Origin of the sequence: Dyella japonica A8 (assembly GCF_000725385.1) — a bacterium.
GTDB lineage: Bacteria > Pseudomonadota > Gammaproteobacteria > Xanthomonadales > Rhodanobacteraceae > Dyella > Dyella japonica_C.
In genome coordinates this window covers 457,517-515,187 of the sequence record NZ_CP008884.1, presented here as the reverse complement: position 1 = coordinate 515,187, position 57,671 = coordinate 457,517, and the positions used below count along the sequence as shown (strand labels likewise).

The 57,671-nt window shown below is 59.5% G+C and carries 40 protein-coding genes, 1 tRNA gene and 1 pseudogene (2 of these 42 running past the window's edge); 16 read left to right on the top strand and 26 right to left on the bottom strand.

What is annotated here, in order from left to right; translation table 11 throughout:
- Nucleotides 1-553 carry the end of an efflux transporter outer membrane subunit gene (locus HY57_RS02110; protein ID WP_050997897.1) on the top strand. Its footprint begins 965 nt before the window's first position, so the window shows 553 of its 1,518 coding nt (coding positions 966-1,518); its start codon lies beyond the left edge, outside the window; it ends in the stop codon at nucleotides 551-553.
- 19 nt (nucleotides 554-572) lie between these two features.
- On the opposite strand, the gene HY57_RS02105 is transcribed toward HY57_RS02110, so the two are convergent.
- From HY57_RS02105 to HY57_RS02095, 3 genes are read right to left on the bottom strand one after another with little or no spacing between them, the layout of a single operon-like run.
- Nucleotides 573-2,015 (bottom strand): c-type cytochrome, encoded by a 1,443-nt coding sequence (locus tag HY57_RS02105; protein ID WP_019465084.1) that lies wholly within the window; start codon nucleotides 2,013-2,015, stop codon nucleotides 573-575.
- The gene (locus HY57_RS02100; RefSeq protein WP_019465083.1) at nucleotides 2,012-3,787 is read right to left on the bottom strand and encodes a GMC family oxidoreductase; all 1,776 of its coding nucleotides are present in this window, start codon (nucleotides 3,785-3,787) and stop codon (nucleotides 2,012-2,014) included. Before HY57_RS02100 ends, HY57_RS02105 begins: the two co-directional genes overlap by 4 nt.
- Complete coding sequence (locus tag HY57_RS02095; RefSeq protein ID WP_019465082.1) at nucleotides 3,784-4,509, bottom strand: gluconate 2-dehydrogenase subunit 3 family protein; 726 nt, start codon at nucleotides 4,507-4,509, stop codon at nucleotides 3,784-3,786. Before HY57_RS02095 ends, HY57_RS02100 begins: the two co-directional genes overlap by 4 nt.
- 622 nt (nucleotides 4,510-5,131) lie before the next feature.
- Between HY57_RS02095 and adiC the strand changes: the two genes are divergently transcribed.
- From adiC to HY57_RS02080, 3 genes are all read left to right on the top strand, one after another.
- Nucleotides 5,132-6,475, top strand: a complete 1,344-nt coding sequence (gene adiC, locus HY57_RS02090; RefSeq protein WP_019465081.1) for an arginine/agmatine antiporter — start codon at nucleotides 5,132-5,134, stop codon at nucleotides 6,473-6,475.
- Nucleotides 6,476-6,517: 42 nt separating this feature from the next.
- Entirely contained in the window at nucleotides 6,518-8,818 is a 2,301-nt protein-coding gene (locus HY57_RS02085) for an Orn/Lys/Arg decarboxylase N-terminal domain-containing protein (RefSeq protein WP_019465080.1), read from the top strand.
- A 185-nt stretch (nucleotides 8,819-9,003) separates the two neighbouring features.
- On the top strand, nucleotides 9,004-9,912 hold the full coding sequence (locus HY57_RS02080; RefSeq protein ID WP_019465079.1) for a cation diffusion facilitator family transporter: 909 nt from the start codon (nucleotides 9,004-9,006) through the stop codon (nucleotides 9,910-9,912).
- 240 nt (nucleotides 9,913-10,152) lie between these two features.
- On the opposite strand, the gene HY57_RS02075 is transcribed toward HY57_RS02080, so the two are convergent.
- Nucleotides 10,153-11,004 (bottom strand): alpha/beta hydrolase, encoded by an 852-nt coding sequence (locus tag HY57_RS02075; protein WP_019465078.1) that lies wholly within the window; start codon nucleotides 11,002-11,004, stop codon nucleotides 10,153-10,155.
- 177 nt (nucleotides 11,005-11,181) lie between these two features.
- Nucleotides 11,182-13,443 (bottom strand): TonB-dependent receptor, encoded by a 2,262-nt coding sequence (locus tag HY57_RS02070; protein ID WP_019465077.1) that lies wholly within the window; start codon nucleotides 13,441-13,443, stop codon nucleotides 11,182-11,184.
- A gap of 207 nt (nucleotides 13,444-13,650) precedes the next feature.
- On the opposite strand from HY57_RS02070, the gene HY57_RS02065 reads away from it, so the two are divergent.
- Nucleotides 13,651-18,150 carry a DEAD/DEAH box helicase gene (locus tag HY57_RS02065; RefSeq protein WP_019465076.1) on the top strand — a complete coding sequence of 1,500 codons (4,500 nt, stop codon included), beginning with the start codon at nucleotides 13,651-13,653 and terminating at the stop codon, nucleotides 18,148-18,150.
- Between the two features lie 115 nt (nucleotides 18,151-18,265).
- Here HY57_RS02065 and HY57_RS02060 read toward each other — a convergent pair whose 3' ends face one another.
- Nucleotides 18,266-18,637, bottom strand: a complete 372-nt coding sequence (locus HY57_RS02060; protein ID WP_019465075.1) for a nuclear transport factor 2 family protein — start codon at nucleotides 18,635-18,637, stop codon at nucleotides 18,266-18,268.
- Nucleotides 18,638-18,805: 168 nt separating this feature from the next.
- Here HY57_RS02060 and HY57_RS02055 point away from each other — a divergent pair.
- Nucleotides 18,806-18,881 (top strand) — tRNA-Ile (locus HY57_RS02055).
- 139 nt (nucleotides 18,882-19,020) lie between these two features.
- Here the strand turns inward: HY57_RS02055 and HY57_RS22270 are convergent.
- The 5 genes from HY57_RS22270 to HY57_RS02030 form a co-directional block, all read right to left on the bottom strand.
- On the bottom strand, nucleotides 19,021-20,388 hold the full coding sequence (locus tag HY57_RS22270) for a TniQ family protein (RefSeq protein WP_081500635.1): 1,368 nt from the start codon (nucleotides 20,386-20,388) through the stop codon (nucleotides 19,021-19,023).
- Nucleotides 20,375-21,361 (bottom strand): hypothetical protein, encoded by a 987-nt coding sequence (locus HY57_RS02050; protein WP_144240757.1) that lies wholly within the window; start codon nucleotides 21,359-21,361, stop codon nucleotides 20,375-20,377. Before HY57_RS02050 ends, HY57_RS22270 begins: the two co-directional genes overlap by 14 nt.
- A gap of 65 nt (nucleotides 21,362-21,426) precedes the next feature.
- Nucleotides 21,427-23,718 carry a DDE-type integrase/transposase/recombinase gene (locus HY57_RS02045; RefSeq protein WP_081500634.1) on the bottom strand — a complete coding sequence of 764 codons (2,292 nt, stop codon included), beginning with the start codon at nucleotides 23,716-23,718 and terminating at the stop codon, nucleotides 21,427-21,429.
- A 1,840-nt stretch (nucleotides 23,719-25,558) separates the two neighbouring features.
- Entirely contained in the window at nucleotides 25,559-26,713 is a 1,155-nt protein-coding gene (locus HY57_RS02035; RefSeq protein WP_039732318.1) for a hypothetical protein, read from the bottom strand.
- A gap of 86 nt (nucleotides 26,714-26,799) precedes the next feature.
- Nucleotides 26,800-27,261, bottom strand: coding sequence for a hypothetical protein (locus tag HY57_RS02030; protein WP_026033888.1), 462 nt, complete (start codon nucleotides 27,259-27,261; stop codon nucleotides 26,800-26,802).
- A gap of 456 nt (nucleotides 27,262-27,717) precedes the next feature.
- On the opposite strand from HY57_RS02030, the gene HY57_RS02025 reads away from it, so the two are divergent.
- The 7 genes from HY57_RS02025 (at nucleotide 27,718) to HY57_RS02005 (ending at nucleotide 31,749) form a co-directional block, all read left to right on the top strand.
- On the top strand, nucleotides 27,718-28,419 hold the full coding sequence (locus HY57_RS02025) for a hypothetical protein (protein WP_144240756.1): 702 nt from the start codon (nucleotides 27,718-27,720) through the stop codon (nucleotides 28,417-28,419).
- A 39-nt stretch (nucleotides 28,420-28,458) separates the two neighbouring features.
- Nucleotides 28,459-29,016 carry a hypothetical protein gene (locus HY57_RS21460; RefSeq protein ID WP_144240755.1) on the top strand — a complete coding sequence of 186 codons (558 nt, stop codon included), beginning with the start codon at nucleotides 28,459-28,461 and terminating at the stop codon, nucleotides 29,014-29,016.
- Between the two features lie 74 nt (nucleotides 29,017-29,090).
- Complete coding sequence (locus tag HY57_RS02015; protein WP_144240754.1) at nucleotides 29,091-29,753, top strand: hypothetical protein; 663 nt, start codon at nucleotides 29,091-29,093, stop codon at nucleotides 29,751-29,753.
- A 371-nt stretch (nucleotides 29,754-30,124) separates the two neighbouring features.
- On the top strand, nucleotides 30,125-30,340 hold the full coding sequence (locus tag HY57_RS21455) for a hypothetical protein (protein ID WP_144240753.1): 216 nt from the start codon (nucleotides 30,125-30,127) through the stop codon (nucleotides 30,338-30,340).
- Between the two features lie 91 nt (nucleotides 30,341-30,431).
- Complete coding sequence (locus HY57_RS02010; protein ID WP_144240752.1) at nucleotides 30,432-30,767, top strand: hypothetical protein; 336 nt, start codon at nucleotides 30,432-30,434, stop codon at nucleotides 30,765-30,767.
- A gap of 124 nt (nucleotides 30,768-30,891) precedes the next feature.
- Nucleotides 30,892-31,173: a hypothetical protein gene (locus HY57_RS21450; protein WP_050997877.1), complete on the top strand. Its 282-nt coding sequence runs from the start codon at nucleotides 30,892-30,894 to the stop codon at nucleotides 31,171-31,173.
- 72 nt (nucleotides 31,174-31,245) lie between these two features.
- The gene (locus tag HY57_RS02005) at nucleotides 31,246-31,749 is read left to right on the top strand and encodes a nuclear transport factor 2 family protein (RefSeq protein ID WP_019464421.1); all 504 of its coding nucleotides are present in this window, start codon (nucleotides 31,246-31,248) and stop codon (nucleotides 31,747-31,749) included.
- A 140-nt stretch (nucleotides 31,750-31,889) separates the two neighbouring features.
- On the opposite strand, the gene HY57_RS02000 is transcribed toward HY57_RS02005, so the two are convergent.
- The 4 genes from HY57_RS02000 to HY57_RS22025 all read right to left on the bottom strand — a co-directional run bounded on the left by HY57_RS02000 (nucleotide 31,890) and on the right by HY57_RS22025 (nucleotide 36,805).
- Nucleotides 31,890-33,932, bottom strand: a complete 2,043-nt coding sequence (locus tag HY57_RS02000) for an alpha/beta hydrolase domain-containing protein (RefSeq protein WP_019464420.1) — start codon at nucleotides 33,930-33,932, stop codon at nucleotides 31,890-31,892.
- A gap of 411 nt (nucleotides 33,933-34,343) precedes the next feature.
- Nucleotides 34,344-34,997, bottom strand: coding sequence for a hypothetical protein (locus tag HY57_RS01990; protein ID WP_144240751.1), 654 nt, complete (start codon nucleotides 34,995-34,997; stop codon nucleotides 34,344-34,346).
- A 354-nt stretch (nucleotides 34,998-35,351) separates the two neighbouring features.
- Entirely contained in the window at nucleotides 35,352-35,558 is a 207-nt protein-coding gene (locus tag HY57_RS01985; RefSeq protein WP_019464416.1) for a hypothetical protein, read from the bottom strand.
- A gap of 605 nt (nucleotides 35,559-36,163) precedes the next feature.
- Nucleotides 36,164-36,805: a peptidoglycan-binding domain-containing protein gene (locus HY57_RS22025; RefSeq protein ID WP_235186604.1), complete on the bottom strand. Its 642-nt coding sequence runs from the start codon at nucleotides 36,803-36,805 to the stop codon at nucleotides 36,164-36,166.
- 305 nt (nucleotides 36,806-37,110) lie between these two features.
- On the opposite strand from HY57_RS22025, the gene HY57_RS01980 reads away from it, so the two are divergent.
- On the top strand, nucleotides 37,111-38,049 hold the full coding sequence (locus tag HY57_RS01980; RefSeq protein WP_019464415.1) for a helix-turn-helix domain-containing protein: 939 nt from the start codon (nucleotides 37,111-37,113) through the stop codon (nucleotides 38,047-38,049).
- A gap of 778 nt (nucleotides 38,050-38,827) precedes the next feature.
- Here HY57_RS01980 and HY57_RS01975 read toward each other — a convergent pair.
- The 5 genes from HY57_RS01975 to HY57_RS20725 all read right to left on the bottom strand — a co-directional run bounded on the left by HY57_RS01975 (nucleotide 38,828) and on the right by HY57_RS20725 (nucleotide 42,830).
- Complete coding sequence (locus HY57_RS01975) at nucleotides 38,828-39,439, bottom strand: DNA-3-methyladenine glycosylase I (RefSeq protein ID WP_019464414.1); 612 nt, start codon at nucleotides 39,437-39,439, stop codon at nucleotides 38,828-38,830.
- A gap of 12 nt (nucleotides 39,440-39,451) precedes the next feature.
- A complete protein-coding gene (locus tag HY57_RS01970) occupies nucleotides 39,452-39,739 on the bottom strand; it encodes a YciI family protein (protein WP_019464413.1) in 288 nt (95 codons plus the stop codon).
- Nucleotides 39,740-39,752: 13 nt separating this feature from the next.
- Complete coding sequence (locus HY57_RS01965) at nucleotides 39,753-40,364, bottom strand: TetR/AcrR family transcriptional regulator (RefSeq protein ID WP_019464412.1); 612 nt, start codon at nucleotides 40,362-40,364, stop codon at nucleotides 39,753-39,755.
- A complete protein-coding gene (locus HY57_RS01960) occupies nucleotides 40,361-41,452 on the bottom strand; it encodes an alkene reductase (RefSeq protein ID WP_019464411.1) in 1,092 nt (363 codons plus the stop codon). Before HY57_RS01960 ends, HY57_RS01965 begins: the two co-directional genes overlap by 4 nt.
- A gap of 442 nt (nucleotides 41,453-41,894) precedes the next feature.
- Nucleotides 41,895-42,830 carry a helix-turn-helix transcriptional regulator gene (locus HY57_RS20725; RefSeq protein ID WP_019464409.1) on the bottom strand — a complete coding sequence of 312 codons (936 nt, stop codon included), beginning with the start codon at nucleotides 42,828-42,830 and terminating at the stop codon, nucleotides 41,895-41,897.
- A gap of 1,157 nt (nucleotides 42,831-43,987) precedes the next feature.
- On the opposite strand from HY57_RS20725, the gene HY57_RS21085 reads away from it, so the two are divergent.
- On the top strand, nucleotides 43,988-46,291 hold the full coding sequence (locus tag HY57_RS21085; protein ID WP_144240750.1) for a reprolysin-like metallopeptidase: 2,304 nt from the start codon (nucleotides 43,988-43,990) through the stop codon (nucleotides 46,289-46,291).
- 611 nt (nucleotides 46,292-46,902) lie between these two features.
- On the opposite strand, the gene HY57_RS01945 is transcribed toward HY57_RS21085, so the two are convergent.
- The 3 genes from HY57_RS01945 to HY57_RS01935 all read right to left on the bottom strand — a co-directional run bounded on the left by HY57_RS01945 (nucleotide 46,903) and on the right by HY57_RS01935 (nucleotide 52,810).
- Nucleotides 46,903-48,033 carry a CHASE2 domain-containing protein gene (locus tag HY57_RS01945; protein WP_019464407.1) on the bottom strand — a complete coding sequence of 377 codons (1,131 nt, stop codon included), beginning with the start codon at nucleotides 48,031-48,033 and terminating at the stop codon, nucleotides 46,903-46,905.
- Nucleotides 48,034-48,099: 66 nt separating this feature from the next.
- Complete coding sequence (locus tag HY57_RS21080) at nucleotides 48,100-49,824, bottom strand: FecR domain-containing protein (protein WP_144240749.1); 1,725 nt, start codon at nucleotides 49,822-49,824, stop codon at nucleotides 48,100-48,102.
- 112 nt (nucleotides 49,825-49,936) lie between these two features.
- Complete coding sequence (locus tag HY57_RS01935; RefSeq protein WP_019464404.1) at nucleotides 49,937-52,810, bottom strand: ATP-binding protein; 2,874 nt, start codon at nucleotides 52,808-52,810, stop codon at nucleotides 49,937-49,939.
- Between the two features lie 1,030 nt (nucleotides 52,811-53,840).
- Here HY57_RS01935 and HY57_RS22265 point away from each other — a divergent pair.
- Nucleotides 53,841-55,016, top strand: a pseudogene (locus HY57_RS22265) (ESPR-type extended signal peptide-containing protein); the annotation flags it as partial.
- Here HY57_RS22265 and HY57_RS22020 read toward each other — a convergent pair.
- The 3 genes in view from HY57_RS22020 to HY57_RS22010 are tightly spaced (at most 21 nt apart) and all read right to left on the bottom strand, a layout consistent with a single transcriptional unit that may run on beyond the window.
- Entirely contained in the window at nucleotides 55,013-56,314 is a 1,302-nt protein-coding gene (locus HY57_RS22020; RefSeq protein ID WP_019464402.1) for a hypothetical protein, read from the bottom strand. The pseudogene HY57_RS22265 and the gene HY57_RS22020 sit on opposite strands and share 4 nt — an antisense overlap.
- A gap of 21 nt (nucleotides 56,315-56,335) precedes the next feature.
- Nucleotides 56,336-57,478: a hypothetical protein gene (locus HY57_RS22015; protein WP_235186603.1), complete on the bottom strand. Its 1,143-nt coding sequence runs from the start codon at nucleotides 57,476-57,478 to the stop codon at nucleotides 56,336-56,338.
- Nucleotides 57,479-57,499: 21 nt separating this feature from the next.
- A protein-coding gene (locus tag HY57_RS22010) for a hypothetical protein (RefSeq protein WP_235186602.1) crosses the window boundary here: on the bottom strand, nucleotides 57,500-57,671 show its end. It continues 593 nt past the right edge of the window; only the last 172 of its 765 coding nucleotides appear in the window; its start codon lies off the right edge, out of view; its stop codon occupies nucleotides 57,500-57,502.

Below are 57,671 nucleotides of genomic sequence, written 5' to 3'. Positions count from 1 at the left end.
CAGGCTTGCCGCCTCGAATGCGCGCATCGGCGTCGCCGTGGCCGAGTACTACCCGAAGGTGTCCCTGGGTGGCCTGCTGGGTTTCGAAAGCCTGCAGAGCGGCTCGCTGTTTTCCTCGCAGGCCTTCCAGCCGCAGGCCGTACTGGGCCTGCACTGGCGCCTGTTCGACTTCGGGCGCGTCGATGCAGAAGTGGCCCAGGCCAAGGGCGCCAACGCCGAGGCGCTGGCGCTGTATCGCCAGTCCATGCTGCGCGCTACGGAAGACGTGGAGAATGCCATCGTCTCGCTGGCCGAACTGGAAACGCAGCACCGCGACCTGCTGCAGGAAGTGCAGGCCCACCAGACGGCGCGCGATGCCGCACAGGACGCCTACAAGGGCGGCGCGGTGAGCCTGATCGAAGTGCTTGACGAAGATCGCCAACTGCTGGCCTCGCGCGACGAGCTGGCTCGCGTGCACGCGGATGACGCGCGCGCCGCCGTGGCCACGTTCCGTGCGCTGGGTGGCGGCTGGTCGGGCAGCGGCGGGGAGACAACGTCGGTGGCGGCGCGCTGAGCGCCGCCTCGGCGGGCGGCTACTTGTTCGTCACCGGCGTGCCGGCCTGATCCTCGGCGTTCGGCCCGGGTGCATCGGAACCTTTCTGGCGCGGGTCGTAGCCCGTCATCAGCGGCTGGCCCGCCGGTGGCAGGTCGCGCAGACGCGCCACGTCCTGCGCCGTTACCGCGCCGCCGCGATTGCCCCAGCTGGAACGCACGAAGCTGAGGATCTCCGCGATCTGCTGGTTGTTCAGCCGCTCGCGGAAGGCCGGCATGCTGAATTGCGTGGGCGCGTCGCGACCGGAGGGCATGGTGCCGCCGTGCAGCACCAGCCGGATCGCTGAGCCGGCGTTATCGCCGTTGAGCACCGGGTTGCCCGCGAGCGCGGGAAATACCGCGGCATAGCCATGGCCGTCGGTGCGGTGGCAGGTGGCGCAGTTGTCCACGTAAAGCTGTGCCCCCGGCGCGCTGGCAGCGCCACTGGTCAGCGCCGCGTGCGTGGCTTCGTTGTAGCTCAGTGCCTGCTCCTGCCGGGCCGGCGGCAGCGACTTGAGGAAGTGGGCGATGGCGGCAAGATCGGGGTCGCTCATGTACTGCGTGCTATGTTCGACCACGTCGCCCATGCCGCCGAACACGGCGCTGCGATCCGAGCGCCCGCTCTTGAGCAGGGTGGCCAGTTCTTCCTCGCCGACACTGCCCAGGCCGCTGGCCAGTTCGCCGCGCAGGCTGGGAGCCACCCAGTGATCGCTCTCGCCGCCGCTCAGGTACGCCATGCCCTGGTTGGGCCCCAGCGCCTTTTCCTGCAGCGTGAACGAGCGCGGCGTGTGGCAGGCGCCGCAATGGCCCAGGCCTTCCACCAGGTACTGGCCGCGCGCGAGGGTCGCATCGCCCGTCGCCGCGCTTTCTATCGGCGTCACCGACGGCGCGAACAGCCAGCGCCAGTAGGTGAGCGGCCAACGCATGGAGAGCGGCCACGTGATGCCTTCGGCCTTGTTGTCCTGTTTCACGGGCTGCACGCCGTGCATGAAATAGGCGTAAAGCGCCTGGACGTCCTGGTCGCTGACCTTGGCATACGAGGGGTAGGGCATGGCCGGGTAGAGCGTGTGCCCCTCGGCATCGATGCCGCGACGCACGGCGCGCTCGAATTCCCCATAGCTGTACTTGCCGATGCCGCTCTCGGGATCAGGCGTGATGTTGGTGCTGTAGATGGTGCCGATGGGCGAACCGATCGCCAGGCCGCCCGCGAAGGGCTGGCCGCCCGGTGCGGTGTGGCACGCCGCGCAATCGCCGACACGTGCGAGGTATTCGCCCTGCTTGATCTGGTCGGGCGTCGATGCCGGCGCCTTGGCCGTGGGATCGCCCCCGCCGCCGGGGAACAGCATGGCCACCACCCACGCGATCACCACCAGAACGAGCAGCACGACGATGAGGCGCCCAAGGCCACCACCGTTGCGACGACGGGGCGTGTCGAAGGTGTTCATGCCTGCACCAAGGGGCCGGGTTGCTTGAGGTAGGTCTCGCGGATGGCCTTGGCGGACAGGTAAGTGAGGCCGCCGATAAGGCCGGTCGGGTTGTAGCCCAGGTTCTGCGGGAACGCCGACGCGCCGGTGACAAACACGTTGGGCACGTCCCAGCTCTGCTGGAAGCGGTTGAGCGCGCTGATGTCGGGCGACGGCCCCTGGATCACGCCGCCCGTGGTGTGCGTGGTCTGGTATTGCCGGATGTCGTAATGGTCGCCGGGCTTGCGCAGCGTCAGCGAGGTGGCCTTGGGGTTCATCTGCTTGACGATGGTCTGCGCGCGTTCGGTCACGAACTGCGACATCTTGTATTCGTTGTCGTGCCAGTCGAACGTGATGCGCAGCAGTGGCAGGCCGAAGGCATCCTTGTAGGTGGGGTCAAGGTCGAGGAAGCGGTCGCGGTACGCCATCACCGAACCATGCGTGGCCACGGTGGTGGCGTGCAGGTAGCTGTCCTTGGCCGCCTTTTTCCAGGCCGCGCCCCAAGACGGCGTACCCGGCGGAACGATCAGTTGCTGGATCGGCCGCCCACCGGTCTGTCCGCCGTAGATGTACGCGCCGCCCACGAAGCCGTGCGGGCCGTGGTCGAAGTGGTCGGAGTTGAAATCATCCACGATCTGCACGCCACCGGCGCCCGCGCCGATGAACGGGTTGATGGCCACGTCCTTGTCGAAGAACACGCCGATGCTGCTCATCATCTGGTACGCATAGTTCTTGCCGATCACGCCCTTGCCGGTGCTCGGGTCGTAGGGCGTGCCAATGCCCGACAGCAGCATCAGCCGCACGTTGTGCATCTGGAAGGCGGACACGATCACCAGTTCGGCGGGCTGCTCCACCTGCTGTCCCTGCGCATCGATATAGGTGACGCCGGTCGCCCGCTTGCCGGAGGAGTCGAGATTGATCTTCGTGACGTGGCTGTGCGTGCGCAGTTCGAAGTTCGGCTTGCGCATCAGCACGGGCAGGATGGTGGTCTGCGGTGACGCCTTGGAATACATGAAGCAGCCGAAGCGCTCGCAGTAGCCGCACAGGTTGCACGGGCCGAGCCGCACGCCGTGCGGGTTGGTGTAAGGACGCGACGCGTTGTCCGACGGTTGCGGAAACGGGTGGTATCCCACCGCGCGCGCGGCGTCCGCGAAGAGCTTCGCACCGTAGGTGTCGCCCACGGCGGGGTTCGGATAGGGCTTCCTGCGCGCACCTTCGAACGGGTTGCCGCCCGGCTTGATCTCGCCGTTGAGATTGCCCGCCGTGCCCGAGGTGCCGCACAGGTATTCGAACTTTTCCAGGAACGGTTCCAGTTCGTCGTAGCTGACCCCGTAGTCCTGGATCTGCATGTCGTCGGGCATGAACTTCGGCCCATAGCGCTGGCTGATGTGGCTGTGGAATTCCAGGTCCTCGGGCGAGGGCCGGTAGTGCTGGCCATTCCAGTGGATGCCCGCGCCGCCGACGTTGTTGCCGAACAGGAACGAGCCGTACTGGCGATACGGCACGGCGGTGTCGCTGACGCTGTGGCGCACCGTCACGGTTTCACGCGCCAGCGGCTGGAACAATTCGCCGCGGATGCCATAGGCCAGCTCATCGGCGTTGTGCGGATAGGTGAAGTCCGGCGAGGTGTCGCGATACGCGCCGCGTTCCAGCGCCAGGATCTTCAGGCCCGTGCCCGCCAGCTCGATGCCCATGATGGCGCCGGTCCAGCCGAAGCCGACGATCACCACGTCGACCGGTTTCATGCGGATCATGACTTGGCCTCTCCGATCGACACCGGCCCGAACGGATACGTCTTGCCGGGCTGCTCGATCCAGTCGGCAAAGTCGGCGCGGGCACCGGGGAAGCCGATCATCTTCCACGCGCCCATCTGTTTGTTGCCGCCGTACATCGGATCGGCGAAGTAGCCTTCCTTGGTATTGGTCAGCAGCTGTGAGAAGAACGCGGCGGTGGGAACGTCGTCGAGCTTGATCTCGCCTTTTTCCAACTGGTGCAGGATGGCATCGCGCTGATCAGGCGGCAGCGCCGCGAACTTCTTTTGGTGCTGCTTCTGGCACCAGTCGTCGATGGCGGCGATACCCTTGCGATAGAACTCGCGCGGGGTGTAGCGCAGCTGGTAGCCCAGCGTCGGCGGCGAATCGGGTACGAACGGCCCCTGCATGTACCAGAGGCCGCCATGTCCGTAGGCCGCTTCCATCTGGCGATCGAGGAATTCCGGCACGCCGGCTTCCACCGCGCCGGGGCCGTCCTCGCCGGCGGGAATCAGGCGGTCGACGGCGGCTTCGAGAAACTCCCATTCCGGTGCCGTGAAATAGCGCGGCGTGTATTTTCCCGTCGCGGCAGCGGCTGGCGCGGCGGCCGTGCCGCCCTGCGTCTGCGCGGTGGCCGATGTTCCCAACAGGCTGACCGCCGGAACCGCCACCAGCGATTGACGAAGAAAGTCGCGACGCGAAGGCGAACTGGGCTTGCTCGACATGACAACCCCCATACCGGACGCACGATACGCACTTCGAACCTGTTCGAAATCTCGCTTGAACGCCCACTTCCTTCACCGTCATTCCGCCTCCGGCCCTTGCCCCCATGTCGGGGTGCGCCGGAATGACGACCGGCAAGAAGACGGATGTTGAACAGGCCCTGCCATCCTGACGTGACAGGTGGCAGCAAAACGTGAAAGTCCGTTGACAAGCTGTTGCACCGGAGATGCACGACGATGCGACATTTTTCCCCTGGCTTGCCGATCATTCTTCACGGCATGTCGACCCTGCGCATGACGACAATCGCCACTCGGGGTGTCGCTGGACGAACGCAGAGGCCGATGGATGTCGACCGCCATGCGTTTTGATCGCAGGGGTTGGGTTTGCCACCTGCTTGCGGGCGATGCCGAGGTCGGCCTCGACATGGAGTGTGTCACCCGATGATCCCGCAGGTTCAACGCCATGTCGGCGCCGCACACGCTCCACCGCGTGCGTCCTGGCAAGCAGGCGCCGTGACGTCGCCTCCCCGCTCACTCCTGCCGTCGCTTCGCGCTTCGTGCGTGCTGACGAAGGCTTGCGTCCTTTCCTTCAGCAACTCCCCGTCTGAATCCCTGGAGCCTCGTCATGGCAGATGAAAAGCGCAAGATCGGCGTCGTCGCAGCCACCTTCCTGGTCGCCGGCAACATGATGGGCTCGGGCGTATTCCTGCTTCCGGGCAGCCTCGCCAAGATCGGCAGCGTGTCGATGTGGGGTTGGGTAGTCACCACCATCGGTTCGCTGCTGCTGGCCTTCATGTTCGCCAAGCTGGGGCGGCTCGCGCCGAAGGCGGGTGGCCCCTATGCCTATGCGCGCGACGCGTTCGGCCCGTATATGGGCTTCCAGACCAACACCATCTACTGGTTCGCCAACTGGATTGGCAACGTGGCACTGCCTGTCGCGGCAGTGGGCTACTTCAGTTACTTCATTCCCGCGCTGTCACAGCCGTTGGTGCGAACCATCGTGGTGCTGGTGCTGATCTGGCTGTTCACCTTCGCCAACATCCTTGGCGCGCAGGTGGTCACGCGCATCCAGTCGATCACGACCTCGTTTGCCCTGGTGCCGCTGTTCGGCATTGCCATCTTCGGCTGGTTCTTCTTCAAGAGCGATCTGTTCTCCGCCGCGTACAACGTGACCGGCAAGGGCGACTTCCAGGCGATCTCTGGCGCAGCTTCGCTGACCCTGTGGGCCTTCATCGGCGTGGAATCGGCGTCGGTGTCGGCCGCGGTGGTGAAGGACCCGGAGAAGAACGTCGCCATTGCCACCATCGCCGGTGTGGCGCTGGCGGCCGTGGTGTACATCTCCAGTTCTGCCGTGATCATGGGCATGATTCCCAACGACCAGCTGCAGGTGGCGGACGCACCGTTCGCGTTGGCCGCGCAGGTGGCCATCGGCAACATCGGCGGCGGCGTGGTGAGCCTGTGCGCGGCGTTGGGCGCGGGTGGCTCGCTGGGCGGCTGGATCCTGCTGACCGCGCTGAGCGCCAAGGCCGCCGGCGACGACGGCCTGTTTCCCAAGATCTTCAGCAAGGCCAACAAGGACGACACGCCAGTGCAGGGCCTGTTGATCGTGGGCGTGCTGATGTCGCTGATCGTGCTGATCACCGCAGCCTCGCCCACGGCGTCGGAGCAGTTCGAGGTGATCACGCAGGCCGCGGTGGTGCTGACCCTGCTGCCCTACATCTATTCCTGCGTGGCCTGCTACTTCGCGGTGGAGCTGAGCCACACCACGGTGCATACCGGCATCTACTGGGTGCTCACCAGCGTCACGGTGGTGTACTGCCTGTGGGCCATCTTCGGCACCAACGGCCAGATGGTGACCTACGCCTTCCTGTTCATGCTGTTCATCACCGTGTTCTACCCGTTCTTCAGCGAACAGCGCCGGCAGGACAAGGCCACCCGGGCTCCTCTTCCCGGCACGCCGCGCGCCTGATCCACGTCTTTCCCTCGCCCCCGCGATTGATGGAGCTCAACCATGTATTTCAACGCCCTCGATTACCCCGTCGTCATCATCGACGCCGACTACGACTCGCCGCGCATCAACGGCATCCTCATCCGCGCCCTGGCGGACGAGATCCGCGGCTACAGCCATCGTGTGCTGAGCGGCCTCACCATGAGCGATGCGGAGGCGGGCGCGCGCACCTATAACGCCGCGTCGGCGGTGCTGATCTCCATCGACGGCACGGAAGAGGGGCCGCATCAGTTCGACCGCCTTTACGACTTTCTCAACACCCAGCTCGCCTACCGCGAGGACCTGCCCATCTTCCTGTACGGCGAGCGCCGCACGGTGGAGCAGATTCCCACCAAGCTGCTGAGCATCACGCACGGCTTCATTTTCCTCTACGAGGACACCAAGGCCTTCATCGCCAAGCAGGTGATGCGCGCCGCCGACGAGTACATGGAAAACCTGATGCCGCCGTTCTTCAAGGCACTGGTGCATCACGCGGCGGAATCGAACTACTCTTGGCACACGCCGGGCCATGGCGGCGGCGTGGCGTTCACCAAGTCGGCGGAGGGGCGCGCGTTCCATCAGTTCTTCGGCGAGAACACGCTGCGCAGCGACCTGTCCATCTCGGTGCCCGAGCTCGGCTCGCTGCTTGACCATACCGGTCCCATCAAGGACGCGGAAACCGAAGCGGCGCGCAATTTTGGCGCGGACCACACCTTCTTCGTCACCAACGGCACCTCCACCGCCAACAAGATCGTGTGGCACGGCACGGTGGCGCGCGGCGATGTGGTGTTCGTCGACCGCAACTGCCACAAATCATTGCTGCATGCGCTGGTGATGACGGGCGCGGTGCCGGTGTACTTCACGCCCAGCCGCAACGCGCACGGCATCATCGGCCCCATCAGCCTGGACCAGTTCCAGCCCAAGGCGATGGCCAAGGCCATTGCCGAGCACCCGCTGGCCAGCAAGGCGGCCAAGGCCAAGGGCAAGGACTTCAAACCCAAGATCGCCGTGGTGACCAACTCCACCTACGACGGCCTTTGCTACAACGTGGAGAAGATCGCCAAGGACATCGGCGGTGGCGTCGATTTCCTGCATTTTGACGAAGCCTGGTACGGCTACGCCGCCTTCCACGAGATGTACGACAGCCACTACGCGATGGCCAAGGGCAAGCCGCGCGACCAGGACCCGATCATCTTCGCCACGCAGTCCACGCACAAACTGCTGGCGGCGTTCTCGCAGGCCTCGATGATCCACGCGCGCAACAGCCGCACGCGCGCGCTGGACGCGGAGCGCTTCAACGAGTCGTTCATGATGCATACGTCCACGTCGCCGCACTACGGCATCATCGCTTCGTGCGATGTGGCCTCGCGCATGATGGAGGGCCGCGCCGGCCGCAGCCTGATCGAACAGATGCACAAGGAAGCCATCGCCTTCCGCCGCGCCGTGCTGCATGTGGGCGACAGCATCAAGAAGGGCGACTGGTGGTTCAGCGTATGGCAGCCCGATGCCCTCAGGGAACGTCTCGATGAGGGCGAACGCGCCGGCCAGCCGGTCACCACCCAGCAGGCCGACTGGAAGCTCGTGCCCAAGGCGACATGGCACGGCTTTGGCGATCTGCCGCGTGACTACGTGATGATCGACCCGATCAAGGTCACGCTGGTGATGCCGGGCCTGAGCATGGACGGCAAGATGGAGAAGCAGGGCATTCCCGCCGCGGTGGTGAGCCGCTTCCTGTGGGGACGCGGCATTACGGTGGAGAAGACCAACCTGTACTCCTTCCTCATCCTGTTCTCCATGGGCGTGACCAAGGGCAAGTGGAGCACGCTCACCACGGAACTGCTGGCGTTCAAGGAGCTGTACGACGCCAATGCACCGCTGAGCAAGGCGTTGCCGTCGCTGGTCGCGGAGCACCCTGCCGCCTATGCCCGCACCGGCCTGCGCGACCTGTGCGACGCCTTGCACGCGTTCAACACCAAGAACAAGGTGGCGCAGGTGATGCGCGAGATGTACGTGGAACTGCCCCAGCCGGTGATCGCGCCGTGGGAGGCGTACGACCGTCTGGTGCGTGGCGAAGTGGAGCGCGTGGATATCGACAAGCTCGCCGGTCGCCTCGCCGCCACCATGCTGGTGCCGTACCCGCCGGGCATCCCCGTGATCATGCCGGGCGAGAAATTCGGCGCGAAGGATTCGCCGATCCTCGAAAGCCTGCGCACGGCCAAGGAACAGAACGAGCGCTTCCCGGGCTTCGAGTCGGACATCCACGGCCTGATCATCGAGCAGGACAAGGACGGGCCGCGGTATGTGGTGGAGGTGTTGAAGAAGTAAATATGGCAGGTGCGGTGCGTCTGCTTTTTTCGGCGGCGCACTGCAGGCTTGCGACGCGCAGGCGGGACGCGTTGCAAGCCGAAGCAAAGGCGCTGGATTCCGGCGAAGGCCGGAATCCAGTGACTTTGCTTCTGGCTTATTAACTCACGTATCTTCCACCCCGCCGCTCCCGCTACGTTCGCCCCATGCCCATGGACAACTCCCGCGAACAACGCCAGCTGCGCCTTTCCATCGGCATCACGCTGCTGGTCGGCGTGGCCTGCGTCACCGTAGGCTTGCTGATGCGCTCGCAAGCCATCGCCTTCGATGGCTTCTACTCCCTGGTGGACGTCGTGCTCACCGCCGGTTCGCTGGCAGTCTCGCATCTGGTCACCAGCGAAGGCAGCCGTCGCTTCCAGTTCGGGTACTGGCATCTGGAACCGCTGGTGCTGGTGTTCAACGCAGCCGTGCTTACCGTCATCTGCAGCTACGGCGGTTTTACCGCGTTGCACGGCCTGATGACGGGCGGTCACGAACTGGCCTTCGGTTTCGGTGCCGGGTGGGCCGCGGTCATGGCCGTGGCGAGCCTCGCCATGGCGCTGTACATGCGCCGCGAGTCCAGGGCACTCGGTTCCGCGCTGCTGCGACTGGACGCCAAGGGCTGGTTCATTGGCGGCGCCATCAGCCTCGCCGTGCTGGTGGGCTTCGCGCTGGCCGCGGCGATCAGAGGCGGTCCGCTGGATCCGTGGACCCGCTACATCGACTCCAGCATCCTGCTGCTGCTCACCCTGGCCTTATTGCCGCTGCCACTGGGCAGCCTGTGGCAGGCGCTGCGCGAAGTGCTGCAACTGGCACCCGATGCGTTGGATCAGCGCGTGCGCGAAGTCATGACCACGCTGGTGCAGGAGCGCGGCTATCTCAGTTACGCCAGCTATGTGGCCAAGATGGGCCGCATGCGGTTCATCGACATCCATATCCTGGTGGAGTCCACGCGCCCCCTGGGCGAGATGGGCGATGTCGACGCCGTACGCAGCGACATCGCACGTCGCATCGGCGGCGACATTCGTGCCGAGTGGCTCACCATCATGTTCACCGGCAGGCGGGAGTGGATGTGATCCCTCCCTGTGGGAGCGGACCCTGTGCGCGACAGCAGCGCCACGCCGTCACCGCTCCGTTGGTTTGCCGCCCACAAGATGGGTACCCTCAAAAGCCTGGGTAAGCTGGGCGCGCCACCCTGTAGGAGCGCACTTGTGCGCGAACGCAGCGCCCCGTTGCCACGCTCCGTTGGCTTGTCGCGCACAAGTGCGCTCCTACAAAAAGCGTAGCGGCTAAAAAGAGTGGCGGCTGGCCGCGACTCACCCCAGCTTGTGCAGCCAATCCCCTAGCTGCTTCAACACCTGGCTGCGCGCCGGCTCGGCCTCGTTGAACAGCTCGTGGTACAGCGAATCGAAATAGCGGGTGGTGAGCTTGCTGCCCGCCCAGTTGCCGGTGGAGAAATCACGGCTGCCGGACGGATTCACCAGCTTGTCCGCCCCCGCCACCAGCAGCAGCGTGGGGATGGTGAGCCGGGAGGCATCGGCTACCGAGGTATCGCCCGCGCGGAAGATGAAATCCGCCAGGCGCGGGGTGATCCAGCCATGGCGCAGGGGGTCGGCGCGGTAGGCCGGCTCCACCTTCGGATCGTGCGAGAGCTTGTCGAACGGCAACCCGTTCGGCAGTGGCAGGTTGGGTAGCGCCCTGGCCAGCGTTGCCGCCAGTTTCCGGCGCCATGACGGCTCCCAGGTGCGCAGGGCAGGAGAGGACAGCACCATGGCCGGCGGCTGTATGCGGCGGTCCAGCACGCTGCGTGCCGCGACCAGGCCGCCCAGACTGTGGCCGAGCAGCAGCGGGCGCTTGGGTAGCGACCGGGCGTAGTCGTTGTAGACCATGACCAGGTCTTCCAGCAGGTCGTCGGGATGGGTCAGCGCGCCGCGGCGGCCGGGCGTGTGCCCGTGGCCGCGCTGGTCGTAGCAGCGCACGGCGTAGCCGCGCGCATGGAACCAGGTGGCCAGCCGCTGGTAGCGGCCACTGTGCTCGCCCAGCCCATGCACGACCAGCACGGCGGCATGGGCGCGGCTGCTCGGCCAGTCGCGCACGAACACGGGCAGGCCGTCGGCCATTGCAAGGGTCTGGGTCTGTTCGCTGCCGTGGCCGTCCGGGTGGTTCACTTCGCGCTCTCGACGGGAAAGGTCCGCATTCTGCAACAAGCGGCGCGAGTTTGGTGTGGCGCCCGGTCAGGCGAAAAGAGGCGGACAAGCCACTCCTGTGGACCCCATAAAAAAGGGAGCGGCCAGGCCACTCCCTTTTGATGCACTGCACGACCGGCGTTGCCGCCGGCCGGGGTGTCAGAAGTCCGTGCGGAACTCCACGCCGATGATGCGCGGGTCGTTGACGAACGCGGTGCGGTTGTTGAAGTCGATCGCACCGGTGATGTACTGCTTGTTGGTGATGTTGCGGCCGTACAGGGCGATCTCGCGCTTGCCGAAATCCCAGTTGTAGCCCACGCGCACACCACCCTGGAGCATCGGCTTGCCGCGGAATTCCTCCGAGTCGTACAGGAAGAAGTTCACTTCGCTGCGGTAGCTCCAGTCGGTGTAGACGAAGAACTCGCCGCTCTCGCCGTACGGGATGCCGTAGCGCGCGGTGACGTTGCCGATCCACTCCGGCGCGTTCGGCAGCGAGTTGCCGTTGATCAGTACGTTGCCGTTGGCATCCAGCGGGTTGAGGATGGTGCAGCCCGCGCCGCATGGCGCCACGGCCAGGGTCGGGTCCTTCAGCTTGGTGTGGTTGTAGCTGCCGCCGCCGGTGAGCACGAAGTTCGGCGTGACGTACGCCTCCAGGTCGAACTCCGCGCCGTGGCCCTGGGTTTCCTTGGCGTTGACCAGGCGCGTGACGTTGTTGTCGCCACCCACCGCGGTGAGCTGCTGGTTGTGCATGGTGTAGTCGAAAATGTCCGCGTTGAAGCGCAGACGGTTATCCATGCCCGTGGTCTTGATGCCCAGCTCGTACGAGGTGATCGTCTCCGGCTTGGCCTGCGAGATGAAGTCCGCGAACAGCACGCGGCCCTGCACGCTCGGCGCGCGGAAGCCGTTGGCGATGCGGCCGTACACGTTGACGTTGTTGTTCACTTCCCACGTGCCCGTCAGGTCACCGCTCCAGCGCGAGTCGTGCGGGTTGGCGCTGAGCGACAGCGGGCCGCCGCCGATCGGCGACAGGATGCGGTCCACGTGGAAGTCACGCGAGTCGTGCGACCAGCGGGCGCCGGCGCGCACGTCGAAATCGTCGGTGAGGTGGTAATCGGTCGAACCGAACACGGCCCAGGCGGTGGTCTTCTGGCTCTGCTGCGCATAGCCGTCCATCACGTGGTTGTTGAGCGTGTTGTAGTCGTAATTGACGATCGCGATGTTTTCGTTGAAGTAGTACGTGCCCACCTGCCAGTTCAGGCGATCCTGCGGGTTGCTGGCCAGGCGGAATTCCTGCGTGATCTGGCGATCGTGCGGCAGCGCGTCAGCCGTTTCCGACGGGAACGGCGTGACGTACTTGTCCTGGCTCGGGTTCAACGGGATGGCGATGCCGCCGTCCACGTCGCCCAGGCTGTACGTGTCGGCCTTCTCGAAGCCCGTGATCGAGGTGAAGGTGTAGTCGCCCAGGTTCCAGGTGAGGTGGACGTTGCTGCCCCAGGTGAACAGGTGCTGGCGGTTCTTGCCGTCCTGGTACACCACGTCGCGGTTGAAGCCCGGCACGAAGCTGTCGCTGCCCAGCGGAATCGCGTTGGCGCGGTTCACCATGGCGCTGCCGTCGAGCCAGCGCGCGTGCACGTTGATCAGCGCGTTGAAATCCTGCACGTCATACATGGCCTGCAGACGCACGGCGCGGTCGTTGTAGCCGCCCAGCGCATCCTTCTTGCCGGTGTAGTCGTTGTCGATCCAGCCGTCGCGATGCTGCGCCAGTGCCGACACGCGGCCCGACCAGTTGCCGCCCAGCGAACCACCCAGCGCGGCCTCGGCGTTCGCCGTGCCCTTGGTGCCGTACGAGGCCTTGGCGTAGCCCGAGGTTTCCTGGCTCGGCTTCACCGAGTCGAACTTGATCACGCCGGCCGGCGAGTTGCGGCCGAACAGCGTGCCTTGCGGGCCGCGCAGCACTTCCACCTGCTGCAGGTCGAACAGCGGGAAGCCCTTGAGGATGGGGTTTTCCTGCACGATGTCGTCGTACACCATCGACACGGGCTGCGACGCATTCAGGTCGAAGTCGCTGTTGCCCAGACCACGGATATAGAAGCGCGGGAACTCGCGGCCGTACGAGGTTTCGGCGTACACGCTAGGCGCGCGGCCGGCCAGCTGCAGCACGGTGTCACCGGCCTGGCCGTAGTTGCTGATCTGCTCCGGCGTCACCACGGTCATGGAGACCGGCACCTTCTGCAGGTTCTCGACGCGCTTTTCAGCGGTCACGTTGACGGTTTCGAGCTGGACAGGCTTGCCGTTCTGGCCCTTCGCCGGAGCGGTGGCGGGCGGGTTCGCGTCCTGTGCGAATGCGGTGGTTCCAACAGCAAGGGCGCTGGCAATGGAAAGGGCGAGCAACGCGAAACGCGTCGGGCTGGCGGCGGTCATTGAGTTTCCCCGGAGAATGGAAGGGCGAAAAAGGATGGTGTGGAGCAAGAAAGCGCCGCAAGGAAACGTAAGTGGAAGAGCGGCTTAACGATATTGTCACGTAATTCTGTCAAGGACAGAAGCGCAATTTTCTGCGAATCGTTGCCAAAATCCCTTGACGTCCCCATGTCTCGGCTGCTGAGAGCGCGTTGCGCCACACTTAAGTCCATGCCCCTGCAAGACTTTCATCCGGCGGTCGCCGCCTGGTTCCAGGCCAGCTTTCCTGAACCAACGGCACCACAAACAGCCGCATGGCCGTCCATACGGTCAGGCCGGCACACGCTGGTCGCCGCGCCGACAGGTTCAGGCAAGACACTCACCGCCTTCCTCTCCGTCATCGACGCGCTGGTACGCGAAGGCGTGGCCCAGGACGGCGCGCTGCCCGACGCCACCACCGTGGTCTACGTCTCGCCGCTGAAGGCGCTGTCCAACGATATCCGCATCAACCTCGAGGCGCCGCTGGAAGGCATTCGCGCCGAGTTGAAGAAGATGGGCCTGCCGGACGTGGCCATCCGCACCGCCGTGCGCACGGGCGACACGCCGCAGGCCGAGCGCACCTGGATGCGCAAGCAACCGCCGCACATTCTGGTCACCACGCCGGAGTCGCTCTACATCCTGCTGGGCTCGGAGTCGGGCCGCGCCATGCTGAAGAGCACGCGCGAAGTGATCGTGGATGAAATCCACGCACTGGCCTCCAGCAAGCGCGGTGCGCATCTGGCGCTGTCGCTGGAGCGGTTGGAGTCGTTGTGCCAGCGGCGCTTGTTGCGCATCGGTTTGTCGGCGACGCAGAAGCCGATCGAGGATGTCGCGAAGTTCCTGGTTGGCGCGCATGCCCAACTTTCTGGCCCCTCATGCGCCAGCGAGAAGGGAGAGGACTGCGTCAACATCATCAACGTCGGCCACACCCGCCACCGCGACCTCGCCATCGAAGTTCCGCCGGTTCCCCTTGAAGCGGTCATGTCCAACGACTGCTGGGAACTGGTCTACAACCGCCTCGCGCAACTGGTGGAGTCGCACCGCACCACGCTGGTCTTCGTCAACACGCGCCGCATGGCCGAGCGCGTGGCGCGCCACCTGTCCGAGCGCATGGGCACGGAAGCCGTCGCCGCCCACCACGGCAGCCTGGCCAAGGAGCAGCGCCTCGACGCCGAGCAGCGCCTCAAGCGTGGCGACCTGCGCGTGCTGGTGGCCACCGCCTCGCTGGAACTGGGCATCGACATCGGCGACGTGGACCTGGTCTGCCAGCTCTCCTCGCCGCGCTCCATCGCCGCCTTCCTGCAGCGCGCCGGCCGGTCCGGCCATGCGGTGAATGGCACGCCCAAGGCGCGCCTGTTCCCCACCTCGCGCGATGACCTTGTCGAATGCGCCGCCTTGCTCGACTGCGTGCGCCGCGGCGAACTCGACACGCTGATCCAGCCCCCGCAACCGCTGGACGTGCTGGCGCAGCAGATCGTTGCCGAAGTGGCTTGCCAGGAATGGAACGAGGACGCGCTCTACGACACGCTGCGCCGCGCGTATCCCTACCGCGACCTCACGCGCGAACAGTTCGACGCCACCGTGCGCATGCTTGCCGATGGCTTCACCACCCGTAACGGCCCACGCGCCGCGTACATCCACCGCGATGCCGTGCACAAGCAGCTGCGCGCACGCCGCAACGCACGCCTCACTGCTGTCACCTCCGGCGGCGCCATCCCCGACACCGCCGATTACCTGGTGGTGCTGGAACCGCAGGCCACCATCGTCGGTTCGGTCAACGAAGACTTCGCCGTGGAAAGCCTGGCCGGCGACATCTTCCAGCTGGGCAACACCAGCTACCGCATCCTGCGCGTGGAGCGCGACCGCCTGCGCGTGGAAGACGCGCAAGGCGTGCCGCCCAATATCCCGTTCTGGCTGGGCGAGGCACCGGGCCGTACCGCCGAGCTGTCGCATGGCGTGTCGCGTTTGCGCGAGGACATCGCCGCCCAGCTCGATCAGGGTGGCTTGGCCGCCGTGATGCATGAGCTGATGCACACGCTGGGCATGAGCGAATCCGCCGCGCAGCAGCTGGCCGACTACATGGCCGCCGCCCGCGCCGCGCTTGGCGTGCTGCCCACGCAGGACACGCTGGTGTTCGAACGCTTCTTCGATGAATCCGGCGGCACCCAGCTCATCATCCACACCCCGTGGGGCAGCCGTATCAATCGTGCGTGGGGCCTGGCGCTGCGCAAGCGCTTCTGCCGGCAGTTCAACTTCGAACTACAGGCGGCCGCGACGGAAGATGCCATCGTGCTGTCGCTTTCCACCAGCCACAGCTTCCCGCTGGAGGAGGTGGCGCGCTACCTGCACTCCAGCACCGCCGAACACGTGCTGGTGCAGGCCCTGCTCGACGCGCCGCTGTTCCCGGTGCGCTGGCGCTGGAACGCCACCACCTCGCTCGCGCTGCCACGCTTCCAAGGCGGCAAGAAAGTGCCGCCGCAACTGCAGCGCATGAAGAGCGAAGACCTGCTCGCCACCGTATTCCCCGACCAGGTCGCCTGCCTGGAGAACATCGTCGGCGAGCGCGAGGTTCCCGACCATCCGCTGGTCAACCAGACCATGCACGATTGCCTGCGCGAAGCGATGGACGTCGACGGCCTGCTGCATATCCTGCGTGGGCTGGAAGAGGGCGGCATTACCGTGGTCGCACGCGACCTTGCCGCCCCCAGTCCGCTTGCCGGCGAAGTGCTCAGCGCCGCCCCCTACGCCTACCTCGACGACGCACCGCTGGAGGAGCGTCGCACCCAAGCCGTGCAATCCCGTCGCTGGAGCGACCCGGAAAGCGCCGACGACCTCGGACGCCTCGACCCGGATGCCATCGCTTCCGTGCGCGACGAAGCGTGGCCACAGGTGCGCAGTGCCGACGAGATGCACGAAGCCCTGGGCATCCTTGGTGGCATCACGCAGGCCGAAGCGGATGCGAACGAGGGTTGGAACGCGTGGCTGAACAGCCTCGCGAAAAATCACCGGGCCGCGCGCCTGTCTCCCTCTCCCCTTGTGGGGAAGGGCTGGGGAGAGGGGGCCAACCGGCCGCCGTCCAACACCGAAGCAGGCGGCATCTGGACCACCGCCGAACACCTCCCCAAGTGGCAGGCCGTTCAACCCGGCGCGGCACGCCATCCACCCATCGACGCCCCCGCCGAGTACGCCGCCCAAAGCTGGACCCGTGAAGACGCCCTGCTGGAACTCGTGCGCGGCCGCCTTACCGGCTCCGGCCCGACGACGGCTGCGCAACTCTCGACGACACTCCACGTCGAGCCCGGCGACATCGATCTGACCCTGCTGCGCCTGCAATCCGAAGGCTACGTGATGCAGGGCCACTTCACGCCCGGCACGCACGAGGTGGAGTGGTGCGAACGCCACCTGCTGGCGCGCATCCACCGCTACACCATCGGCCGCCTGCGCCGCGAAATCGAACCCGTCAGCCGCCGCGACCTGATGCGTTTCCTGTTCGACTGGCAACACGTTGCCCCCGGTGCGCGCCTCACCGGCCCCGACGCGCTGCCCGCCGTGCTGACCCAGCTCGAAGGCTTCGAGGCCGCCGCCAGTGCCTGGGAAAGCGAACTGCTGCCCGCGCGCATCGACGACTACGCCATCACCTGGCTGGACGAACAGTGCCGCGCCGGCCGCGTCAGCTGGAGCCGCCTGCGCAGCGGTTCCGGCGGTGGCGGTGGCCCCGTGCGCGCCACACCCATCGTGCTGCTGCCGCGCCGCAGCCTGGCCCTGTGGAGCTGCGCTGCCGCGGTCGACGCCAACGCGCAGGACGCCGTTGTCTCTTCGCGCGCGCAGGCCGTGCTCGACGCCCTGCGCGACCACGGCGCCCTGTTTTTCGACGAACTGATGAGCGATACCCGCCTGCTGCGCACCGAACTGGAAGACGCCCTGGGCGAACTCGTTGCCGCCGGCCGCGTCACCGCCGACAGCTTCGCCGGCCTGCGCGCACTGCTCGTTCCCGCGGCCAAACGCGACAACCATCGTCACCGCCGCCTGCGCCGCCACATGCTCACCGGCATCGAGGATGCCGGCCGCTGGTCCCTGGTGAGGTCAGACCGGGCAGTTCTTCTCCCCTCCGGAGAGAAGATGCCCGGCAGGGCAGATGAGGGGCGAGTGCTCGCCAAAACCCCAGCTACCTCAAACAAGAAGCTCGACCAGGAACAACTGGAACACATCGCCCGCAGCCTTCTCCGGCGCTACGGCGTCGTCTTCTGGAAGCTCCTCGAGCGCGAGGCCCCGTGGCTTCCCAGCTGGCGCGAACTGCTACGCGTCTACCATCGCCTGGAAGCCCGCGGCGAAATCCGCGGCGGCCGCTTCGTCGAAGGCCTGGTCGGCGAACAGTTCGCCCTGCCCGAAGCCATCGCCCGACTGCGCGCCGTGCGCCAGCAGGAGCCCCATGGCGAGCTCGTCCTCGTCAGCGGCTCCGACCCCCTCAACCTCGTCGGCACCGTGCTGGCCGGCAACAAGCTTCCCGCCGTCACCGGCACCCGCGTGCTCTACGAAGACGGCGTACCGGTTGCCGCATGGGTCGCCAACAAACCCCAGTGGCTGACCGAGTCCACCCCGGCCCAGCAACAACACTGGCGCAACGCCCTGTTGCGCCGCAGCGACGCAAGCAGCCTGAAGGCCAACGCGCGAGCGGTCGGCTTCAACGACTAGGAAATCCAGCTATCTCCTCACCGTCGTTCCTGCGAAGGCAGGAACCCAGCGCCTTTGGCGCGGTTATCGCGAGGAACTCATGCGGCTTCTGGGGCAGGTGAGGGCGAAGCGCCCCTCACTCACTGTAATCCCCGATATAAATCAGCAACCCGTCCCGCTGCCGGAACTCACTGCGCCCATTCAAGGTAATCGACTGCCCCGCCCGCACCCCGTTGGGCAGATCCACCGCAAACGTGCCTTCGAACAGAATGTGCGCCGTTGCTGTTCCATCCCGCTCTTCATAGGCAAGAATCAGCTGTCGCCGGGCCGAAAACAGAAAGCTCGAACTCTCCGCCAGGTGCTTCAGCTCATCCACGCCCAGCGTCCGCACGCTCAGCACCCCCGCGGTGTAATTCTCAAACACCACCTCGCGATGCATCGTCGCCACCATGGCACTGACGTCCATGCGGTTATAGGCAGCCAGGTAACGTTCGATCAGCTCGCGCATGGCGCATCCTTCGGAAAACAGGCGCCAAACCCGGCGCGACGGCACAAAGTCTACGTTACCCGCGCCATCCCGCCGAATTTCCGGGCAAATCCCACCCCGCCCCCGTCGACGCCCCCGCCCACCCCGGCTACCATGTCCGCCCCATGCCGGCGCAACGCCGGCACGCATGGGCCTATAGCTCAACGGTTAGAGCAGGGGACTCATAATCCCTTGGTTCCAGGTTCGAATCCTGGTGGGCCCACCATCAATTTGCGGGTTTTCTAGACTTGCTGCGCGATCCGCCAAAGTTTGGCCGTTTTGGCCAAACCTCGACGGACGTCCTTCAAGTTTGTCCAGCAGGGCGCAACATTCACGCTCTTGATAGGTGGCCAGGACCGCCAAGGCTAATCGCACGGTGGCCATTTCGCCGTGGGGTCGCGCCTTCGTCTCTTTCTGTACTTCTCGTAGCTCTTGGCACCGAATCGCTGCTTAAGAGCAGCCTTCACGGCCAGTCTGGCGGCGCGAACTCCAATCCCGGTACGTTCAACGGTCGCTTCGACCAGGCGGTCCTGGCTTGAGAACTCTGGGGAAGGGTACTCAAATACTGGACCAGCAAGGAGGAATGCGAGAGCGGAGTCTCGCGACCGCTGTATCGATCGCTTGGAATTTGTCTTCCGTAAGACGGAGTACTTCGGGATCAGGTCGGGAAAATGAAAGTTGAGAAACCCAGTAGAGACCCCTACGTCGCGGGCGATCTGGCGCAGCGAAGGAATTGCATCGATCCTTGCTTCGTCAAGCTCGCTTTCTAGACGGCGCCTTGCCAGCTCAACTAGTTCGGCCGCTCTTCGAGGTTTCGCGGTAGCCGGGAGATCCAAACGGGCGAACTCGAGAAGGCACGCAGACTTTGCGGTGCCTTCTGGATCGCTCAGGACATCTGCAGGACTTACACCAAATGCCGCGCAACGTCTCAGTAGCGTATCGAGCCTGGGCGGCCTCCCCTCTCTTGCAAGCTGTGGTCTTCGCGGTGCCTTGTAAGCGAATCTTGATATCTTCTTTCCAAGCGGCGATAGATACTCAGCGAATGTCGTGATAAAGACGCTGTAGGCGTTAGGTGCGATTCGAAGTTCTCCCGCGGAGATCTTCCCCACTAGATCGAGGCACTCTCGTTCGTAAAGTTGAGGCTCCGGTATCACCACCCAGGCTTCCGCGACGGTGCGTAGAGGACTCTTGCACTTAAAGCAGAGATCCATAGCTCCTAAATGGTGATAATGGAGCTGGGTTGCATGACATGAAGGGCACTTCGTAGACAGACTGAGCTTGTGTATGGGGCACCGGCGAATAGCTTTAGTTGCCCATGCGAGACGGTCGTAAAATTGCTCTCCACTCAGGTGTGCCTCCTCCAAGCACGCAGGACACCAAGCACGATCAGGACGTATTACGCCGTGCCCGTTAGGATCCAGCGCCCCCTTTAGGGCGAGGAACGTGGTTCTTTCGATGGCTTCGCAGCCGGTGGCCTCTTTGACAATATCCAAATAGGCGTCGATGTTGGGCCCGTAGCCGCACAGCATGGGGTTAATACCGTTCACGATATTTAGTTTTGCTCTGTCGTCACCGAGGTGGCTTCGCTTCCACCAATGGCGAAGATGCATGGCTAGCGTATAGACGGATACGCTATGTGCCTGTGCCATGCGACAAAGTACAGACCCAAACGCCTCCACTTCTATTGTTCCAAGGCCTATTGGCTGGATAGGTAGATAGTCAGTCGTCGTCATGGATTGATATTTCCATAGCCGAATTTCGATCTGGCCTCCTTTCAAAAGGTTTTAGACCTTGGCCGGCGTTCACCTTCGTGACTTCTTTGTTATCTCCAGTCTCCGCGCGTTTGGTAAGCCCCGTGGCTAACGCAATTGCCGCCTTTCCCTTTTGAATGTCCTTCGCGATAGAAGCCTGTTCGTTAGCGGGTGGCGCGCAGCTAAAGAGAATGGCCCGATCTATCGGTGAATTTTTTGAGGCGGCGGTTATTTGAGCTCGCCAAAGCATCTTGTCGAGCAGGCCAACGACCCCATTGGTCATCACCATGAGGGACTCAAACTCGTCAAAGAGAAGAGTCTCCGGCGTCAGCTTGAGATGTTGCCCGTACGTTTTGAGTATACGGACCCAGTCGCAAACATCTTCCTTACGACTGCTCTCGTAGTTGCCGAAGTCTATAGTTACAACGCGCCCACTAAAGTGCGAGGAGTCAAATAGACCTTTATAGGCGATTTCATAACCGCCGCTTGCGATCAAGGTCCGATCGATAGCGCAGGTGCATTTCACGGACTCAAGAATGGCTGCCCTGAGCTCGGGGTCCTTTGTCCTAGTGAGGAGGTGCACCTCATCAAGGCAGACTCGGCGTGTATACCTCCCATTTAGCGCAGCCTTGAGTGCTACGCGCATAGTTCCTTCATCTCTCCCCTTGGAAGGGAAGTAGTGGTCATGCTCGTCAAGGTCGCCGATATGCTCGTATATCGGGTGCCGAAGCTCTTTGAGAAGCTCGAGCCCGAGCCACTTGGGTTTGGCTCTTCCGTCACCGACGGTCTCAATCTGGAGCGCTGCAATGGGAATGGCTCCTGGACGGTTATCCAAGAATGCGGCTTTAAGGGCATGCACAACTTCATGGAAGAGGATGGATTTTCCACACTGTGTCGGACCCAGCAACAAAATCACCAGGCCGTCTCCTGCATCGAGGCTCATGGGAAGAAACATGGATCGTGCCTCCTCCAAGAGGCGATGGCGGATTACCCCGTGCGTAACGCGAGAGATCCTTTGCATTAGCCTTCCTCGTTCGCAAAGGGCTCAATGTCATCAAAGTTGAACAGCACACGTCTAGTCACGCCGTCGCTGTCCTCTGTAGAAACGCTTTCATTACTCGCTGGTTCGGGATGTGATGACCTTTGGCTTGCTATTTCCTCAAGCTTTTGATCGACAATCGCCGCAGCGTATCGTGTCATCTCGTTCTCCAATTCCCTTCGAACGGCACGAAGATCAGACCGCTCGGCTGTGGCCATTAGGAGGCTGCGCTCCGTCATAGCGAACTGAAGCTTCGCCTGCGAATTTAGGCAAACCAGCCATTTGCCATCGATGTATACGTAAATGACACTGTCGGCATATGGCTCAAGACGAACAATCAGTTGCTTCTTGAACCCTCTATAGGCTTTCAGCCTAGATGATGTGTACCACTTGTCATTGACATGTAGACCACGTCCTGGCCACAGCGTGTAATCCCTTCCGGGGGCTTCGATCGAGGTGGCGATCAAGAATTTGATGTCCCAGTCGATAGGACGGCCGCAATGGGGGTAAAGGCGCAGCGCCTTCTCCTTCATTGCGTATCTAGACGAGTTTTCACCAGGCTTTGGAGAGTGGTTGTAGCCATGGAATACGTAAGCCTCCAGCACGTTAAATCCGTCCAGAAGGGATAGCGTTGCCCTCTTTTCGGACTTGAAGGCGGCGGATACTGCACGAGACTTCTCGATGCTTATCCCGAATCCGGGAAGGCCGCGCGCGAACCGCTCTTTGAAGGCTCCAAAGAGGCGCTCGACTTCTTGCCCAAAGCGCGGGTCCTCCGGCGGCCTTTCACAGCGGACCACACCCAATGTTGCGAGCATGACTTGGAAGTGTACGCTCCGGAAATCGCTTCCCCCATCGACCACGATCATCTCTGGAAGCCTGTTGTGGCGTCGTACGCAGTCTCTGATGACCATGGTGCACGATCGTCGACTTGGGTTCGCGAAGGAGAGCCAGATGGCGAGTACCTCGCCACTGAAGGCATCGACCATAGCTGTTAACCACGGTCTAGCCACTATGACCTTTCCATTGACGATGCCGACGACTAGAAAGAAGTCGCACTTCCAATGATCAATATGAGCGACCGCAAAAGGCCGACTTACAACCAGAGATTTTGCCGTTGGTTCCAGGGACTCTGCATCAGCATTCGCGAGACGGCGGCCACCTTTGCTGCGGGAGTCGTCATCCCGGTAAGAAGTCGTGTCCCAATATTTATAGAAGGTCGACCGCGCGATTGGTCGCGTGTCGTAGAAGCCCAGGAATTCACGAGCCTCTTCGAATTCTCGCTCGTATTTCCGAAAACATTTTTCCGTGCTGGGATGGTCCGGGTCACTCTTGCCGGAGTGGATGCATTCAGAGAGATAGGTTTGATGGAGATTGCTGATGCGTAGCTCATGGTTTCCGCAGTTAGCCCATTTCGGTTGAAGTGCGATCGGGTTGCCTTGGCCCTTGGTGAAGGCGCTTCTGTGCCTCCTTATGGTTCTGTCGGACAGGGGCTTTCCGTGCTTGTTCAGCTTAGATAGCCCCTGAGCAACTAAGAGGCGCGTAGCAACCTCGAGGGAATAATGCGGATCTATGAAACCGTCTGCCTCTAGCTCAGTGCTGTTGAGGTAAAGCGAGAGATTGGCGCTGGATTCCTGCGCGATGCTTGCCAAGTTGGGGTCAACCGACACCCATACGCTAGCTGGGTCTGAAAGCGTAACGCCGTCCAGATCAGCGAAAAGGTCGCCCGAATCGATGAGTTGCAGAATGGGTGTCGTATCTGTATCGCCGACGCGTTCTAGTATGTCGGCGAGCAGCATCGTCTGCTCGTCATGAAGGAGCTGCATCAACCCGGTGCGTGCTTTCCGATATCTCCTTGTATCGGGAACCCTACGGATGGTACCGAGGAGGGTAATATTGTCTGCCCTGATTGTATTGAACGTACTGTTTGGTATGACGATATGTTCGATACCCATCGCACCGAAGCGTCGTACCGCAGGGAGATAACGATAACGGCCTTCTTCGACCTGCCAATCCTGAGGCCGTGCGCTGACCAGTTCGGAGAGTTCGTCGTCTGCTTTGAGTTCGATAGCGCAGACTTTCGACTCATAGACGACTAGGTAGTCGGCTGTGTATTGCGTTCTCGTCTGCCGACCTAAGCGATCAGTAATCTCGACTTTGATCGTTATTGGCTGATCGAATACAGCAACTACATCATTGCGACGATCCAATTCCAGGAGAAAGCAGTATTCCCCAGTCAAAGATTCCGCCTGGAGCACGGCGTGGACGCAGCGCATGGGCACTTCGAGGATCAGATTGCGACGCCTCTTTCGACCGACCTTACGGCTAGGAGGGGAGTCGCATACATCGAGAACGTATTGGACTCCTTCCTCAGGAAGGCACCGTTGTTCCAGTTGCTCTCTAGAGACTTTGTTTGGCGCCACAGCTGATTTCCTGACCCAGATCGTGAAGTTCGAGGCGAAGACAATCGCGCCCCAGTCCGCGATGGGGTGGGGCTCTGGAGCAAAGTGAGGTCTAGCCGCGGCGTAGCCGAAGCGTTCGGTGCAATTGCAGAAAACTTGCGACCGCTATTCTGCGTCGCCCAATGATATTCAGATGCAGCCGAACGCTACACCTTTAGTGTCCGTCGAGTCAAGCGTAAGTGACTGATATTGCGGGATATTCGTACTAGTAAGCGCAACGGTGGCGCTGAGTTTTTAAACGGAATTAGGCGGTTGCGAAAGACTCCGAGAAACGAAACGCGGAGCGTGGAGTTCGGACCACCGATCACCAAGCTCAAGCAGGTGACAACAGAGGATTGCGCCGCCGCGGCTCAATCTTTCGCAGATGAATTCACCTTGCAACTTACTATCGGCGTCGAATCGAGCTTGGGCTGAGCCTCAGCGTATTCCGACGCCGCCTCGCAGGCGTACACTTGTAAGCATGTGGATATGTATCCGCTGCCATACCAACTTCCCGGAGTTCACGGGAGGTGCCGAGGCGAACATCGACAGCTTCGGACTACACTTCATGTGTCCCGTTTGCGGTCGCCGAAACCGACTGCGCAGTCTTGGCGAAGACGAAGAGGGGTTCGTTCGCCTAGAGCAAATTGACGAGCCTGAGTGAACTGGGCAACCGTCCCGTCGGCTGGAATCAAATCCATGCTCCATCACCAAACGGGTTTTCGTTGCCTGCCTCATCGCCGCCATGGCCGCATCGCCGCTACTGGCCACACAGGACGACATGAAGCCAGGTGAAGGTGCCGGCCACGGCTAGGTTCCGAAGGCATTAGTCGGCGTCTGGACGCTCGTCAGCTACGGCATGCCTATCCCGATGGCCATCACACGGAACTCCACGGTCGCTACCCGGCGGGCATGTGGCTTATCGACATCCAAATCAGATGCAAATCTGCGGCTGAAGCCTGGCCGTAGACAAGGGCAAAGTCTGCTTTCATATTACTTTGGACATGCAGGTAATGATCAGTAGAAGTCCGCCATGCCTCTTCGGTAGCTTTCGTATGCCATAGCTGTCTGTTCAATGCTCGGGCCCTTATATCTGAACTCGTGGCCGCGCCGGATAAGTAGCTGCACGCGATACCACGTCTCGAAATCCTGAAATTCAATCATGTGGCCGGCGCGCGCCGCTTCGTGTTCGGGACCTAAATCTCCCTTCCTATCCCGCTCTAACATTCGAAGGTCTCGCACTAGGCGATCGGCCTTACGAGCGCGGCTGTCGGCCGTCCCGTTCGAAATTGCATAGACTGCGCCCCAAATGACACGCTCCATATCGCTCAGCTGAACCCAGAGATACGCGGGGCTGCACTTAGACCTGGTCATGGTGATCTCCTCGAAATCGGAAATCTTCTGTGGGGAGATCAATAGATCACGATGCCGTATCAGCTTTTAGGACGATGGCCATCGCGCGCCCTTCTACGGCTCCCTTCGCATAGCGGACATCGCCTTGCCGATCGACAAGTAGCGGTAAACCAACTTTCACGGATGGGAAGGCTAAATGCAGGTCACCAGCGAGGTCTTTGAGAAAGGTCTATCGGAAGGGATTGCCTGGGAGGGACCTGGCCGGCGCTGTGTTCAACCGGCACAAGCATCCGCAGCCGATCGCCCGAACGGTACGGCCGGGTCAGTCCCGGGGGTTGTACTCCGCCGATGCCCAGATCAACGTATCCAGCTCAGCCAGATTCTTGGCCGGATAAGCCGGGTTCGCCCGCAGCGCAGCGCGCAACTGCCTGGCGACATAGATGTACCAGTCGCCTTCACTGGACCCGCGGGTGGGGGTGAAGCGGTTCTTCCGCAAAAACTGGCGCACCGGTTTATTCAGCACGGGGTACTCATCAGGGAAGCGCAGGCACAACATTTCCGACAGGAATGCTTTGCGGGCCGGATTCTCGCGCGCGTCCAGACGGTCCAGTTCGGCCCGGACCACGTCATCGCGGTCGCGCTTGGGGCTTTCCACGATAGCCACGAACGACCGGGCCAGATCCTGGAAGTTGGCCTGCTTACCGAGCCGGTCCCAGCCTTTGCCCTGCATGCGGTTCCCGACCTCCTGGCTCCAATGCTCGGGTAGCTCCGTGAAAAACCGCTGGCTGGTGATCTGCTTGGCAGCCGCTCGCTGAAACAGCTGCAGGAGCGCGTGGCGGCCTTCGGCGTAGGTCTTCAGTACCGCCCGTCGCGTGCGTAAAAGCGCTGCCGCGCCCGCCGGCCGCGGCAACTTGAACGAGATGTCCGCGCCCCCGTCCTTGTTCACAGGCTTCCGCTTGGCAGAGCCGCCCTTCGGCTGCCGTGCGGCCTCCACGTATCGGTCCAACCAGCCATCTCCAACGGGAGCCGACTTCGCCTCGATCCGGTCGATCCACGTGCACGCTTCCTCGAACTGTTGCACCGACACCTCGAGCATGACGTTCGCCTCCACGTTGCCGTCGACTGCGGCCCGGCTCAGGTTGGACGAGCCGATGAGCATGAACGTCCTCCCCTTCGCGGTGCGCCAAATGACTGCTTTTGGGTGAAAGCCGGAGATCTCTTCGGCGACCAAGAAGTCCGACTGCCGGTCAGCAGGCAGCCATTGCAACACCTCGCGGCAGGTATCTTTGCGAGTGATGCCGAAATCTTTACCGATGATGAAGCGAAATCGCTTGCAGGTCGGGCTCAACGCCAGCTCCGCGTCCCACTCTGTCAAGTACGCCGACAGGACGTAAAGCTCGACCGCTTCCGCGAAAGCCGCCCGATACTGATCGCCCAGCGCGCTGCGCTCGTCCCCCGTGTGCAAAAAGATCTCCACGTACCCCCCTTTTTTTGACGCGAAACGCGACCGCGCACGCTACGGGCCGCAATATATGGCCGCTGACGTCCGCCAACGCCGGGCAATCATTGGTTATCGGCCGATTCCACCCGATCCCAAGAACGGTACAGCCAAGGCATCACCTGCTCGATCCGGGTTACGCGTGGCCGGGGCATCTCCGACAACGAAAGCGAGTCGATGAAGCCGTCGACGCGCGCCGCAAGCGCATCTGGAACAAAAACCCAAGGGCGCAGCGACCAACTCGAAGGCACACCGGAGTCCCGCTCCAGCGCGGCGCGCAATGCTGTCCACTGCGAGTCCCACCCGGTCAACCGCTTAAACAGGCTGGCCGGCGGGTTCGCGTAGGTAATCTCACACAAATACGCCGATTGGTTCTTCAAGGACACGGCGACGGCATCGCAGTACCAGTGTGGTCCGCTGACGTCTGGATTTGGGCCGGCATTGAGCTGGATGCAGAGTTGCGTATTAACGAAGAGCGACCGATCCGCGCGGAGATACTCCACGATGACGCTTTCAAAATGATCCAAGGAACCCCCTCAATGCATGGAAGACCAGCCCCCATCCTTCCGGAGAGGTGACCCAGGAGGCAAGTAGTCAGGAGCTCTTACAAGTTCGCCAAAAGGCCGACTGGATGAAAAAAGCCGCCCAACTGCGCACGGACACCAGCCCCACTGCGCAGCGCCGCCACGTGGACAGCACGGCGGCGCCAAGGTCTCTGCACCCGAGCGCCAGTATGAACAACGCCACCAGCCTGCATGCACCACGGGCCTGTCGATTTCCCTATCGTATCGCGGGGGGGCTGAGATTTGGTTTCGGAAGGCCAGTATGATCGCCCCAATGGAACAGGCGCTTAGGTCCGCTTGCGACCCAAAGCAGACATAAACCAACGGGGGATTGATGACGAAAGCAAGACCAGCGCAGTCGGAAGCTGATTGCGTATGTCGACCCACCACTCCCGCTCACAAGGCGCAGGGAGGTAGTCAATGAAGAACGCCATCGGTGTTGCAGTATTGGCCTGCGTATTGGCTTGTCCGGCTCAGGTAAGTGCCAGCGTGCCCGCGTCATCGCCTGTCTCCTATCAGGTGCCCGCTTCATGGAAGCGGATGAGCGACGATGGCTTGAACGCGAAAAAACAGAGCGTCACGTTCGAAGTCACTGACGGCGTAAGTTCGAAAGATCATCCCGTGGTCATGATTCGAACCTACAAGCAGCCCGCAGGGCTCCGAATGGACAACATTGATCTCGTCCAGGTGGCCAAGACGATCACCCTTGGCGGTGTGCCCATCAGCTGCGCAGACGACGGGTCGAGTTGGCGAACGTGCGTCTTCCTTGGCCACGCCGACGATGGCAAAGTGGTCGTGCTCTATCGCATTGGAGTGCAGGACGGCTATGTCGCGGAAGAAGCGTTCCTCTTTCCCATGGCCGCTGCCGAGTCCGATGAGTTGGCACTGCTGACCGTCTACGGACAGGAGGAGCAACAGGGACGGACAACGGGGGTGTATGCGCCGCTCCACAGCACCTACAGGACGATTTCGCTGTTCAACGAGTTCACGAAGACGTTGAGCATCAACGGGCCGGCTCCGTTCAATGCCAGGGCGATCATGGGTAGGCCGCCAGAAGGGACACATCCGACCGTTTATCGGTGGATGGGTAACCCGGCCGGTCCCAGCACTCCTGGCGGCTAACTCTTTCGAAGAAGCGGTCCCCTTCTTGGGGACTACGGCATGTCCGCTTTCGACTGCGACTTCAGCCGGTCGTTGCAACACATTGCTGGAATCGTTCGGCCAGATAAGGGGCAGAGTATTTTTCTTGTCCGGCCGGTCTTTCCAAGCTGCCGAACTGCACTCTGGCCCCATTTTTTGAAGTCATTCAGACTTTTAATTCGATGCGTCGCCGACGGATCACTGGCATATTGCTGCAAATCGACGGGGGACAACATGGATCCAATTGATTGGAACGCGAAGGATCGGGAAGCAAATGCTGCCTGGGAGCTGCTGATATCTGATGGCATCAAGCGTGGCGGTGCCGACAAGGACTTCTTTGAGTCAGTCTTGTTTGCAAGGCGCCAGGCGCAAGCTGACGGAGATATGCCGAGTCGCACACAGTACGGGGAGTTGAAATACTCCAGGGACCAGATCGCCCGCGCCGCTGCTCATGGTCGCGAGGACATCGCTGCAGTACTGGCGATACAGCTGAAAGTTCTAAAGCGCTTGAGCAGCCTTCGCGCACTGGCATGGCTCGCCATTGCCCTCTTGGCCTACATTGCTTATCGGGTTCGGTGAGGCCGAGCGGAAGTGGTTAGCCTCCACTGGCGCCGGACACGGATCAATCAATTGCACATGGATGGAATCGAGTCATGCTAGATCGTTTGCCGCCTGAAGTTGGAATGCCGATTGCGCTAATGAACGCTCAGGCCTTCGCCGAAACTGGCCTGACGCAATACAACAAGCTAGCTGACCACTACCGCGAGTCGCGAGATAGCGGCCAAGCGTTCGACTATTTTATGGCGATGCGGACGGCTACCCCCGCAATCGTCAATCTCGCATTTGCCTGCGAGTTGCTCATTAAGCTCATCGTCTGGCAGCGAACCGGGAGCTATCCAAAGGGAGCCCGCGCCCACTCGCTTGTCGATCTGGCAAATTTAATTCCAGAAGATGCTCGGGGCCGACTCAGGGCTCATTTTGACTCGGAGTTGCAATCGCATAAGAGCGCGGGCAAGGAGTCGCCCCTTACCATCGTGGATTTCAGGTGCTCTTTCACCGCGGACAATGGGTCAAGCAATGGCCCTGTAGAGACTTTTGACGATGCCGTCGCTTCCGTTGATAAGGCGTTCGTCATTTGGCGCTATGTATTTGAGCTCAAGGAGGGAACGCCAATTCGATCAATTGATATGCGCGCGCTTGTGCTCCTGCCGGTGGTACTGGAGAAGGAGGTCGGGACCTACCATCTGGGCAAGCAGACGATCACTTTGGGATCAGTTTCCCTAACCTTCGATGCCGCCCAGACTGAAAGTGCGTGAGTGGCAAATCAAGTGGTGTTTCGCTTAATTGATTGATTCTCATGCGGGCATTACGCCCTGCAAAGCCGCCAATGCCGGTTCGATTCCGGCCCAGGCCTCCACTATCAAATACTTAGGCGCCTTTGGGCGCCTTTTTTGTTTCCAAGTTTGCCACTTCCAGGGCGCTTACCACTCAGTTTGGGGTGGTCAACTGATTGAAGATAGGTGTCTTTGCCGTAGACGTGAGTGGCCATTGAAGGTGTTTCCCACCTTGTCTGTCATTGCCGAGATTGCGATGCTGGGAATGTCCAGTTTCGACCCGAAGCAGACATCAATGTTGGGTGCTTCAAGGCTCGTGCTTCTGTCGGTGGGCCCAATCGAAGGGGGCGGGCGTGAACAATCGTCAATTTGATCGACGCTTCTGGAAAGTCCTTGCGGTAACCCTGGCCCAGATCCTGTTGCTGCTGGCCGTGACGCTGACTCTTGTGCACCTTCTGTTTGGGCACAGCCCGCTGTCGGAATTCCTTTTTCAGGTGACTCCAGTTTTGTTCACTGGACTTGGAATCAAGATGACCATGGATAGGTTGCGAAAATCTGGCTCTGGATAACGTCGTGCTGTGAGAAGAGCTCGAGCCGTCCGCTTTCGACCCGAAGCAGACCTTCGCATTCAATACCTGAGAAAGGCGAGTTGGGGAGATCATGATGGTTAACCAGGTGTCCCAAGAAGACGATTGGGAGGGCTATCCAACTGGGCGCACTCTTCTATGCGCCGCATTGTTTTTGGGCGGCTTGTACCTGAGTCGCAAGGGTGGTGACGCGGCTTCGCACCCTTGGGGCTGGTTACTGATCGGCTGCGCGACACTTCTGTTTACCATCATGGATGTCAGAAGCGGCTGGGCGGTTCTTTACCACCGTCCCGTGAGCCGTTCCAAGGAGCCAAAGCTCTTTTGGGCGAGCATTGCCACCGGAAGTGCCCTTGGCGCGGGCGTTATCGTGTTTTCTGTCGGTGCCATGCTGGGTTATTGGAGCTCCTGACTGTCACTCGATGACATCAGGAACTCAAAAGGCTCCTGGCGGTGATTTCGTCAGTCAAGTAGACGAATTGGAAATGTCTGCTTCCGGCCCAAAGCGGACGCCTACAAATTAAAGAGGTCAAGGGATGAAGCGAATACCTCTCGACGTGCTGCAAGAAACCGCACGAGTTGCGACAAGAGATCAACTGTCGCGCTGGACCGACTTTGGGAAGCAAGAGAATCTGACGCTAGGTACCTTTTGGCAGGACGACCTTGTGGTCTTCGAGCTCTATTTGGCAGGTGAGCGACCGTCCGATGCCTTGGTCCTAACTGAGGCCAAAGTACACGCGTACCCAGGAGAGCTGGTTCAAGTTCGCGTTTTTGAAGAAGCCATGAAGAGTTTAGGTAGTCAGCGGCGAGACGCGTAATGTCCGCTTCCGACCCCACGCGGACATAATGATCCACGTGACATCACGTCAGGCAACAACGAGGACTTCAGAATGAAAGGGACTCTCTATGGGGCGTTCGTGGCTCTAGCGCTTGCCGCGCAGTGTCTGCAGGCGCAGCCATCCGGCCAAGCAGCGCAAGATGGGTCAACGAACCAGGATGCCCTCTATCGCACTGTCTCTGATTTGGACTCAGAGTTCTTCGGTGCCTTCAATAGTTGCGATGCGCCCGGACAGCTCGAACGGCATGCTTCGTTCCTCGACCCCAGCGTCGAGTTCTATCACGACAACGGAGGCGTCAGTTGGACCAGGCAGGATTATGTTGAAAAGACGCGCAAAAATGTTTGCGGCAACTTTCGTCGGAAACTGACACCGGGCAGCCTTGAGGTTTACCCGATCAAAGGGTTTGGTGCGATCGAAGAGGGCGATCAAACGTTCTGCGACATCAAATCCAAAAAGTGCTTTGGAGAGGCCAAATTTCTGATTGTTTGGCACCAAACGCCTGGCGGTTGGCGTGCCACGCGCGTATTCAGCTACGGCCACCACGCTATCAAATAGTGCCAATGTCCGCTGCCGACCCAGAGCGGACATTGTCATCACGACCATGCCAAACGGGGTCATATCGTACTTGTCGCTTCTTCGTATCGGCTTGAAAAGTGCGCTCTGGCCCCGGCTTTCCTCTGCATCACAGCAGCCGCTTATGGCTTGGTCAGCACATCCCACTCCTGCGCGCCACGCGCAAGTAGCGCGGCGCGGTCCTGGGCGAGTATCCAGTGTTGCTTGATGAGCTCGTCGAGTGCCGCTCCGTAGCGGTCCAGGTAGTCCTGGCGGCCTGCATAGCGTTCGGTGATCGATGGGCGAGGATCGTGCTTTGCCTCGCGCTCGACGGGTGTTCTGGGAAAAGGCAGGAACGAACCCTCAAAGGCAACACGCTCGCCAGGCGCACCGATCGAGGGATCACGCAGGTTCCAGGCGGCATAGGTCGCAAGCGGCACACTCAGCTCAGGCAGGCGCACGCCGTCGATCTCGTTTCCGTCGGTATCGACCTGCGGCACGAGCACGACGAAAGGCGCGCCGACCCGTGGTGGTTGGCGTTCGACAATGCCGCGCGACCAGTTCGGCCCGAAATCGAGATGCGTTGCATGGCTGACTTCGTGCGGGTGGTTGACGTTGGGGAGCCAGGGAAAGGCATAAGCGCTTAGTGGAACGAGCGTGTGGTCGGAGATCCTGGGATAGCTGCTAGCTGGTGGCTCGATACCGTTGCGTACCCATGCATCCATATTCGAGATCATCGCGCGCCAGAAGTAGCGCACCGGCAATGGCGATTGCGGCTGCTGGCCGTCGAGTTCGCCCTCGCCGTGCACCGGGGGAAACGCTACGGAGTAGTGCTGCAGACCGGTGAAGTGATAGACGCGAATATTCGGGGAGAGGGCAACATCGCGCTGGCCGTCCGCGGTCGTGGTGACAAGGGACGCGACGCGGCCCCAGTACTCGTAGGACGTGTTCGAGAAGAAGATCTTGGGTACGACGTGATCGGCGTTGGCACGATCGAGCAAGCCGGCCTTTGCGCCGGTCTGCGGATCGGTTTCCGGCATATCGGTAAACGGAAAGATATCCGTGGCAAAGTCGACCGACGACGTCGGCGATGCGTCACGCGAAGGCTGGGCGAACCGATAGTTGAAATTGCCACGCCCTGCCCCCGCGACGTGGGCGAGTACGCCATCGAGCGCGATGCGTCCGCGTTCGTCGGCGTTGAAGCCCTGGTAGATAAAATCGCGAAGGAATCGGCCGTTCTGCGAAATGCCCTCGCCATAGACGCGCTGGGCGTGAACGAACGCAGCCGGCGCGTGCTTGAGGTACGAGGCCACGTCGCGTACGGCAGCGAAGCCGAGGCCGGCCAAGACCGGGTCGGTGACCACATAGACGTATTCGTAGATCTTGCCAGGCTGGAAGCCGCCGTCGAGATGGATGTAGCGGTCGCTCGGTACGAGTTCGCCGTCGACCTCGTGCGCGAAGCGCCAACGTGAGCGCGGGATGATCGTGCGTGGCGCATCCCGCGAGTCGCGCACGGTCAGCGTGTTGCGCGGATCATCCGGCGCAGCAACGGGATATTCGCGGCCACCGATCCTGCCGGCGATCAAGTGGCCAAGCGGGATGTCGTCAGTTGCCTTCGCTGGCATAACATCGCCGCGCAGCAGTCCGCTGATGGTCTTGCCGTGATCGCGCGCGATGGGGGCGTACAGGTGCAACGGGGCATTGGTATCCGCATCCCATTGCCAGCCCAACGACACGACGCTGTAGCCATTGCGCAACAGCCACCCGTCTCCCGCGTCCTTGCTGATGTCCGCGTCGCCGCCGTCGACGATCGCGAGAATGTGGTTGCCGCCGCGATTGGGATTCTCGAACAGCACGGAGCCGTTGCCCTTGCTCGCATCCTTTGGCTGGATCGAAATGAAATCGGCCGAGAACTGGACTTTTCCGTCCTTCAGATTGGCCGCGTTGTCGAGGTCGACGATGGCACGATTGTGCGCATTCGCAACGGCGACGGAAAAATACACCTTGCCCGTGAGTCGTTCATACGCGCCGGCCGCACCAAATGCCTGGCCGCCAAGAATGTCGCTGCGGGTAACGACATCGACTCGCGTAACCTCGGCGTGAGCCGTGAGCGTGAAAAGCAAAAGCAAAAGCAAAAGCAAAAGCAAAAGCAAAAGCAAAAGGTACTTCAAGGTGCGCAGGAACATGGAAAGTGACTCCTGTTTGCGGCAACTCGGTGGGCGAGCTCTTTGTGCTTTCGTTATTCGATAATACCAGTTCATGGCCATGCGCCGACCTGCCTTGTTCAAGGCGACGGTGCCCTGGTCCGGTCTCTAGAACCCGCCACCGGTGAACTGGGGGCCTTTCGTTTTCGCCGGGACTTCCGTGGGTTTCCTGGGGCGATAAGTGCGTATGGGCGGCACCGGCTTGTCGAAGCCGCTGGACAGTGCGTCCTTGAACCTTGCATGGCTATCGCGAGCATCGGCGGCAACGCCAGCGGGTGGCGCGGCACTCACCGTGGCAGCCGGACCCGCTTGGGACGGGGCGGGTGCCTGGACCCACAGCATCGCGCTGACCACCATGCTCAATACCATCGGTATCCCCTGCTCAAATGGGCTTCAGAAGCGCTTGAAGGAAAGGGTGAGGCTCTTGGGCATGCGCGACAAAGCAATGTGGCAGCCACGGTCGGTATCTTTGTCGTAAGGCAGGATGTAGTTCGTACCATCGCGCTTGATGCGCAAACCGCAGGTGCTGACAACGTCCAGCGCTTCACCGCTCATCGGCTCGATGGCAAGGCCTTTGACACGGAGATACTTGAACTCACTCGGCAGGAAGTCCTGCCGGCTGACCACGTCGAAGTAGTTGTCCGCCATCGTCAGCAGCAAGCCATAGTCGAAGCTCTGCTGCGCGGGAGCAGACGATACGATCGAAACCGACAGCTTGACGTGCTGGGTGAACTCCACCACCGGGTTGTTGGTGATCAGGTCGCCGTTGATGGGGACAGTCAGACGTCCATCCGCCTCGATGGGCACGGCCATATCGCCGTGGCTGGCATGGATCACGAACCGGATCTGCTCCACCGGCACGCTCTTGTCGGCGCTGTTGGCCATGATCGAGGCCTTGATGTACCCCGGCCCGGGCTGTGCGTTGACCCAGGCCACGCCTTGGGCCCATGGGTAGATGTCCGCGTAGTGTCGCTCAGCCGAGGCAGCCGCTGTGGCGGAGCACCATGCTGTGCACGCGAGGAGCAGGCCATGCTTCCACCGGTTCATGCGGCCCCCCGTGCCGGGCGGCCCCGCGAACCGTGGCCGGTGATCCAGTCCCAGACTTGGTGAAAGAGGAATTCGGCGGGGCCATTGGCTGCCCACAGGTCAAAGAGATCCATCTCGCTATCCATGTCCATGTTCTTTCTGGATTCCCTTCTCCATTGATATCACGATTCCAGGTAGCGTGATTCCGCCTTGGCGCAGTCGCTATCCGCGCAGCCGCCGTGCCACCTGGTACGAGCAGAATCACCCATGGGGCCAGCACCAACGGCGAGCCCACGCCGAGCTATGCATGGCCAGGTGCCATCGAAAGCAAGCCGGTGGCGTACCGGGACAGCTTGAGGGTGGGCGGAAGCCCTGTCAGGTGTTGGGTTTTGCCGCGCCGCGACCACTATCGCCCTGTTGATTTTCGCTGGTGCCGTCATCGTCGCACGTGCCACCCGGCGCTCCCTGGCCGGCCACGTAATAGGATGGCTGCGGTTGCCCGGCACGTGCCGGGCTTTGGACTTTTGCTTCCTGGTCTTTCGCTTTCGCGTCGGAATCGCGTTTCACTTCGTAACCGGTCATCGTTGCTCTCCCACATTCATGGGCGTGGGCAATAGTCGCTCCGACATTATCGGTCGGCAATACGAAGTGCGCCGATAAATTTCGGTGAAGAAGAGAGAACACAGGCCCGTATCGCGGTAGCGCGATGCACGCGGTCTCATGCCTGGCCGGGGAATGGATGGCGCGCCCGTTGGGGTCGCCAGTCCTTCCAGGACCAGGGGCGTCGCGTTCTGGCGACCGCTTCCGACCCGAAGCGGACAGTTCAATGCATAGGAGATGGGGCGATGGGTGCTACTTTGGTTCGCATTCCATGATTGAGTCGATGCCTACGACTCGATGACTCTTTGATCACCTTTGAACGCGTCAGCGATTCGCATGGCACGTGAGGCCGCCGGGGATTGCGCCACCCGCTCCTTGGGTGACACTTACCGCGTCCATGCTACTCGGCTCGTGTAGAGGGACTTCGCCACGCTCCACCGATGAAGCAAGGGATGGCTCGTGATTGGCTTTCAGCCAAGCGACGAGCGCCTTCAAGGTGGCGTCATCGCTTCGAACCAGCATGGACGCCGCGTCGAATATCTCGTCAAAGTGACGGGATACTGAGGCCGGCACAGAAGGAAGGTTGGCTAGGTAGGTCCGGGAACACCAATGGTCAACTTGACGGTAGTGTGCAGGTTGAGCTGGAGGCTCCGGCCCTGTCGATCCTGATACGTGATGCAAAGGGCATCTAGCGTCTCGGTGCTCATCTTTCCGCTGACCGTTAATCCCCGGCCCATCTGGAATCTTCGAAGAGCGCCCTTGGTCGGCTCAACCTGTTCTCCATCAATCACACCAGGGTTGCAACCTCGCGTGTAAAGGGCTGAATGAAAAGCACGATGCACCGCCTTGCAGAGGTAGGGATCTGCACCAATGGCGGCGGCAGTGTGTGATGCCTGCATGCCAAGGTCCTCGAGTACGCAGTCAAGTCGCGATTGTGGATGGGCAAATTCCCTCGGATTTTCGCTGGTAAAATCTCTAACCATGTCGCAGAAGAGCGGAATCACGCCAGTGATTCTGCGTCCATCGACAATGTTATATCTCGCCAAGATATGCCGCACCGAAGTGGTTGTGATGCGGAACGCAAGGAAACTAATTAGCCTTTTTTTTGCGCAATTTACGTAGATAAAGAGTGTTAAGGCAACGATTCTAACAAGCGCCGAGCATGATTTAAAAAATAGCCGCCCAGAGAATCCGGCTTTGTGATACGCGATCACCATATTGATCTGCATCGTGGATGACATGGAGCGCTGGGATAGGCCTATCGCCGAGACCTTACAGACACTCCGATGCATACTCCGCGGCTATCTAAGATCACCTTCCGGTATAGCAAGAGAGTAGCGACGCTCGCAAATCAGCTGAGACCGAGCATGCTCCTATCGAAAGATGGACACGGCGGGCGGTTGTGGGGCTGCCAGAAGACATCACCGACGTAGCTTTCACGCTCACCAACTCAAACGCTTCATAGCGCTCACGTATTGGCTTGCCATCTGACAGCGCGGGTATCGGCCGGCGCGATCAAACGTGTGGAGAGGCTGTGCCCAAGATTATTTGCAAAGAGTTCGATGAGTTCGAGCGCGCCATGCTGCGTATCAATGGCCGACTCACTCCTATCAAATCGCGTACGCGCGACTGGTGCCACCATTCGGTGGATTTGGGTGATGTGACCGTGTCCATAAACCAGGTGGGCAGTGGGGTCATATATCGGGGAGCGATGCAACGGGGTTTCTACGCACTATTTTGTCCGTTGACGCACGCGGGATCCTGTCGCATCTACGGTCGCGATATGGAGCCTGGGCTTACTGCTTGGTTTGTACCAGAGATCGAAACGTATAGTTACGGTAGGGAGGCTTTTCTCTGGCTCGGCATCACGCTCGAAAAAAAGCATGTCGCGCAATGGGTGGCGGAGCAAACCGAACAATTCTTGCCGAGCCTGCGGGCCAACAGAGTTTACGTGGGTAATAAGAAAGTACTTGACGCACTAATCGAATTGGTTAAGCGTGCCCTGCACGCTGACGTCACCAACCCCCTTGCGTTTCAATCCACTAGGTGCAAAGAAACGCTGAAGAGACAGGTTCTTGACGCGACCTACTTTGCGACTCTATCGGATGGGTCGAATGTTGAACGGAGCTATGGTAGGCCAAGGCTTTCTAGACGGAGCATTGTCCAAAACGCAATGAGTTTCATCGATGCCAATCTTGGCGATGGTGTCAGCCTTCGCGACTTGTGCCTCGCCTGCAGCGTTTCTCCTCGAACCCTTCACTCGGTATTCCTTGAAGAGATTGGTGTTAGCCCGCACCGCTACCTCACGCTGAAACGCTTAAGCGCTATACATAAGGCTTTGATGCGTGGACATGCCGAAGAGACGGTTGCATCGATTTGCGCCAAGCACGGGGTGTGGGACTTCGGTCGATTTGCCAACCTGTATCGGCGAGTCTTCGGTGTGTTGCCATCTCAAGTATTGAGAGGGCATTGAGTCATCGTCCATATTGCTGAAAGTCACCAAGACGTGATGTCGCCCGTCTATACCACTGATCGAAGGGCGCTATGGACCGAAAGAAAGACGCTGGAGATGACGCGGTCTTTGCCATGAAGGTGGTGACAAAGCTGCTTACTGGTAGCGCCAGTGACTACCGAAGGCGCCAAGTCGGGTGGTTACCGTTTCTTGCTTTCTAGGCATCCATTGGTTTCATCCTATGGCCGGACAGCACCCCGCCGGGGATGAGGGACTCTTTTAGTGAAGCGGGAGGAGGGCTTGTTCTTATCGCGGTGTTTATCGTCTGGTACCCCTATTTTTCGCCGTGGCCTGCTACCTATGGCTTCGGTACAGGAGAGACGAGAATCGCAGCACCATGATCGCCTTCGTGTCTATGTGCTTGCATGCTATTTCAGCAATCTATCTGTGTCATATTTTGCTATCCGCCGACATCTGATGACTCGTGGAATCGTCTGCGATCTGAGAGGTGGCATTTCTCACTTTTGTTGGATAGAGCCGGCATAAGGGCTGGCCGTAACGTCAATCTGATGTCGCTCCGAAAAGAGATGACGTTGCTTGTCACCGCAGATGGCTGTCGCCTGGGTGTGGCGGAACAGTCATGGAGCCCGAGGTCGTCGAATTCTCTGTGCCGGTTGACCCACTTCGAAGCCGCGGCACGAGAGATTCCGGTCTTCGTGGCGACATGTGCGATGGGCCTGGTGAGACAAGGCGCGACCACGCGCCTGCGCCCCTGAATCGAGAGTGGCGTTGAGATGGGTCACCGGCGACGAGGTGCTTCGAATTGGGTTCTAGCGGCCGCGACCAACGGACGGGTGCAGCATGACGTAGTGTGATCGTTAATCAAGCCCATGGCCTGCATAAAAGCGAACGCGGTGGTTGGACCAACGAACTTCCAACCGCGCCGCTTGAGTTCCTTAGACAGCGTAAGCGATGACGGACTGATCGACGCGGTCTGCGGGATCGCAGTCTCGGCTGGACCGGGCTCATAACTCCAGAAGAACGCAGCCAACGAACCTTCACGTTGCTCCATCTCCACCGCACAACGTGCATTGTTGATGACGGCTTGGATCTTGCCTCGGTGTCTCACAATCCCGGTATCGGCAAGAAGGCGATCAACTTCGTTCTCATCGAACTCCGCGATTGCACGAAAGTCGAAGTCCGCGAACGCCGCGCGGAAGGCGGGGCGTTTTGCGAGGATGGTGCGCCAACTTAGACCCGACTGGAAACCCTCGAGACTAATCTTCTCGAACAGCCGTCGGTCGTCCGCGACGGGGAACCCCCACTCGGTATCGTGGTAGGCGAGGAAATCGGGTGCAGACCCCGCCCAACTGCAGCGCGGAGCGCCGTCGGGCGCGACGTAAGAGTTCACGGCGACCTCCTATCAGCCGGCAAGGAAGGCCAGGCGAGCATCAGTTACGCTCGGCTCGATATCCAGGATCTCGGCGACGACAACGTTGTGAATCACAAACGGGTCTTCAGCAACACGTTGTTCGATCAAATGGCGCTCGGTGCCCGTCGCGATCACCGCACCACCCACACCGGGCCGGATACTGCCAACCAATACGAATGTGCCGACGTCGACACCTTGCCGGATCCACTCTTTGTGGCCGCTCATATGATCGGTGGCGGAGGCTTTGTTGTCAGAGAAGCGAAGAAGGATGAGGAACATCACTGACTCCCATTTATGATCGACGCGGGCGAACTTGCGGAGCTGAAGGCCGCTTGGTGGTAAACACTTCTGTGGCCAGCCATTGCTCGAAACGGGCAACCTCTCGGCGCACCCAGGCACGATCGCGGAAGGCGCTAGAGACGGTGGCGGTGCCTTGGCTGAACATAAGCACGTGGAGAGCTAGATCCTCGGCATCGCGAGCGCGGCCGAGCCGTCCGAACTGCACGATCAGCCAGTCGCGAAATAGCGCGAACACTGCCACCGCTTGGGCACGAGCCGGATGATCAAGCTTGCTAAGCTCGGTAGTCAGGGTGCCAACCGGGCAGCCGTGGAGTTCAATGTCGGCCGCGTTGCGGATCACGATCTCCACGAACTGTCGTACGCGCCCGAGTGGGTCCACCGATGCAGCCTCCCATTCGGCAAGCATCTCACGGGTGGCAGACAGGCGGGAGGCGATCACTGCATCGAGAATCTCGTCTTTGGTCTTGAAGTGGTGGTAGAAGTTGCCCCGGGATATCCCGACCTCGGCTGCGATTGTGGCAAATGAGGTGTGCTCAAAGCCGTGCTCATAGAACAACCGGTCCGCCGTGTCGACGATCCGCTGTCGGGTCGATGACGCCGTCACCGTGTCGGCCCTGTCTTGCCGACCATTGGGTAGTCGATATAGCCGGTGGCACCGCCGGTGTAAAACGTGGAAGTATCAGCCGCCGCAAGGGGATGTCCCTCTCGCCAGCGAGCAACCAAGTCGGGATTCGCGATGAACGGAGTGCCGAACGCGACGAGATCGGCGTGACCGCTCGTCACAGCGTGCGTCCCTGATTCGAGGTTGTAGCCGTTGTTGGCGATGTAGGTCCCTCGGAAGTAGCGGCGAAGTTGCGCGTAGTCGATTGCACGCCTGCCATTCAACATGTCACCTTCCAGCACGTGGACATAGGCCAGGCCGCGTTCGCTCAGACGCTCCATCACGTGCGCAAAATGGGCGACAGGATTGGAGTCGGACATCGAGTTGAACGAGTTCTCGGGTGTCAGCCGTACACCCACCCGCGACGACGGCCACTCTTGCGAAACCGCGTCAAGTACCTCGCCGAGCAGACGCATTCGATTCTTGATCGTGCCGCCGTAGTAGTCGAAACGCTTGTTTGAACCGTCCCGAAGGAACTGGTCCAGCAAGTAGCCGTTTGCTGCATGAACCTCGATCCCGTCGAAGCCAGCTTCGCGAGCCCGTGCGGCCGCCGACCGGAACTGCCTCACGATATCCGGGATCTCGTCGGCGCCGAGTGCATGTGGCACGACAAAATCCAGGAAGCCCTCATACGTAACTGCCATCCCCATCGGGGCGATCGCCGACGGTGCAACGGGCACGGTGCCATTTGGTTGCAACGATGGGTGAGAGATTCGGCCGCAGTGCTGCAACTGCGCAAAAATCTTTCCGCCAACCGCATGGACCCTCTCGACCACGCGGGACCAGGACGTGACGTGGGAGTCTGCGAACAGGCCCGCCGTGAGCGGATATCCAACACCCTGCGCAGAAACAGGAATTGACTCACTCACGATTAGCCCGGCGGTCGCCCGGTGTGCGTAGTACTCCCCCTGCAACTCTGTTGCATCACCCTCCACTGAACCACGGTTCCGAGTCATTGGCGCCATCACAATCCGGTTATCGAGTCTGATCTCGCCCACGGTAGTCGGCCCAAATAGGACACTCAATTTCATGGTTCTGGCTTTCCTTGGCACCTTCAGCTAGGACGAGCATCCTATTCTCGGGCGTAGATTAGGTCAAGCGTCCTAATCGAGGTGACCGCAAACAACGTCAAGGCCGGCAGCACTGGGCGTCTAATGTCGTCGTTCCATCTCTTTGACGTACAGCCTGAGACGCACGGCTCCTTCTCGATGGAAGTCATAACCATGTGGAGCGGGTATATTCCTGGCGCCAGATTACGCCGTGGATGTGCACGTGCGAGGGCTCGCTGAGCTGACCGACGTTTTGCAGAACATTACATGTGTATCGTGCTAGGCCAGGAGCATCAAATCGTACCGAGCAGTGTGTTTCATCAATGCTCTAGTGGCATAGACGAGCCATGCATGGACTTGCACAGCGGCACTGGTACTTGTGCACTAAAGATGTAACGTCATTCCACGTGGATCCGCAGGATCACTATTGCCTCAGTGCTTGAGATGGCAGTACACCGAAGACTCGGCGATACAGACTGGCGAATCGACCAAAGTCCCATACCCCGTATTTGGCGCAGATCGACGCAACGGTTCGATCTGTACCGCCGCGGGTTAAGGCTATATGTATGGCACTCAAGCGCTTGAGCATGAGATAGCGGTGTGGGCTAACACCAATCTCTTCAAGGAATACCGAGTGAAGGGTTCGAGAGGAAACTCGACAGGCGGCGCACAGGTCGCGCACGCTGATGCTATCGTCGAAGCTGGCGTCAATAAAAGTGGCCGCCTTACGGATGATGGCCTGCCTGGAAAGCCGGGGGCGGCCATGAGACCGCTCATCGCTGGGCCCCACTGACTGGACGGCGAAGTAGGAGGCATCAAGAACCTGTTCCCTAAGGGTTTCGAGGCATCGGGCGGGTTGAGCTGCGAAGGGATCGATAGCATCAACGTGTAACGCACGTTTAATCAAATCGGCCAGTTCATCGATCATTTTCGTGTTTCCAAGGCCCACCCTGTGAGCCTTGAGGCCTGGCAGAAAATTCTCGGGCTGTTGCGCTACCCATTGCAGGATATGCTTTTGCTCGATGGTGATGCCGAGCCAGAGCAATGCTTCTCTACTGTAGCTATATGTTTCGACGTCAGGCACAAACCAGCCAATAAGGCCTGGCTCCATTTCTTGGCCATAAATACGACACGAGCCGGGTCGCGATAGTGGGATGAAGAGGCTGTACGTTCCTTTGTACATTGCTCCGCTATGAATGGTCCCACTGCCCAGCTGGTTTATGGCGATTGTCACGTCGCCCAAGTCCACTGAGTGATGAAGCCAGTCATGTGTGCCCGGTTTGGTGGGAATGAACCGGCTGTTTATCCGGAGCATCACGCGCTCAAACTCATCGAATTGGCTACAAATTATCTTGGGCATGGCTCAGTCCCCCTTTTACACGTCCGGCCGGCTTGGACGATGAGAGCACTTTGCAACCCAAGCTCAGCTGGCTGGTCGTGAATGGGCACGATGCAACGCTTGCTACGCAGATGCTTTCTCGGTACTCGCACGGTTTCAATCATGTGCCAACAGCTTTCGACGCCGCAGTACGCTTGCGGGGCAATCAGCTGCTCGACAGGGTAGATTGTGGTGGATCACAAGGTCTTGATCGCCTTGATAGGTTGCACAGCGCCTCGCTGCTGTTGTCCATGCTCATCATGAGCATCTCTGCTGCGCACTCTTAGTCACAAGCGGTTGGTGCCGCGTACAGGGATGACCCAAGAAGTGCCTGCTCAAGTGATGATTCGAGATTGATTACACAAACCTCGCGCGGTGCATGGTGCGAGACGAAATTGCCAGGGCTGCGCTAAGGGTCACTCCCACTGACCGTCCGTTTGAAACGATTTCAGTGAATTTAGGATGATTTTCGCTCCGTTACTTTTCTACGTAAATTGTGCAAAAAGTGCGTTTTACCTCGGAAAAAAACGTTTTCATGGGATTGGGGTGAGGGCGTGTCCGAGAGTTGTGGTCTCGGCCCGCCCGAGGCGCCAATTGGTTTCATTTGTTATGGTTTGAGGGCTCAACGCCAGCCTCTCACTTGGGCTGAAGGCATGGCTCTCGCAGCCGTTTGGATCCCCGACCCCTGGATGGTCACGCACGCAGCCGTTCGCTCTCACCCTCTTTAGCGTGTCGAGGTGGAAGAGCTCTTGTTTAGCCGTTCAACACGGTGCGGTTTTTCGCCAGCGGCCCAGCTGAGCGAAGCGTATGCCTAGGCTGTTCTGCTCCCGTGATTCGTGCGCTCGGCAATTTGTCGACGTGAGTGGCGCGATCGGCCGCTCGCGCCTCCAGTTAGTCACTAGGGGGCGTGCCGTCATCGTGACTGTGCATCGAGACAGCACATGCGAAGTCATCGCATCGATTCGGACACATTTAGGAAAGTTCTAATATCAACGCTGCGCACGCAGGGCATAGATTGCCGATTGGGGGAATCCAAATGATGCTGATCAAGCCGCGCTCCTTGGAGGAGTGCGTCGGGATAGTGTTGCCAATTTGGCTTCTCCCTTAGGCGAATTTCGATGAATCCTGAGGAGGGTGTCATGCGCAGAGTGCTATTGGCAGGCCTATGTTTGATGGCAAGTGGGATTTGCTCAGCCCAAACGCAGGAACTAGTGGGGCGAATTTCGACGGATAAGAGCTTTCTCCAGAGCGTAGATCGATTCTATCCAGCGGACCTTCAGAAGGGTGCCCTGAATTCAGCGGGAACTACGGGAGGCATTTGGCTAACTACGCCGGATGGTGGGCGTCTCTTCGCGAGCACTGTTCGCATTGTTCAGCATAAAAGTGGCGACAAGACGTTCTTTGGCAAGGTGATGACAAACACTGGCGAGCGAAGTGTTGTGATTACCTATGGCAAAGAGGCGATCTTCGGTTCGCTCGTGTCGCCGGCGGGCAGGCCACTCAAGATTGTGACGCAACACGGTTCAACCTATCTCACTCAGCGTGACGATAGGGCGGCGGCGGCACATCCTGAAGCGTTTCTTCCTCGCTCGCAGTCTGATGGAATTCCTGCGCCGCCGATCTCAGATAAAGATCGTGCCAAGGCGAAATCGCGCGATGCCGCAGTGGCGGCGGATGCTGCAACAAGTTCCGGAAGTTCAAGCAGCTCCGCTACCTCGGCTAGTTCTGCCGGCTCCACAAATTCTGGAGGCTCGGTCAGTTCTGGTCCCGTCGTCAGCGTTCTCGTGGGATATACGCCCGGCCTGGTGACTTCGATTGGTTCTACGACGGCTGTGGTTACCGAGATTGAACAGCTAGTTTCCGACACCAATCAGGCGTTAACAGACAGCCAGGTCAACGGGCAGATAAAGCTCGCTGGCACGTTGGAAGTCAATTATTCGGACGGCAGTCAAAACAGTCAGGCGCTGGATGATCTGAGAGGCACATCGCCGACGAGTCCTCTCGCTGCGTTGCATGGGCGGCGTAGAGCTTTGGGTGCCGATTTGGTTAGCCTCATTCGTCCCTTCAATTCAAGTCAAGGAAGCTGCGGAACTGGATACCTCAATGGGAACAATGAGGCTCCGTTTACCACGGCTGACGAAATCGATGGATACTCGGTTGTGAGCTACGGTAGCTATACAGTCTCCAACACCACTTGGTATTGCGATGACTACACGTTTGCACACGAGTTGGGTCATAACATGGGTCTTGCGCATGACCAAGCAGACGCCTCGTCGCCCGGAGCATTTCCCTATGCTTATGGATGGCGCCAGACGCTAGCTACCGGCAGCTTCCACACGATTATGGCCTATGGAAAGGATAACGAGACGTTGTCTCCCTACTATGCCAACCCTGCCATCAACTCCTGCAACGGCAATCCATGTGGCGACCCCACGGTGGCGAACCAGGCAGAGGTTCTCAACCAAACCATGCCATATGTGGCGGCCTTCAACGAGCCGGGTGAGCCGGCCATCGACCTCAATGGTGACGGCGAAGGGGATCTGCTCTACCAGAACACCTCAACTGGGCAATTCGCCTACGTGTGGTTGGATGCAGGTCAAGGTGCTGCTTATGGTAGCAATGCGAGCAGCATACAATCGTTGCCATCTGGTTATTCCATTGTGGCCATGGGTGACCTTGCAGGTAATGGCCTGACCGATCTGGTATTGAGCAACTCCTCCAACGCCATCCTATTTCTGATGAGCAATGGTGATGGTACGTTCACCAGTGTTGCGGGACCTAACGTTCCCGCCGGCTTTCGGATTGTCGGGGCAGGTGATATTAACGGCGATGGATACGCCGATCTTGTCTTCGAGAACGATACAACGCATCAAGTTCAGTACTGGTTGATGAATGGCACGGCAAGCACTGCTATTCATACCTTGAACTTCCCAAGTGGCTGGTATGTGATGGGTATCGATGACCTCTGGGGTAACGGTCGAGCTGATCTAGTCTGGTCTCATGGAGCCAATGGCGTTTACGTCACGGAGATCAATGACGACTACTCGCTCAATCAGGCCTCAACCGGTGCTAGTTACGGTCAAGGGTGGAGGTTTGTAGGTAGCGGCGACGTCAATGGCGATGGATACGCGGATCTGATTTTCGAGAACGATACGACGCATCAGATCGAGTACTGGTTGATGGATGGTGCGACACGTAAGAGTTATTTGGACTTGTCGCTTCCATCGGGTTATGAGGTTGCTCTAGTCAACAGGCTTTCAGGGGGCACGGTGAGCCTTCTGTTGACCAGTAACGCCCGTGACACCTATGTGTGGCAGAACGATGGCCATGGCAATTTCAGTTCATCCACGATATCGGCCTTTCCTGCGTCTAGCGCGGGCACTTACTACGCCAACTATCCTTCAGGGTGGAACATTGTTTCCAGCACGCCCGCGCAACCGTGAAAACGCCTAGCGCATATTAAGGATGGTTCTCATTCATCATCACAAGTCCTCGGCTTTAGTGGCTGATCGAGATAGAGATTCATTGCAACATTTTTAAAGCGGAGCCCGGTGGAGTTAAACCCACCGGGCTCTGCTTACCGGTAGTTGCCAACAACGAATTTTCAGGCTAACTGAAGATGAAGTGGCTCCGTTGATTCGAGCCATATGGAGTTGGGGCTTGGCTCCACTGCCAGATGCGACGTTTCCGGTTTGGTGGCCGTTCCGGCTCGTGAAACTTCCTGATGTCAAACGCTCGCTCCAGCTGCGTCAAGTGGTCGATCTGCTCGCCGGACTGACGGAAGAGGTTAGGCCTTATTGCAGGCCGGATCGCGCTGACGAGGCTTGCTGGAGCGCTCACTTAGTAACGCATAAAGGTGGGTAGCTTGCCGCAAGCTGTTGCCGCGGAGCCGCCTGAGCAGATGGGCGATAGCTTGACCACCGGATCCGCCGTCCACAAGGTGGAAGAAGAACGTCGCGGCTATGTTCTGTAAGATCATCACGGGGTGTCGGCGGTTGGGCACCGAGTTACAGACACAACAGAACATGCTCGTACGCGATCCCCCAAGAAACTGTTATATGTACCGTTGCTTCAGTAACAGCATGAGTGTCGGAATTTCCAGGCACACGGTCATAAGACAGCCGGTGGGAGGCCACCACGTATAGCGGATACGCAGGAGTGTAAAGCAGATTGCAACGATGCTTAGGCTTGCGATAGTCAGTAAGCGCCCGCCCGTGCGAAGCATTTGCACTTCGTATAGCAGTAACGGCACGCCAAGCATGCAGACCGATAACAGCCATTGAGCGAGCAGGCTGAGCGGCGTAACAAAGATGCCTCGCCTGGCAGACTCCAGCACGTTTGCCTGATATTCGACGCCCGGCATGCGTGAGTAGGGCGTTTGAATAGTGTCGCCAAATCCGTTCGCGGCCGCGCCTATCAGCACCCAATGGCCTCTTAGTACCGTGTTTGGCACAATGCCATTGAGCACATCGACATAGGAAACCCGACCAAACGTTCCAGCGGGGCCTGCATAGCGAAGCAAAGCGTAGTTGTCGCGTACCCACAAATAGGGCGATGCGTTGTTGGCCTGTGGATTGCGAAGGCCTGGCGGTTCGATAGCGGGCTCTGCGCTATCCAGTTGCTTCAATGCCAGCGCGATTGACGGCCAGTAGGCGCCTCCAAGACCCGCTTTCAAATAGACGCCTCGAACAAGCGCATCGTCATCCTCGGCCACATCCACATGACCAAGCGCGGCAACATTTTTGGCAAACAACGGGATGGGAAGAATCTCTTGAAGCGTTCCGTTGAGACGAGTGACTTCTGCGTACACCGGCATAACGACCTTTCCATTGCGGCGAATGGCATCCGCGAGCATGAGATCATCCCGGGAATGGCCGCTCTCTGGCGTGGACATGATGATGTCCATGCCAACACCACGAACATCGACCGCGGTTAATTTGTCTATCAGGCGAGCATGTATTGATCGATGCCATGGAAATTGACCCAATTCGTCGATGCTTTTCTGATCAATGGCAACAATGATCACGTCGTCGCTAGGCGTGAATCCCCAGTATCTGGCTTGCATATCGTAAATGCTGTTGTCAAAAGACGTGGTCGAGTCGTTGATGAGCAGCACTGTGAAAAGGCCGATAGCAGCCATAAAAACGATAGCCCTAGTCAACCAGGACAGCGCATTGCCTAGCATGGATGGCTCGCTATCACTGGCTGCTGGCCACGATGTGGAAGCCTCATGGAAGCGATGATGGAATCATCACAGAAGCACCCATAGAAGCACGACGCCGCCCCCGATGGCTGTGACCCGACATGCCATGCAGGAGACGCGGACTTTTTGCGTGTCACTCCATGGGCCAGCGTAACCGTCGGTATCAATGACTTGCAGCCGCATATACCACGTTCCGCCACCTGGCTTGGGAATATCGAACACATTCTGGTCCAGTTCTTGATCCAGTTGCGGGTGCTCGAACCGCGGATTGCGATCCAGCTGGACGTGGTAGCGATAGCCCAGTCCGCCACGTTGCCAGCCGATGCGGACTTTGCCTTTAACCAACGTTGGTTTGTCCATTTGTGGCGTGGACGGCTCAGGGACCAGGTCAAATGACATGGGGTTGCTGAAAGGCCCAAGCTTGCCGCTATGATCGCGGCTTGCTATCCGCCAGTAATAATGACCAAACGGAAATGCTTGCGGCGCCTGAACGCTTTTGCCGGTGAGCGCTTCCTCACTCGCGAGTATTTGAGAGAACCGCACATCGCTCGCGAGCTCCCAGAAATAAGAACTGGCCTGCTGGTTCTCGGTCCAGCTGAAGCGTGGGCGCCTCTCACGCACTTTGGAATCAGGAAGAGGGAAGATTACCAAGGGGGGTTGTGGATGAGCGCTAGTGCGAATGGTGCAGACGGCATCTAGTCCCTCCAGCAGTGAATGATCGATGCCACGCACCTGCACTACATAGTCGCCATCCGGGGCATCTGGCAGGTCGGCGTGCAGGGCGTCGGTGATGCGGTCGATCAGAGGTGTTTGGTAGCCTTGACCGGACGTCATTTGGACGCGGTAGCTCTTTGCCTCACTGAGCGCGTCCCACTCGATCGGATAAGGTAGCTGACTGATCGGTTGGGACGGGCAGTGAAGCACGGGAGCTTGCAACTGCGATTGCGCATGTGACGGCGGGCTTCCTTCGGCAACCGTTATACCCATGCCGTAGCCAACCAGTACGTGAGCGCGATGGGATGCCACGTCGACGCGCCCGGTAAGCACCTCAGTTTGCGACTGATCAAGATTGGTGGCTACACGAAAATGAGTGCCACGGACGCTGGAAATGGATCTAGGATTCGTCACGATGAAGTGTGCGCCGGATCCCGTCATGGGGGTCACTTCAGTTGATACGCGTCCATGTTGCAGGCGCAGCCGAGTATCCACCATACCCGTCTGGCCATATGCGCTCATTTCATCAAAATCAAGCTGGCCACTTTCCTGAAGTAAAAGGTGGGATCCGTCGGCAAATTGAAGCATAACGCTGCTGTTCTCGTCCGTGGTCAGACTCGACCCAGCCGTGAGTGGCATACCTACCGTTGCAACGGCCGTTTGCTCTTGACCGGCTAGTCGCACGTGAGCGCTGCCGCTTAGGGCGACGACGGTGGCGCTTGCCGGTTGTACACGCAACCAGGCGATCGGCACGCGCAGGGTCATGCCTGGAGGGAGATGAAGGGGGTCGGAAACTTGGTTGTAGTCTTGAAGCTTCTGCCAAGGAATCTCGGGTTTGAGATACCGATTAGATAGATCCCAGATATTGTCGTGCAATCGAATTCGATAAACCCAATCGGAAGTCCACGCCGTTGGAGCTATCGCCGCTAACAATAGAACAGCACACAGACGTTGCAGAAGCAGCTTGCCACGCTTGAGATCCATCGTTGCCTCGTGTACCTCGCGCAGTGATGGCACCGCGCTGACGAAACGCCCCCGTTCGTCAGAAACCAGATTCAAATGGATCGCCTCGGTCCTGAGGTGTCCGCTTTGAGCTGATAATTGGATGCTATTCTGAGACACCCAGTTTGGAATACCAACAGATATCCGGCAGTTGCAGGCTTCTAACGGCTCAAACGCTGACTGCCCGCGCCTCAAGCTTGGCAAGGGTTTGTCGTAAGTCCTTTGCGTAAGCCGGCAACTTACGCAGGGCACCCGCTTTGTCGCTCTCCACAAGGTCCCTCATCAGACTCCGGCCGTCTTCAATGACGCGATCGCTTGTAAATAGTTCGAGCACGCCCACTAGGTGATGTATGGCCTGCATCGCCTGAATGGCATCGGCATTGATAAATGCCAGATCGATCTTGGCTATATCCGAACTGCCTGTTTGAAGCAGTAGCTTAAGCATATCGGCCTGAAGGCTCTGTAGGTCTGCCGAAGTGGAACCGTTTTCTTGCGACGGTGTCGATGGCTCCGAGGAAGCGCGGTCAATGGTCAACGATCCATTCATCCAGGCCTTGAGCTTCCTGTCGAGCTCTTGCAGTTGCACTGGTTTGCTCAAGTAGTCATCCATGCCCGCGGCGAGACAGCGCTCAATTTCGCCATCCAGCACATTGGCAGTCATAGCGATAATGGGAATTCGTGCCTGCAAGGCATTCTTGGCTTCGTGGCCCCTCCATTCGGAGGCCAGTTGATAACCGCTCATTTGTGGCATCTGGCAGTCGGTTAGTAGGATGCCGTAACCGCCATGGCATAAGGCGTCGTAGGCAAGCTTTCCATCGCCAACAACGTCGCATGACCAGCCAAGTAAGGTGAGCTGGCGTCGGATAAGCGACTGGCTGATGGGGTGATCTTCTGCGACAAGAATGCGACTTCGAGCCCGCACGATGGTGTCGCTTCTCGTTGCGAGGACGACCTGTTCTTCTTCATCAAAATGTGGACTTTCCCTGCCGAGCGCCAAAAGGCAAGTGCGTAGAACGGCCTGCCATTTCAGCGGATTCACACTCAGAACGATACGATCATCGCCTTCCTGCAATCCACGGAAAACATAGGGTTGGGTGTCGACCTCGATAACCTTGGTGGCCGTCCTGGTACGAATCTCCTTATCGGACGTGGCCACAAATAGCAGGTCGGCCGCTATACCGCTACGCAACGGCTGTGAGGGCGGTATCTGCTCGACCGTGAGACCAAGTGCCTTCAAATGGGCGGTCAACCCTCCCGCAATGCCAATTGAACTCAATCTGACAATGGCATGCCGATTCACCAAAGTAGGGTGGCGATCAATCCCGCGGCGAGCTATCGGTAGTCGAAGCTCTATTGTGAATGTGGTGCCTTGTCCAAGGCTGCTGTTCATCTCGATGGTGCCACCCATGAGCTGAACAAGGTGCCGGCAGATAGATAGTCCAAGCCCAGTCCCGCCGTAACGGCGCGTGGTCCATGACTCGGCCTGCGAAAAGGGAGTAAAGAGATTTGTCTGCTTGTCGTCGGCAATGCCTATTCCCGTGTCCGCGACGATCAAACACACACGCTGTGATTGGCCGTCGTCTCCCAGCACGCGAATGCCGACAAAGATGCTGCCGCGCTCGGTGAATTTGATTGCATTGCTGAGGAGATTGAGAAGTATTTGGCGAATTCGTACGCTGTCACCGAGAAGCCGTCCGGCTAGCACCGAATCCGCATTGACCTCGATTCGCAATCCCTTTTTATGCAAAGAATTCGCCATCACTCCGACGACATTGTCGATCAAGGTCCGGGGATCGAAGGGCGCGCTGTCTAGGTGAAGGTTGCCGGCCTCGAGCTTAGAGAAGTCCAGTACATCATTGAGGACTTGCATCAAAACGCTCGCGGAATCTTTCACGGCGTAAAGAAGTTCGTGCTGCTCAGTATTGACGGGCGTATGTTCGAGCAGTTCGATCATGCCGAGAACGCCGTTCATGGGCGTGCGAATCTCATGACTCATCATGGCTAGAAAGCTAGCCTTCGCCTTCGATGCCCGTTCGGCAGCGTCACGCGCTGAGCGAAGCGCTTCATTGTGCGCATTGATGCTCGTCGTATCTATGAAATAGCCGACCCATTGCATGCCCCTGTTGGGAAGCCGACGCGCAACCATGACCAAATGGATCCAGCGCAACCCCTCGGCGCCATAAGCGCGAAAATCGAACGTGGTGGTACCAGTGTGTCTGGAGGCACGGTGTATAAGATGCTGCAAAGCGGTCGTATCCTCGGTATGGATGCGATCATGGAACGGCCAGTCGCGCAGGATGTCTGACTTTTCAACCAGATCCGTTGGACTTAGACCAAACAGCGCACCAAGGTTACCGGCAATAAATGCAAGTCGTGACAAGCGGTCGCTATCGCGCTGCACGACGAAAACGACAACCGGCATGCGTTGAGTGATCTCGCGAAGACTTCGCTCGGTGGCAAGCGTGCTAAGTTCGATCTCTCGGTATTGGGTAATGTCAAGCAACACACCCACGGAACCGATCGAACTTTCGCCCCCAAGGCGGACGGGTGACTCGATAAGCAGCCCATTGCGCTGCCGGCCATCCAAGCTTTTGTAATCAATCTCGCAGTGTTGTGTCTGGCTGTTGCATATCACATCCATCGATAGCTGATGAATCTTGCGCTCTACGGATACGCCGTCTGTCATGTCTTGAAGGCGGTGGTCGTGTAGATCAAGGCTAGTTCGTCCGATCATCTGGAACGGCTCGATACCTAACCGAATTCGACAGGCCTCATTAAGCCTTAGGTAGGCGCCAGCAGCGTTCTTTTGCATAACAGGAAATGGGATGGCGTTTAGCAGACTCTGGTATGACGTTTCGCGATCGCGTGACGAGCCTTCGGCTTTTGTCAGTCTATAACGAAGACCATAGATGACTCTTAGGAGGAGGAGAGACAGTAGGCATGACAGTGTCAACAGGCCCGCCAAGATGTCAGCCAATATCGATCCGGCCGATTGCGATGTCAGCCAGCTGGGATTGAGAAGATCCAAGAGCGTTGAAGTCATCACTGTGACCGTTCATCTGGATGCGCCGCCCGACCATTGGCAAACGTGCGCTCCATAATGCTCTTTTACTGAAGTAGGTCAATCGGCTTCATCGCAGACCGAAAGTGTTTGGTGTTGCGCAACGCGAAGGTCGATCGTCAGGACGAAGAAAGGGATGCAATCCAGGGAAGCGAGCTGTCTATCACTGGCTCGAGTATTTGCACTTTTTACGTTGATGCGTGATCGCCGCATTGAGCATTGTTAGGTCGACCGAGTGAACAAGACAATTCATGCTGCAGAAGCCTCGTGCATTCAGGTGATGGACCGGAGGTCTTCCTTGCGGTGGCTACGTATATGTGCTTTTTTTGCGAGACGAATCAACAACGACTCGAAACCGTGCATTGAGCAGGCTAGTGGCGATTAATTGGTTCGCATCCAAGCCCCCATTCCGATAGCCATCGATCTGGCTCGCCCGATGTTCAGATTGGAGCGATTGGGCTGGGTGCGCACGTATCACGGAACGCCAAGCAGATAAGGGCCAGCTGAGCTTCCATCCAAATCTTTCGCCGTTTGGCGCGAATCGGTCATGGGCCGTGCGTGCCAAGGCCGATGAGGTCTTTGGTTGGCGTCATCGAAAGCCGCTGCATACGGCTAGACCTGTTAAGCACTTGACGTGCATCGCGTCGATTCTGATGCCCTGACGGAACGGGCGCTATGGCGCTTCGCTAGGTTCGTCTGACTGCCCTTTCGATGCCTGGCTAGTACTGCATGCATCCAGAGGAAGCGGAATTGAGAATAATCAGATTCGTTTAACGCGCCACAAAAATTGCGAATTCTCTGATTTGTTCATCGGACACATCTGAATAGTTTGTGCCTAGCGTTAAGAGAATACGCTACGGAGTCCTGCAATGACGCACGGCTATTGAGCTAAAGGGCGGATTTCACGAGCTCAACGGCGGTTATTGGGTGGATCGGCGCAGATTTAACGATTGGCCGCGTAAATGCCTTGGATCCAGGTCACCTTGCGAATCGTGTCACCAGGTGACCCTCGATGCAGGCATACCGGTACTTGGGGGATGCCATGAATCGAATCTATAAGCTTGTCTACAACCGAGCGCTGGGTCGCATCGATGTCGCTTCGGAATTTGCGAAATCTCATTCATGCGTAGGCTATGCGCAAGGTACGCGTGGGGCTGGCATTGGTGCGACTCGCGTCTTGGTATCAGCAGTGGCTGCGGCGCTCACTTACTTTGGGGCTGGGTCCGCAGCAGTCGCGAGCGTCGTTGGCAGCGCTTCCGGGCTTGCAGCTGCCAATAATCACAACCAGACAACAGAAGCGGGCGTTGGCATCACCCAAGCTGGCCAAATGGGTGTGGCCTTTGCCGGCACTAGTGCATGCGCTGTACTTCAGGGAAGCGCGACAAATTCTTCGCCACTTACTGCGTCGGGGGTTTATGGGACGGGTGCTACGAATGCCAATGGGCTTTATGGTCTGGCGCCGCAAAAAACTCCTCTGGACTATACCGGCTTTGGCAATGGCGGTAACTACAACTCAGGCACCGGTACACCCGGCATTCAAAACTGGGAGGGTCCACAGGGCCTCGGATCACTCAACAATCCCAGCTACCTCTTCTATGTCACCAATGCACAGGTCAATGGAGCGGCTAACACATATGGTTTGATGAACAACGGGACGTATGCGCTTGGCCTCAACTCCTTCGCCGTCGGTTGTGGATCTCAGGCACTTGGAGCGGGCTCCAGCGCCGTTGGATATGGGGCCATCGCGACGGGCACCGGGGCAAACGCGCTTGGCATCAACGCCACGGCAACTGGTAACGGTTCGTTTGCGGTTGGCGTGCAGTCCTCTGCGGCAGCGCAGGACGCCATTGCGCTTGGCACGCTGGCTAATGCATCCGCGACCGGTGCCCTTGCCCTAGGTGATCAATCGGCAGCCAGCGCGGCAAATTCCATTGCCTTGGGCGCATCATCCATCGCCAACGTGGCGAATTCGGTTGCGTTAGGGGCGTCGAGTGTCACTACGTTAGGCACCAACGTAACAAGCGCGACCATCAATGGTGTCACATATGGAGGCTTTGCAGGGACGACGCCTGCGACCGCGGGTGTGGTGAGCGTCGGATCCGTTGGTAGCGAGCGTCAGATCCAGAATGTAGCAGCTGGGCAAGTGACGGCCACCTCGACGGATGCCATCAACGGTTCTGAACTCTACGCCACGATCAGCACGACAACGAGCACTGTAACGGCGCTATCGACCTCTGCATCGACGGCGATATCCACGAACACGAGCAACATCGGGTCGCTGTCAACGTCGACCTCAAGTGGCTTGAGTGCTGCGACAAGCGGCATTGCTTCGCTGTCAACCGGGGTGAGCACTACCAATAGCAATGTCACGGCGCTTTCGACATCGACATCATCGAGCATCTCGGCGAACACAAGCAATATTGCGTCTCTATCGACATCCACGTCAGGTGGATTGAGCACTGCAAACAGCGGTATTACATCGTTGTCGACGGGCCTCAATGCGACGAATAGCAGCATATCATCGTTGTCGGCATCGACATCATCCAGTATTTCAACCAACGCCAGTAGCATTACTTCGCTGTCGTCTGGCCTAAGTACCACTAATAGCAATGTCAGCGCTCTCTCGGCCTCGACCTCGTCGAGCGTTTCCGCGAATGTCAGCAGCATTGCGTCTCTGTCGACTTCCACCTCAGGTGGGTTGAGCAGCGCGACGAGCGGCATCGTCTCCCTGTCGACCGGGATGAGTAACACGAATAGCAACTTGACTGCGCTATCGACATCGTCATCGGCGAGTATTGCGTCGGCTGATAGCAATATCGTCTCGCTATCAACATCCGCATCGAGCGGCCTGAATACTGCGACTAGCGGCATCACGTCGCTATCGACAAGCCTGAGCGGTACTACTAGTAACGTGGCTGCTTTGTCGACGCAAGAGGCGACGGATGTTGGCTCGCTATCAACAGGCTTGAGTAATACCGATAGCAACCTGACGGCGCTGTCAACGTCGACATCGAGCGGCTTGAGCAGCGCCAATAGTGGAATAACTTCACTATCTACAGGCTTGAATAGAACCAACGGTAACGTGAGCGCTCTGGCGAGCAGCCTGGCTAGCACCGACAGCTTCGTGCTTTCTCTTTCGACCCAGGAGGCTACAGATGTTGGATCGCTGTCGACGGGATTAAGTACAACCAATAGCAACATAACGTCATTGTCGACGGGTTTGAGTAGCACCAACAGCAACCTTGCATCACTGTCCACCTCGGCCTCGTCGTCAATCGCCACGAACGGAAGTAACATCACGTCGCTTTCGACGGGATTGAGCACGACCAACAGCAATGTAGGCTCGCTGTCGGCAGGATTGAGCAGCACTAACAGCAATGTGGCGTCGCTCTCAACGGGTTTGAGTTCGACCAACAGCAACGTTGCATCGTTGTCAACGGGGCTGAGTGCCACAAACAGCAACGTCGCGTCGCTGTCGACCTCCACGTCGTCCTCGATTGCGACGGATCAGAGCAATATCACGTCGCTATCGTCGTGGTTGAGCACGACCAGCAGCAATGTGGGCTCGCTATCGTCGGAGTTGAGCACGACCAACAGCAATGTGGGCTCGCTGTCGTCGGGATTGAGTACGACCAACAGCAATGTGGGCTCGCTGTCGTCGGGATTGAGCACGACCAACAGTAATGTGAGCTCGCTGTCGACCAGCTTGAGCGGCACCAACAGCAATGTGGCGTCGCTCTCAACGGGTCTGAGCGCCGCCAGCAGCAACGTCGCGTCGTTGTCGTCGGGGCTGAGCACGACCAACAGCAATGTGGGATCGCTGTCGACCGGCTTGAGCAGCACCAGTAGCAGCGTCGCATCACTGTCGACATCCACGTCGTCCTCGATAGCGACGGACCAGAGCAATATCACGTCGCTGTCGTCGGGGTTGAGCACGACCAACAGCAGTGTGGGCTCGCTGTCGACCGGCTTGAGCAGCACGAACAGCAACGTGGCGTCACTGTCTACCTCCACGTCGTCCTCGATTGCGACGGACCAGAGCAACATCGCGTCGCTGTCGACGGGACTGAGCACGACCGATAGCAATGTGGGATCGTTGTCGGCGGGCTTGAGCAGCACGACCAGCAACGTGGCGTCGCTGTCTACCTCCACGTCGTCCTCGATTGCGACGGACCAGAGTAATATCACATCGTTGTCGTCGGGGTTGAGCACGACCAACAGCGGCGTTGGCTCGCTGTCGGCCGGCCTGAGCAGCACGAACAGCAACGTGGCGTCCCTGTCGACCTCTGCGTCGTCCTCGATAGCGACGGACCAGAGCAATATCACGTCGCTGTCGTCGGGGTTGAGTACGACTAACAGCAATGTGGCGTCGCTCTCGACGGGTTTGAGCGCGACCAGCAGCAACGTCGCATCGTTGTCGACAGGGCTGAGTGCAACAAATAGCAGCGTCGCGTCACTGTCGACCTCCACGTCGTCCTCGATAGCGACGGACCAGGGCAATATCACGTCGCTGTCATCGGGATTGAGCAGCACTAACAGCAATGTGGCGTCGCTCTCAACGGGTTTGAGTTCGACCAACAGTAACGTTGCATCGTTGTCAACGGGGCTGAGTGCCACAAACAGCAACGTCGCGTCGCTGTCGACCTCCACGTCGTCCTCGATTGCGACGGATCAGAGCAATATCACGTCGCTATCGTCGGGATTGAGCACGACCAACAGCAATGTGGGCTCGCTGTCGTCGGGATTGAGCACGACCAACAGCAATGTGAGCTCGCTGTCGACCGGCTTGAGCGGCACCAACAGCAATGTGGCGTCGCTCTCAACGGGTCTGAGCGCCGCCAGC

Bases quoted from the DNA above. Each gene is read 5' to 3' on its own strand.
- HY57_RS02015 (WP_144240754.1), top strand. From the start codon at position 29,091: ATGCTAGATCGTTTGCCGCCTGAAGTTGGAATGCCGATTGCGCTAATG.
- HY57_RS02050 (WP_144240757.1), bottom strand. From the start codon at position 21,361: ATGTTTCTTCCCATGAGCCTCGATGCAGGAGACGGCCTGGTGATTTTG.
- HY57_RS02095 (WP_019465082.1), bottom strand. From the start codon at position 4,509: ATGTCGAGCAAGCCCAGTTCGCCTTCGCGTCGCGACTTTCTTCGTCAA.
- HY57_RS02070 (WP_019465077.1), bottom strand. From the start codon at position 13,443: ATGACCGCCGCCAGCCCGACGCGTTTCGCGTTGCTCGCCCTTTCCATT.
- HY57_RS01985 (WP_019464416.1), bottom strand. From the start codon at position 35,558: ATGACCGGTTACGAAGTGAAACGCGATTCCGACGCGAAAGCGAAAGAC.
- HY57_RS22025 (WP_235186604.1), bottom strand. From the start codon at position 36,805: ATGCAGATCAATATGGTGATCGCGTATCACAAAGCCGGATTCTCTGGG.
- HY57_RS02010 (WP_144240752.1), top strand. From the start codon at position 30,432: ATGATGGTTAACCAGGTGTCCCAAGAAGACGATTGGGAGGGCTATCCA.
- HY57_RS21460 (WP_144240755.1), top strand. From the start codon at position 28,459: ATGTCCGCTTTCGACTGCGACTTCAGCCGGTCGTTGCAACACATTGCT.
- HY57_RS21450 (WP_050997877.1), top strand. From the start codon at position 30,892: ATGAAGCGAATACCTCTCGACGTGCTGCAAGAAACCGCACGAGTTGCG.
- HY57_RS01945 (WP_019464407.1), bottom strand. From the start codon at position 48,033: ATGCTAGGCAATGCGCTGTCCTGGTTGACTAGGGCTATCGTTTTTATG.
- HY57_RS21085 (WP_144240750.1), top strand. From the start codon at position 43,988: ATGCGCAGAGTGCTATTGGCAGGCCTATGTTTGATGGCAAGTGGGATT.
- HY57_RS02000 (WP_019464420.1), bottom strand. From the start codon at position 33,932: ATGTTCCTGCGCACCTTGAAGTACCTTTTGCTTTTGCTTTTGCTTTTG.
- HY57_RS02045 (WP_081500634.1), bottom strand. From the start codon at position 23,718: ATGCGCTGCGTCCACGCCGTGCTCCAGGCGGAATCTTTGACTGGGGAA.
- HY57_RS02025 (WP_144240756.1), top strand. From the start codon at position 27,718: ATGAAGAACGCCATCGGTGTTGCAGTATTGGCCTGCGTATTGGCTTGT.
- HY57_RS01935 (WP_019464404.1), bottom strand. From the start codon at position 52,810: ATGACTTCAACGCTCTTGGATCTTCTCAATCCCAGCTGGCTGACATCG.
- HY57_RS02060 (WP_019465075.1), bottom strand. From the start codon at position 18,637: ATGCGCGAGCTGATCGAACGTTACCTGGCTGCCTATAACCGCATGGAC.
- HY57_RS02105 (WP_019465084.1), bottom strand. From the start codon at position 2,015: ATGAACACCTTCGACACGCCCCGTCGTCGCAACGGTGGTGGCCTTGGG.
- HY57_RS01970 (WP_019464413.1), bottom strand. From the start codon at position 39,739: ATGTTCCTCATCCTTCTTCGCTTCTCTGACAACAAAGCCTCCGCCACC.
- HY57_RS02085 (WP_019465080.1), top strand. From the start codon at position 6,518: ATGTATTTCAACGCCCTCGATTACCCCGTCGTCATCATCGACGCCGAC.
- adiC (WP_019465081.1), top strand. From the start codon at position 5,132: ATGGCAGATGAAAAGCGCAAGATCGGCGTCGTCGCAGCCACCTTCCTG.
- HY57_RS02005 (WP_019464421.1), top strand. From the start codon at position 31,246: ATGAAAGGGACTCTCTATGGGGCGTTCGTGGCTCTAGCGCTTGCCGCG.
- HY57_RS01990 (WP_144240751.1), bottom strand. From the start codon at position 34,997: ATGAACCGGTGGAAGCATGGCCTGCTCCTCGCGTGCACAGCATGGTGC.
- HY57_RS20725 (WP_019464409.1), bottom strand. From the start codon at position 42,830: ATGCCCAAGATAATTTGTAGCCAATTCGATGAGTTTGAGCGCGTGATG.
- HY57_RS02080 (WP_019465079.1), top strand. From the start codon at position 9,004: ATGCCCATGGACAACTCCCGCGAACAACGCCAGCTGCGCCTTTCCATC.
- HY57_RS22270 (WP_081500635.1), bottom strand. From the start codon at position 20,388: ATGACGACGACTGACTATCTACCTATCCAGCCAATAGGCCTTGGAACA.
- HY57_RS02100 (WP_019465083.1), bottom strand. From the start codon at position 3,787: ATGATCCGCATGAAACCGGTCGACGTGGTGATCGTCGGCTTCGGCTGG.
- HY57_RS02065 (WP_019465076.1), top strand. From the start codon at position 13,651: ATGCCCCTGCAAGACTTTCATCCGGCGGTCGCCGCCTGGTTCCAGGCC.
- HY57_RS01960 (WP_019464411.1), bottom strand. From the start codon at position 41,452: ATGAAATTGAGTGTCCTATTTGGGCCGACTACCGTGGGCGAGATCAGA.